General features: G+C 59.2%; 47 protein-coding genes and 3 pseudogenes (1 of these 50 running past the window's edge). 31 read left to right on the forward strand and 19 right to left on the reverse strand.

Features of this window, described 5'->3' with window-relative positions; translation table 11 throughout:
- The first annotated feature begins 441 nt into the window (after nucleotides 1-441).
- The 6 genes from D3D02_RS14225 to D3D02_RS14250 all read left to right on the forward strand — a co-directional run bounded on the left by D3D02_RS14225 (nucleotide 442) and on the right by D3D02_RS14250 (nucleotide 6,047).
- Nucleotides 442-1,362, forward strand: a complete 921-nt coding sequence (locus D3D02_RS14225) for a transcription initiation factor IIB family protein (protein ID WP_121570660.1) — start codon at nucleotides 442-444, stop codon at nucleotides 1,360-1,362.
- Nucleotides 1,363-1,619: 257 nt separating this feature from the next.
- Nucleotides 1,620-2,147 (forward strand): winged helix-turn-helix domain-containing protein, encoded by a 528-nt coding sequence (locus D3D02_RS14230; RefSeq protein WP_121570661.1) that lies wholly within the window; start codon nucleotides 1,620-1,622, stop codon nucleotides 2,145-2,147.
- On the forward strand, nucleotides 2,148-2,594 hold the full coding sequence (locus tag D3D02_RS14235) for a hypothetical protein (RefSeq protein ID WP_121570662.1): 447 nt from the start codon (nucleotides 2,148-2,150) through the stop codon (nucleotides 2,592-2,594). It abuts the gene before it with no gap.
- Between the two features lie 155 nt (nucleotides 2,595-2,749).
- On the forward strand, nucleotides 2,750-4,006 hold the full coding sequence (locus tag D3D02_RS14240; protein WP_121570663.1) for an RNA-guided endonuclease TnpB family protein: 1,257 nt from the start codon (nucleotides 2,750-2,752) through the stop codon (nucleotides 4,004-4,006).
- Nucleotides 4,007-4,060: 54 nt separating this feature from the next.
- Nucleotides 4,061-4,945 carry a hypothetical protein gene (locus tag D3D02_RS14245; protein WP_121570664.1) on the forward strand — a complete coding sequence of 295 codons (885 nt, stop codon included), beginning with the start codon at nucleotides 4,061-4,063 and terminating at the stop codon, nucleotides 4,943-4,945.
- A gap of 328 nt (nucleotides 4,946-5,273) precedes the next feature.
- Entirely contained in the window at nucleotides 5,274-6,047 is a 774-nt protein-coding gene (locus D3D02_RS14250; protein ID WP_121570665.1) for a GIDE domain-containing protein, read from the forward strand.
- Nucleotides 6,048-6,481: 434 nt separating this feature from the next.
- On the opposite strand, the gene D3D02_RS14255 is transcribed toward D3D02_RS14250, so the two are convergent.
- Complete coding sequence (locus D3D02_RS14255; protein ID WP_158599372.1) at nucleotides 6,482-7,633, reverse strand: CPBP family intramembrane glutamic endopeptidase; 1,152 nt, start codon at nucleotides 7,631-7,633, stop codon at nucleotides 6,482-6,484.
- Between the two features lie 403 nt (nucleotides 7,634-8,036).
- Between D3D02_RS14255 and D3D02_RS14260 the strand changes: the two genes are divergently transcribed.
- Together D3D02_RS14260 and D3D02_RS14265 are read left to right on the forward strand one after the other, a co-directional pair.
- Entirely contained in the window at nucleotides 8,037-8,822 is a 786-nt protein-coding gene (locus D3D02_RS14260; RefSeq protein WP_158599373.1) for a CPBP family intramembrane glutamic endopeptidase, read from the forward strand.
- A 102-nt stretch (nucleotides 8,823-8,924) separates the two neighbouring features.
- A complete protein-coding gene (locus D3D02_RS14265) occupies nucleotides 8,925-9,767 on the forward strand; it encodes a CPBP family intramembrane glutamic endopeptidase (RefSeq protein WP_121570668.1) in 843 nt (280 codons plus the stop codon).
- 189 nt (nucleotides 9,768-9,956) lie between these two features.
- Here the strand turns inward: D3D02_RS14265 and D3D02_RS14270 are convergent.
- Nucleotides 9,957-10,835: pseudogene (locus D3D02_RS14270) on the reverse strand (restriction endonuclease); the annotation flags it as partial.
- Nucleotides 10,836-11,180: 345 nt separating this feature from the next.
- Here D3D02_RS14270 and D3D02_RS14280 point away from each other — a divergent pair.
- From D3D02_RS14280 to D3D02_RS20965, 4 genes are all read left to right on the forward strand, one after another.
- The gene (locus tag D3D02_RS14280; RefSeq protein ID WP_121570670.1) at nucleotides 11,181-11,459 is read left to right on the forward strand and encodes a type II toxin-antitoxin system Phd/YefM family antitoxin; all 279 of its coding nucleotides are present in this window, start codon (nucleotides 11,181-11,183) and stop codon (nucleotides 11,457-11,459) included.
- Nucleotides 11,452-11,715, forward strand: coding sequence for a type II toxin-antitoxin system RelE/ParE family toxin (locus tag D3D02_RS14285; protein ID WP_121570671.1), 264 nt, complete (start codon nucleotides 11,452-11,454; stop codon nucleotides 11,713-11,715). Before D3D02_RS14280 ends, D3D02_RS14285 begins: the two co-directional genes overlap by 8 nt.
- 514 nt (nucleotides 11,716-12,229) lie before the next feature.
- Nucleotides 12,230-13,375, forward strand: coding sequence for a Fic family protein (locus D3D02_RS14290; RefSeq protein WP_121570672.1), 1,146 nt, complete (start codon nucleotides 12,230-12,232; stop codon nucleotides 13,373-13,375).
- 107 nt (nucleotides 13,376-13,482) lie between these two features.
- Nucleotides 13,483-14,007 carry a hypothetical protein gene (locus D3D02_RS20965; protein ID WP_199723109.1) on the forward strand — a complete coding sequence of 175 codons (525 nt, stop codon included), beginning with the start codon at nucleotides 13,483-13,485 and terminating at the stop codon, nucleotides 14,005-14,007.
- A gap of 159 nt (nucleotides 14,008-14,166) precedes the next feature.
- Here D3D02_RS20965 and D3D02_RS14300 read toward each other — a convergent pair whose 3' ends face one another.
- Together D3D02_RS14300 and D3D02_RS14305 are read right to left on the reverse strand one after the other, a co-directional pair.
- The gene (locus D3D02_RS14300; protein WP_158599374.1) at nucleotides 14,167-15,726 is read right to left on the reverse strand and encodes a PAS domain-containing sensor histidine kinase; all 1,560 of its coding nucleotides are present in this window, start codon (nucleotides 15,724-15,726) and stop codon (nucleotides 14,167-14,169) included.
- 1,055 nt (nucleotides 15,727-16,781) lie between these two features.
- The gene (locus D3D02_RS14305) at nucleotides 16,782-17,195 is read right to left on the reverse strand and encodes a cupin domain-containing protein (RefSeq protein ID WP_121570674.1); all 414 of its coding nucleotides are present in this window, start codon (nucleotides 17,193-17,195) and stop codon (nucleotides 16,782-16,784) included.
- Nucleotides 17,196-17,404: 209 nt separating this feature from the next.
- Between D3D02_RS14305 and D3D02_RS14310 the strand changes: the two genes are divergently transcribed.
- The 3 genes from D3D02_RS14310 (at nucleotide 17,405) to D3D02_RS14320 (ending at nucleotide 21,216) form a co-directional block, all read left to right on the forward strand.
- Nucleotides 17,405-18,238 carry a phosphoenolpyruvate hydrolase family protein gene (locus D3D02_RS14310; RefSeq protein ID WP_121570675.1) on the forward strand — a complete coding sequence of 278 codons (834 nt, stop codon included), beginning with the start codon at nucleotides 17,405-17,407 and terminating at the stop codon, nucleotides 18,236-18,238.
- Between the two features lies 1 nt (nucleotide 18,239).
- Nucleotides 18,240-19,466 carry a Tm-1-like ATP-binding domain-containing protein gene (locus D3D02_RS14315; RefSeq protein ID WP_121570676.1) on the forward strand — a complete coding sequence of 409 codons (1,227 nt, stop codon included), beginning with the start codon at nucleotides 18,240-18,242 and terminating at the stop codon, nucleotides 19,464-19,466.
- A 511-nt stretch (nucleotides 19,467-19,977) separates the two neighbouring features.
- Entirely contained in the window at nucleotides 19,978-21,216 is a 1,239-nt protein-coding gene (locus D3D02_RS14320; protein WP_121570677.1) for an RNA-guided endonuclease TnpB family protein, read from the forward strand.
- Between the two features lie 216 nt (nucleotides 21,217-21,432).
- Here the strand turns inward: D3D02_RS14320 and D3D02_RS21205 are convergent, their stop codons facing one another.
- The 3 genes and pseudogenes from D3D02_RS21205 to D3D02_RS14335 all read right to left on the reverse strand — a co-directional run.
- Nucleotides 21,433-21,930 carry a PGF-pre-PGF domain-containing protein gene (locus tag D3D02_RS21205; protein WP_233560667.1) on the reverse strand — a complete coding sequence of 166 codons (498 nt, stop codon included), beginning with the start codon at nucleotides 21,928-21,930 and terminating at the stop codon, nucleotides 21,433-21,435.
- 177 nt (nucleotides 21,931-22,107) lie between these two features.
- Nucleotides 22,108-22,707: pseudogene (locus D3D02_RS21640) on the reverse strand (PGF-pre-PGF domain-containing protein); the annotation flags it as partial.
- A gap of 378 nt (nucleotides 22,708-23,085) precedes the next feature.
- Nucleotides 23,086-23,412: pseudogene (locus D3D02_RS14335) on the reverse strand (zinc ribbon domain-containing protein); the annotation flags it as partial.
- A 176-nt stretch (nucleotides 23,413-23,588) separates the two neighbouring features.
- Between D3D02_RS14335 and D3D02_RS14340 the strand changes: the two are divergent.
- The 3 genes from D3D02_RS14340 to D3D02_RS14350 are packed head-to-tail and all read left to right on the forward strand — an operon-like array spanning nucleotide 23,589 to nucleotide 26,486.
- Entirely contained in the window at nucleotides 23,589-24,683 is a 1,095-nt protein-coding gene (locus tag D3D02_RS14340) for a metal ABC transporter substrate-binding protein (protein WP_121570680.1), read from the forward strand.
- Between the two features lie 7 nt (nucleotides 24,684-24,690).
- Nucleotides 24,691-25,479, forward strand: coding sequence for a metal ABC transporter ATP-binding protein (locus tag D3D02_RS14345; protein WP_121570681.1), 789 nt, complete (start codon nucleotides 24,691-24,693; stop codon nucleotides 25,477-25,479).
- Complete coding sequence (locus D3D02_RS14350) at nucleotides 25,476-26,486, forward strand: metal ABC transporter permease (protein ID WP_121570682.1); 1,011 nt, start codon at nucleotides 25,476-25,478, stop codon at nucleotides 26,484-26,486. The genes D3D02_RS14345 and D3D02_RS14350 overlap by 4 nt, the downstream gene beginning before the upstream one ends.
- A gap of 759 nt (nucleotides 26,487-27,245) precedes the next feature.
- On the opposite strand, the gene D3D02_RS14360 is transcribed toward D3D02_RS14350, so the two are convergent.
- The 5 genes from D3D02_RS14360 to D3D02_RS14385 all read right to left on the reverse strand — a co-directional run bounded on the left by D3D02_RS14360 (nucleotide 27,246) and on the right by D3D02_RS14385 (nucleotide 30,624).
- The gene (locus D3D02_RS14360; RefSeq protein WP_121570684.1) at nucleotides 27,246-27,590 is read right to left on the reverse strand and encodes a hypothetical protein; all 345 of its coding nucleotides are present in this window, start codon (nucleotides 27,588-27,590) and stop codon (nucleotides 27,246-27,248) included.
- Nucleotides 27,591-28,018: 428 nt separating this feature from the next.
- Nucleotides 28,019-28,264 carry a transcriptional regulator gene (locus tag D3D02_RS14370; protein WP_233560668.1) on the reverse strand — a complete coding sequence of 82 codons (246 nt, stop codon included), beginning with the start codon at nucleotides 28,262-28,264 and terminating at the stop codon, nucleotides 28,019-28,021.
- Nucleotides 28,265-28,622: 358 nt separating this feature from the next.
- Nucleotides 28,623-28,934: a hypothetical protein gene (locus tag D3D02_RS14375; protein WP_121570687.1), complete on the reverse strand. Its 312-nt coding sequence runs from the start codon at nucleotides 28,932-28,934 to the stop codon at nucleotides 28,623-28,625.
- Between the two features lies 1 nt (nucleotide 28,935).
- Nucleotides 28,936-29,307, reverse strand: a complete 372-nt coding sequence (locus D3D02_RS14380; protein ID WP_121570688.1) for a winged helix-turn-helix domain-containing protein — start codon at nucleotides 29,305-29,307, stop codon at nucleotides 28,936-28,938.
- A gap of 138 nt (nucleotides 29,308-29,445) precedes the next feature.
- Nucleotides 29,446-30,624, reverse strand: a complete 1,179-nt coding sequence (locus D3D02_RS14385) for a sigma-E factor regulatory protein RseB domain-containing protein (protein WP_121570689.1) — start codon at nucleotides 30,622-30,624, stop codon at nucleotides 29,446-29,448.
- A 244-nt stretch (nucleotides 30,625-30,868) separates the two neighbouring features.
- Here D3D02_RS14385 and D3D02_RS14390 point away from each other — a divergent pair, with 244 nt between their 5' ends.
- The 5 genes from D3D02_RS14390 (at nucleotide 30,869) to D3D02_RS14410 (ending at nucleotide 37,615) form a co-directional block, all read left to right on the forward strand.
- Nucleotides 30,869-31,525 (forward strand): hypothetical protein, encoded by a 657-nt coding sequence (locus tag D3D02_RS14390; RefSeq protein ID WP_121570690.1) that lies wholly within the window; start codon nucleotides 30,869-30,871, stop codon nucleotides 31,523-31,525.
- On the forward strand, nucleotides 31,522-32,802 hold the full coding sequence (locus D3D02_RS14395) for a hypothetical protein (protein WP_121570691.1): 1,281 nt from the start codon (nucleotides 31,522-31,524) through the stop codon (nucleotides 32,800-32,802). The genes D3D02_RS14390 and D3D02_RS14395 overlap by 4 nt, the downstream gene beginning before the upstream one ends.
- A gap of 301 nt (nucleotides 32,803-33,103) precedes the next feature.
- Nucleotides 33,104-34,564 carry an ATPase domain-containing protein gene (locus D3D02_RS14400; protein ID WP_233560669.1) on the forward strand — a complete coding sequence of 487 codons (1,461 nt, stop codon included), beginning with the start codon at nucleotides 33,104-33,106 and terminating at the stop codon, nucleotides 34,562-34,564.
- The gene (locus D3D02_RS14405) at nucleotides 34,561-36,027 is read left to right on the forward strand and encodes an ATP-binding protein (RefSeq protein WP_121570693.1); all 1,467 of its coding nucleotides are present in this window, start codon (nucleotides 34,561-34,563) and stop codon (nucleotides 36,025-36,027) included. Before D3D02_RS14400 ends, D3D02_RS14405 begins: the two co-directional genes overlap by 4 nt.
- Nucleotides 36,028-36,034: 7 nt before the next feature.
- Nucleotides 36,035-37,615 (forward strand): ATP-binding protein, encoded by a 1,581-nt coding sequence (locus tag D3D02_RS14410; RefSeq protein WP_121570694.1) that lies wholly within the window; start codon nucleotides 36,035-36,037, stop codon nucleotides 37,613-37,615.
- 910 nt (nucleotides 37,616-38,525) lie between these two features.
- Here the strand turns inward: D3D02_RS14410 and D3D02_RS14415 are convergent.
- The 3 genes from D3D02_RS14415 to D3D02_RS14425 form a co-directional block, all read right to left on the reverse strand.
- Nucleotides 38,526-39,305, reverse strand: a complete 780-nt coding sequence (locus tag D3D02_RS14415) for an IclR family transcriptional regulator (RefSeq protein ID WP_121570695.1) — start codon at nucleotides 39,303-39,305, stop codon at nucleotides 38,526-38,528.
- A 76-nt stretch (nucleotides 39,306-39,381) separates the two neighbouring features.
- Nucleotides 39,382-40,509 carry an ABC transporter ATP-binding protein gene (locus tag D3D02_RS14420; RefSeq protein WP_121570696.1) on the reverse strand — a complete coding sequence of 376 codons (1,128 nt, stop codon included), beginning with the start codon at nucleotides 40,507-40,509 and terminating at the stop codon, nucleotides 39,382-39,384.
- A gap of 69 nt (nucleotides 40,510-40,578) precedes the next feature.
- On the reverse strand, nucleotides 40,579-42,921 hold the full coding sequence (locus D3D02_RS14425; protein ID WP_121570697.1) for a TIM-barrel domain-containing protein: 2,343 nt from the start codon (nucleotides 42,919-42,921) through the stop codon (nucleotides 40,579-40,581).
- Nucleotides 42,922-43,013: 92 nt separating this feature from the next.
- Between D3D02_RS14425 and D3D02_RS14430 the strand changes: the two genes are divergently transcribed.
- Genes D3D02_RS14430 through D3D02_RS14440 form a run of 3 tightly spaced genes read left to right on the forward strand, consistent with a single transcriptional unit; the run spans nucleotide 43,014 to nucleotide 47,522 of the window.
- Nucleotides 43,014-45,239 (forward strand): glycoside hydrolase family 3 N-terminal domain-containing protein, encoded by a 2,226-nt coding sequence (locus tag D3D02_RS14430; RefSeq protein WP_121570698.1) that lies wholly within the window; start codon nucleotides 43,014-43,016, stop codon nucleotides 45,237-45,239.
- 43 nt (nucleotides 45,240-45,282) lie between these two features.
- Complete coding sequence (locus D3D02_RS14435) at nucleotides 45,283-46,548, forward strand: mandelate racemase/muconate lactonizing enzyme family protein (protein ID WP_121570699.1); 1,266 nt, start codon at nucleotides 45,283-45,285, stop codon at nucleotides 46,546-46,548.
- 8 nt (nucleotides 46,549-46,556) lie between these two features.
- On the forward strand, nucleotides 46,557-47,522 hold the full coding sequence (locus D3D02_RS14440) for a C-terminal binding protein (RefSeq protein ID WP_121570700.1): 966 nt from the start codon (nucleotides 46,557-46,559) through the stop codon (nucleotides 47,520-47,522).
- 124 nt (nucleotides 47,523-47,646) lie between these two features.
- Here D3D02_RS14440 and D3D02_RS14445 read toward each other — a convergent pair whose 3' ends face one another.
- Both D3D02_RS14445 and D3D02_RS14450 read right to left on the reverse strand, forming a co-directional pair.
- The gene (locus D3D02_RS14445; RefSeq protein WP_121570701.1) at nucleotides 47,647-48,507 is read right to left on the reverse strand and encodes a carbohydrate ABC transporter permease; all 861 of its coding nucleotides are present in this window, start codon (nucleotides 48,505-48,507) and stop codon (nucleotides 47,647-47,649) included.
- Nucleotide 48,508: 1 nt separating this feature from the next.
- Entirely contained in the window at nucleotides 48,509-49,501 is a 993-nt protein-coding gene (locus D3D02_RS14450) for a carbohydrate ABC transporter permease (protein ID WP_121570702.1), read from the reverse strand.
- Between the two features lie 281 nt (nucleotides 49,502-49,782).
- Between D3D02_RS14450 and D3D02_RS14455 the strand changes: the two genes are divergently transcribed.
- The 4 genes from D3D02_RS14455 (at nucleotide 49,783) to D3D02_RS14470 (ending at nucleotide 53,729) form a co-directional block, all read left to right on the forward strand.
- Entirely contained in the window at nucleotides 49,783-50,106 is a 324-nt protein-coding gene (locus D3D02_RS14455; protein WP_121570703.1) for a UxaA family hydrolase, read from the forward strand.
- Between the two features lie 5 nt (nucleotides 50,107-50,111).
- Nucleotides 50,112-51,278 carry a UxaA family hydrolase gene (locus D3D02_RS14460; RefSeq protein WP_121570704.1) on the forward strand — a complete coding sequence of 389 codons (1,167 nt, stop codon included), beginning with the start codon at nucleotides 50,112-50,114 and terminating at the stop codon, nucleotides 51,276-51,278.
- The gene (locus tag D3D02_RS14465) at nucleotides 51,278-52,282 is read left to right on the forward strand and encodes an Ldh family oxidoreductase (RefSeq protein ID WP_121570705.1); all 1,005 of its coding nucleotides are present in this window, start codon (nucleotides 51,278-51,280) and stop codon (nucleotides 52,280-52,282) included. The genes D3D02_RS14460 and D3D02_RS14465 overlap by 1 nt, the downstream gene beginning before the upstream one ends.
- A 73-nt stretch (nucleotides 52,283-52,355) precedes the next feature.
- Nucleotides 52,356-53,729 carry an ABC transporter substrate-binding protein gene (locus D3D02_RS14470; RefSeq protein ID WP_121570706.1) on the forward strand — a complete coding sequence of 458 codons (1,374 nt, stop codon included), beginning with the start codon at nucleotides 52,356-52,358 and terminating at the stop codon, nucleotides 53,727-53,729.
- 237 nt (nucleotides 53,730-53,966) lie between these two features.
- Here the strand turns inward: D3D02_RS14470 and D3D02_RS14475 are convergent, their stop codons facing one another.
- Entirely contained in the window at nucleotides 53,967-54,869 is a 903-nt protein-coding gene (locus D3D02_RS14475) for a dihydrodipicolinate synthase family protein (RefSeq protein ID WP_121570707.1), read from the reverse strand.
- Between the two features lie 362 nt (nucleotides 54,870-55,231).
- Here D3D02_RS14475 and D3D02_RS14480 point away from each other — a divergent pair, with 362 nt between their 5' ends.
- Nucleotides 55,232-56,713 (forward strand): aldehyde dehydrogenase family protein, encoded by a 1,482-nt coding sequence (locus tag D3D02_RS14480; protein ID WP_121570708.1) that lies wholly within the window; start codon nucleotides 55,232-55,234, stop codon nucleotides 56,711-56,713.
- A 15-nt stretch (nucleotides 56,714-56,728) separates the two neighbouring features.
- Here D3D02_RS14480 and gfo6 read toward each other — a convergent pair whose 3' ends face one another.
- Nucleotides 56,729-57,671 carry the 3' portion of a D-xylose 1-dehydrogenase Gfo6 gene (gfo6, locus tag D3D02_RS14485; RefSeq protein WP_121570709.1) on the reverse strand. Its footprint extends 143 nt past the window's final position, so the window shows 943 of its 1,086 coding nt (coding positions 144-1,086); the start codon falls outside the window, past its right edge; the stop codon is at nucleotides 56,729-56,731.

A 57,671-nucleotide genomic window follows, 5' to 3' on the forward strand; every position in this document is an offset into this window, starting at 1 on the left:
GTGCTTCTGTTGCCTGTCCCTCCGTGGCGATTACCATAATAATCGCCTGCTGATAGATGACAATCGTTCGGTGTTCGTCGACATCGAGATACTCGACCGCTGCCGCCTCAAGTGCTGTACGGAGGTCCGTCGACGTCCTTCTTCGTAAACTTCGAGTCTTCAGGAACTTCGTCATACAACCGGGCAATCTGACAGCAAAGCTCCTCAAACCCGTCTTGAACCGATCCACCTATAGGCCTGATGGAGTCGAAATCTAAGGTGGAAGACATTACCATCACTTCCGTATTTAATCCCCAAATCAGTACCGGAAGATTCGATTATACAAGGAGGGGAGCGATCAAATACTCTTTTGGCGCATATGTCCCAATTCTGAGTGTTTATTTACCCCTCAATGGGTGAGGGGTTCGCCGTACTGGCGAGTTCCTGAATATGGTGAGAACGATGGCAACCAGAGACATCTACGAAACGGGCTTCGACGAGGACGTCCGAACGGAGTCGAACGCAAACCACTGTCCCGAGTGCGACGGACGGGTCACCACGAACGCGGTCGAAACGGTCTGCGAGGACTGTGGCCTGGTCATCGACGAGCAACGTATCGATCACGGGCCGGAGTGGCGGGCGTACGACGACGAGGAGTGCGAACGAACAGGTGCCCCACTCACTGCGGCTCGCCACGATCGCGGCCTGTCGACGGAGATCGGGCGCGGGAAAGATGCGAATGGAAACGAACTCTCTGGGCAAAAGCGCCAGCGACTGTCCCGAATGCGCCGGGAACAGAACCGTGGTCGGTTCCAGTCGAAAGCCGAGCGAAACCTCGCACACGGGCTGGGTGAAGTACGAAGAATCGCCAGCGCCCTCGAGCTTTCAGATTCGGTTCGGGATCAGGCGTGCCAGCCCTTCCGGAGTGCCCAGAACGAGGACCTGCTTCGAGGCCGATCAATCGAGGCGATTGCGGCAGCAAGCGTCCACGGGGCCTGTCGCTGTAACGGCCACACACGGTTACTCGACGACGTTGTCGACACAGCACGCATCGAACAATCGAGAGTCGCGAATGCGTACAAGACCCTGAATACAGAACTTGGGCTCCCGACTCAGCCGGTTCGCCCGAGTGAATACATCCCCCGTCTCGCGTCAGATCTTGGCATTTCAGACGCCATCCGGCGTCGAGCAGTGGCACTCTCGAAGCACCATCAAGAAACCACTATTTCAAACGGGTGTCGTCCGAGTGGTGTCGCGGCGGCCTGCATATACAAAGCTGCACAGGAACACGGAAGGTCACTCACACAGCAGAGAGTTGCGGATGCTGCAGGGATGTCGGCTGTAACAGTTCGTGCGAGGAGAGACGAACTCAACGCGGCGTGAGCCGACTTGCAACGGCATCAACTTCATACGCTGAGAGATGAGTTACTCAACTATGACGCTCACAGAGACGGTCGATTATCTCGCCGAGGAGTTAGATCTTGAGCGGAGTCAACACGTCCGACAGGTCGGAAAGGCAGTCGCAAGACTACGTGATTGAACAAGACTGGCCCTGCCCTCCCAGTAACCCAACACAGCACGCATTTGCATATATTTGAAGAATCCGAAGATATATTGAGAGCAGCCGCCTACAGATAGGTATGACCGAGTTCGATCCGGCCCCCACATCCGACGATACGCAACGCCGGTGGCAGACGGGGACAGACACGTTTGGTCGTGTCTACGACGTCGTCCTCGGCGTTACCTCTCCGACTGCCTACACCGAGATCGCTGAGCTTGCGGACTGCTCTCCGAATGCTGCCAAAAAGCACCTCGACCGCTTGGCAGAGATGGGCATCGCTCGAGCCGAGAGAGACAGCCGCCCGGCGACATACGAACGTAACGAGGGGTATCTCGAATGGCAGGACGCCAGTCGAATCGCGACCGGGCTCTCTATCGAAGCGATCATCGACCGCGTGGAGGCGCTTGAAGCCCAGCGAACGGAATACGAAGCGCAGTTCGAGACGACAGACCCAACGGCTGTCAACGTGTTTGATCACGATAGTCACGAAACCATTCACGAGCGGATGACCGCCATCAGCGAGTGGCAGGGCGTGATTCGAGATATCCGGCTGTACGAACTTGCTCGCCAGCTCTCCCAGAATGACGGGCATCTGATTCCGGCCTAAATGAGCCAGCCACCGGAGGATTCGGGCTCACACTCGACAGGGCCAGCGGATCGACAGACGCTGCGCCTGCTGGAGCGGCACCTCTCGTCGGATTCGCTCATCGCCGAGACTGCGTTCGACCCGGATTCATACGAACCTCGACTGCTTCGTGGACTGCTCGACGCTGGACGATATCCTGACACAGTAACAGCGGCCCGTCTCGACATCCGATGGTTCACGACTGACGATTTCTCGGTCCACTACGTCGAAGAGCACGAGGACGGGGAACGCTGGGAGTGTCGCTGGGACCGGCACCCGAACACGCACAACACCCGGTTGCACTTCCATAAGCCACCGTCTGCCACCGAAATTACCGACCTCGAACTCCCGTCGCTCCATCCACTCGAAGTATACTCCACCATCCTCACCGCGATGGAGCAACGCATAGAGACACTATGGTCGTCATAGTGATTTCGTAAAGAAGGGGAGCATAAGTTCAACTGAAGCGGTAGCGCAGAGGCTTTCCACAAGTAACAAGCGAAGCGAGTGAGTAGAGAAGCGAGAAGCGCGTTCGTGCGGTACAGACACCTGAATATAAGTAGCCATAAGATCACATTGAAGACGTGGTAGATGACTATGTGCGTCGGACGGCAATTACTCGTCTTGTGATTACGGACGAGCAACGCGACCTACTCGAAGAAACCATCTCCGAGTGGATGCGGGGTTGCCAACTCGCCACTGACATGGCGTGGGGAAAGTGCAACGCCAAAAGCGACGTCCAACCCCTCGCATACGACGACGTGCGCGAACACACCGACCTCGGTAGTCAGCACGCTATTCTCGCCATCCACCAAGCCGCCCAAGCCATCACCGGCTGCATCGAACGCCGCTCGAAAGGCAAGAAGATCAGCAAGCCGACTTTCACCGCACCCACGGTGAAGTACGACACCCGGACAATGACGCTGTTCGACGACGATACAGTGTCTCTCTCCACTACGGAGAGCCGAGTCCGGTGTCCACTTGCCCTTCCCGACGCCAACGATGGCTACCAACGGCAGTACCTCGACTCCGACAAATGGAGCGTCACGGAAAGCACACTCACCGCCCGTGATGGCGACTATTTTTTGCATATCGGCTTCCGCCGACCCAAGACCGACACCGAGCGGAATACCGCCGAGGACGGAACGGTTCTCGGGGTTGACCTCGGTATCCAAAACCTCGCCGTCACAAGCACCGCCTATTTCTTCAGCGGGCAGGAGTTAACCCACGACCTCCGTGAGTTCGAGAAGGTACGCGCAGGACTCCAACAGACAGGCACTCGAAGCGCTCACCGAACGCTCGAACAGTCGAGTGGTCGAGAACTTCGATACGTCCGTAACGTACTCCACCGAGTGTCGAACGCGATAGTGAACGAAGCACTTCGGTACAAGTGTGACGTGATAGCGTTCGAGGACTTAACCCATATCCGCGAGCGGACGGGTGCGTCGTGGGGTCACAAATGGGCGTTCCGAACATTGTACGAACAGGTAGAGTACAAAGCCGAAGCCGAAGGTATCGCGGTGAAGCAAGTCGGATCGGCGTACACGTCGAAGCGGTGCGCCGAGTGTGGATTCACGGCAGACGAGAATCGCCCGACTCGCAACGACTTCCGATGTATGAAGTGCGAGTCGGAAGCGAACGCGGACTACAATGCGGCGAAGAACATCGGGATGCGGTACGTCCGTCGAGGTCAACAGTCGTCTCGGCGGACGGGCAACAGTCAGCTTGCCCTAAAGTCTGGAACTGTGACGCCGAGCGGTGGATTCACCGCCCACCCGGAAGGGTTCGAAGCCGAGTTCATGGACAAGACCCACCCTCAACGAGCGAACCCGCCAGGGTGAGCGAAGTAGGGTAGGTAGTTGATATACCATAACGAGGGAAGCCATCCACAAGAGATGACGGACCACTACTCGGATTTTGAGGAACTACGACCACTTGGCGAATCGGCCCATGTTCCCGACGACGAGGTTTCTGGACGGGGGAACGCTGGGCAATCAGAGGGACAGCGAAGAGAGGGGCCGGATTCGTATCCAGATCGAACGAGATCGACACAGGGCGAATGTTCCTCGTGTGGTGCGTCGATTCCTGCGAGCCGTACCAAGTGTCGGTTCTGCCTCTCGAATCATCTGGATGGAACCAGTGGCGAGAGTCCCACCCCGGATACTGAGTGGACACTACTCCATGTCGTCCATCTGCTCGTCGAGGCGTCGACGTTCTACACCGCGGTCGCGAAGGGTGCTGCTGCGGCCACGCTCCTCACGAAGACCGATAGGGATCCAGCGGTCGACGACTGCCAGCTAATCTACGACCTCGATGCAGAGCCCGCCGCACAGCTGACCGACAAGTGGCCCTCGCTCCCCGAAGCAGTTCGAATCACCTCCGAAAGCGGTGAACAGCTTCTCGCAGCCGTTCGTGAGCGGACGGGACAGACAGAGTTGACGCAGTCGCAGCGTAAGGGGGCACACACAACGTTCCTCTACGAGGAGGGAGGGCACGGTGTTCGTGATGAAGATCGGCTTACAGAGTTGCTTGAGAGCGCCGAGGACGACGTCTGGCTGGTGCCGTCGATTGCACTTCAGCGTTCCGTCGACAACGACCAGTCCGAGAATCGCCAACCCAGTGTTCCCTCGAAAACACGGCTTGAATGTCGCAAGTGCGGTCGAATGACTGAACATCAGTTCCAGGAACTCGAGTCTCTCCCAGATGACGAGTGGTCGGGCCAGCCGATGTGGGAGTGTCAGGTGTGTCAGTCGCCTCGTCACGGACCAGATCCCGAGTAGGATACTCGGCTGAAGAAGGCCGTAACCAACCGAGGATGCCTACACGAAATTGCTCTGTTGGAGCTACCAAAGGTGTGGATTTCTGGAAAGTATCCTCGGCAGTATTTTTCGGCCCAAAACGCCGAGCAAAAGAGCGTCATTTTCGGGTGATCTGGGAGCCAATCTACCGAGAATTCCCGTGCTGTCAGCGGATTCAACAGAATAGAGTGTGTCTCACGGAGTACACTTGGAAGCGTTGTAGGGTGGGTACTGTATGAGTCGGAGGCTCCTGATCTACTTTCCGTGAGTCCCCAAGTTTTCAAGTATAGCTCATTGGTTATCGTTATTAATGGTCGACAGCTTCGTCATTTCACTCAGTAGTATCGTGTTCGTGGTGGTTGGGCTGATCACGTTGAACAAGGGCCGTACGGAGCGGGCCGAAAGCACCCGGATGGAGGAAACCGAGACGACTGCGATCCGCGACCTGGAACCAGGGCCGGTCGAGGTCAAGGGGACTGCACACGGGACCGACGACGCGACCCTCCGGCAATCGCCCATCGACGGGACGGAGGCGTTAGCCGTCCACGTCGAGGTCAAGGAATTGCACTCGGACGGCAACGGCCCGGGCAACTGGCAGACCATTTTCGAGGACCAGACGGCCGAGCCTATGTTCATCGACGATGGCACCGGCGAGGTACTGGTCAACCTCCCGGAAGACGGCGGGTTGAACCTCGAGCAGTCGGAATGGAAAGTCGAAGCCGGCGACGAACCGCCGGAAGAGATCCGAACGTACGTCGAGAACGAGCCCGCACTCGACCTCCCGGATGGCGTCGACATCGGCCCATTGAGCACCGGCGAGCGCCGTCGCTACCTCGAAGGCACACTCGAACCGGGCGAGGAGGTCTATCTCCTCGGAACCGCTAGGGAGACCGAGGCGGGTTGGGACAATCGCGATTACGTAATCGACGAGCCGACGTCCGACGGTGACTTCGTTCTCTCGGACAAGTCGGAGGCCGCGCTGATAGAGGAGGGACGGAGTAGTGGCCTCGTCCTCCTGGCCGCTGGCGCGCTTATGATAGTAATTGGACTGGCTTCACTCCTCTCGCCATTCCTACCAATATAGGAGTAGTTGGCACACCTGTTAGTTTTATTTAATTATATCCACCTTGTTGAATCCGGTGATGGCCTCGAGGTCACCGTTTGAGCGTATCGAGGTTTTCCACACTGGCTGTGGTTGAGAGCGATGGGGAATCAACTACTACCTGAGGTCCAGCCCAGCCATTGATCCGAATCAACGTGGTTCTACCCTTTCATCTGGGATTGAATGTATGGTTCGAGCTTTCTACGCAACCGTGGCAGTACTCGTCGTGCTGGCGGGGTATGGCGCGCTTGCAGGCTTGTGTATGGTTTCGTGACCGTGATCCCCGTCAATGTAACGCAATCACTGAATTAACCTACCTCGGCGGAGTGATTGACGACGATCTAGGGTGTGCTCCTCGGGACAGTGGGTCGGCGGAACGATGGAGTAGGGTGAACAGTATCGGGAGGTTGACCGCGTCATCCAAACACGAGGATCGCAAGCGTGGCGACACTCGTGAGGTTGACGACTGCGTGAACGACCGTGCTCGCAGTCGCTCCCCATCGATGCCGGACGAGACCGAGAGCAACAGCGAGCACTAGCACTGTCGGGAGCCGCGCGAGCGACGCGTCGAGCACTACGTGTTTGGCCGTGAATAGTACTGCCGTGACGGCGATGCCGACCGTCGGTCCCCACGACTCGACCAACGCCGTCTGGACGACGCCACGCCAAGCCAACTCCTCTGTTACCGGCGCGACTATCCCGTGGGCCAGTGCGAACAGCGCAAGCACCCACACCCCGGCTTCGAGGTCAGCAAGCAGAAACCCGAACGTTGTGACTGCTGCGTCCGTTCCAGCGACCGACGTGACGAGGAGGCCAACACCCTGCACGGCGAGGACCGTCAGTAGCCCCCCTGTCAATCCAATGCCCACGGTGTGGACGGTCGTTCGGTAGTCCCAGTCATCGCGGTCGATACCGACGCGACGACCGTACTGGACCGCGAACAGCGTGGCGACTGGGAAGCCGACGACCGTCGCGATGAGAGTCCCGGCAAACGTGTTGTTTAGGACGTACCCGGCGGTCGCTGCAAGTCCGAGCCCGAACAGGAGTTGGATCACCGTCCAGCCCCCGGCCACTACCAGACCCCCGCGAGCAAGCGGTGAGAGCTGTGACGGCGACAACCCCCGGGCGACTCGTGGTCGAGAGCCGACCCAGGCGGCCACGAGCGTAACACCGATCGCGACGGCGGCCCCCGGCAAGCCGAAGAGCAGCGGATACGATATCACTCGTCCCTCGACAAGAAACGCCGCTCCCCGGAGAAACAAGAACACGCCGACTAGCACGCCGGCGACGAGTGCCGGCGAGAGCCACTGCTTGCGGTACCGGACGCCGAGAGCTAACCCGACCAGGGTGGCGACGACCACGACGGCGGCAACCGTCCCGATATCGACGGCCCCACTCGGAAGGGAGTTCGCTGCGCTCGCGGCCACCACGATTGTGGCTACGACGCCAAGGACACCCGCAACGATCCCCACTCCAGCGAGGCGAACGCGACTGATAGAGCGGGACACTATGTCTCGCTCCGCCTGACTCTGCTGTGGTTCAGATGCTATGTCCCTTTCCGTCTTCACGGTCGAAGAGAGGCTCGACAGCCGAATAAATTCGGGAGCGGATTCCTGACGGTCGAGAATCGACTGAACGGGCTGTTCGGCGATTGTAACGGCGAGCGAACTGTTCGGAGAGAGGCGTGTCAAGCTATCCTCGTGCTGAACGACGATCGCGGTGATCGCTGGTGCCTACATATACTTGACCACGATGAGATTCTCAGTCACTCGTCGAAGCCGACTGTAAAACGTCTGTTCGAGGTCACACTCTCGGTTCCAGAGCCCGATGCGGAACGCAATCGTAGGCTAACAGCAATCGATTGCTGAAAATATTGATACTCTCACGAGGAGACTATTTACTATGGGAGAAGCGTCAGTAATGCGGGGATCGACGTCTACGTCGGAGGTCTCAATCAGACGACGAGCCAGTGTGTTCACAGTCGTTACACTGGCTTTCTCCTGGGCGCTGTGGACTCCGCTCGTCGTTGGCGCGATCTCTATGAACAGCGACCTAGCTGTTCTTTTGATATTATTCGGTGGGTTTGGACCGGCAGTCGGAGCGGCTCTCAGCGTCTCAATGTACGGTGGGTCGATCCGAGCGTGGCTGACAGACCTTCTCTCGGTCCCAAGGTCGGTCGTGTGGTTTGTCGTGGCCTTACTGATTCCTCCGACAGTTCTCACTCTTACAGCAGTCCTGCACGTTAGAATTGGTGAGGCAACCTTCGGGCTGGACCCGCGGATAGCGCTTGCTGGGTACCCGCTTTCGCTCGTATCGATCTCCCTCCTCGGTGGCGGGCAGGAAGAGTTCGGCTGGCGAGGCTACCTGCTGCCAGTGCTCCGGTCTCGGTGGGGGATGCTCACTTCGAGCCTCGGTGTCGGTTTGCTCTGGGCCGGCTGGCATATCCCCCTATTTCTCATCCCTGGAACAGACCAGAGTCATCTTCCGGCCGTGAGTTACGTTCTCCTCGTCCTCGCTATGTCGGTCATCCTCACGTGGATATTCGAAGGGAGCGGCGGCTCGCTGCCGCTGGCGATGTTGTTCCACGGTGGCCTCAATGCGTACGCGTACTATCCTGCTGGCGGCTTGTCCGCCGTTCGAACACCACTGGGATACAATCTGATAGTCGCCTCGTATCTCGCTCTCGCCGTCCTCGTGGCATTTGGTTCGTTTCGGCGATCAAAGTCCTCTGAAACGCAAACACAAATCCATGTTTGAAATATCACCCAGAAATCGGTCGGAGTACAGCCAGACAAACGAAAACCGCTGGTTCCACTGGGAGTCGCTTGAAAATCAGCGGCCGATCACTGGAGCAGGTCTATGAGTCGAGAGGCATCCACGTCACATTTCAGTCCCTTCGCGCAATTCGTCGTCCTGACGTTCGTGATTACGTGGACGGCTTGGGGAACAGTCATCGCAGTAAATCCAGAGCCACCACTCAGGCCAGTGTTGGCGCTACTGGGTGGCGTCGGTCCGCTTCTTGCCGCCGGTATCCTGAGTTGGCGGGACAGAATACTCAGGAAGTGGGCTTCACGTGCAGTCCGGTGGCGCGTCCCTGCCCGCTGGTGGATCGCTGCAGTCGTCCTTCCAGTTGTTCTCTCGCTCCTCGGTTGGGGCATCTACGTCGTGCTCGAAGACGTGTCGATTGGATTGACTCCCAGTCCGATTTATATCGTGTATCCGACCGTGTTCCTCCTCGTGTTCTTCCTGCAGGGTGGCTATGGTGAGGAGATGGGGTGGCGAGGCTATGCGCTCCCGCACCTTCTGGAACGATACAATGCCCTTGTTGCTGGGCTCTTTGTTGGCGTGGTGTGGGCCGTGTGGCACCTACCTCAGTTCTTCATCCAGGGATCAAGCCAAGGTGGATCGTTCCTCGTGTACCTTACCGGTGTAGTTGGGCTTTCGATAATTTTGACCTGGCTGTTCGTCAACGGCCATCGAAGTGTTCTCCTCGTCGTTGTGTTCCATGCCCAGTGGAACGTCTTCGACAGCGGTGCGCTCTTCGAGTTTGCGGCAGCGCCTGGCCTCGTTGCCCCTGCGACCTCGACAGCTCTCATCTGGGCATTCGCACTCGTCCTGATTGCAATCTGTGGGTCAGACCTCCAGTCTCCCGGAGAGATGGGAAACCGGCCATCGGGTTTGGACGAGGGAGCCAACAAATGAGCCGTCAGGGAGATCTCCCGAATCCTCAAAAAGCAGCCACTATGGATCGAATGGTTTCTCAAAACGCCAGAAACGATGGTGATGGCACCGGGACCCCGACGGAGTTGATCGTCCGGGATGGTACTACCCTCGTCTATCGCGTGTACGGCGACCGTGATGACGAACCCCTACTCCTCGTACACGGCCTCGGGTCGAATTATTGTCGCCGGTGTAGGTTACCGTCGTCGTGTGGTAGTCCTGGAGGCGGTCAACAGCCCATTCCTTGTACTCCGTTTGGGTCTGGCCGAACCGGCGCTCCTCGACGTCGTCGAATACCTCGGTAAACTGCCTAGTATCGAGGGGGATCGTCGCGTGGAAGTTCTCGGTGACCAACGTCGCGACATCGTTATCTGCCACGTTCGGATGGCCGCGTTCAGCGTGGACAACGAACTGTGTGCGGTCGTTGATGTGGTGGAGGACGCCCACCGATGTCTCGAAGACAGCGTTCGTGTCGGCGGTGATCGCAACCACCGGCCGAAACGTTACCTGCGAGTCCGGTTCGGGGAGATCCACAGCCTCGATGTTCTCAATGTCGCGGAACGCCTCCACGACGGGTGCGTCGACCGTGGCCGCGGAGTCGTGTGGCCGGAGCGTCTCGTCACAGAGGATCTCGATGCGGCCGTTGTAGAGATCCAGCCCGATCTCGTCGGCAATCTCCCGGAGGTCCTGCCGGTCCAGTAACTCGATAGGATAGGGATCGTCGTTCTGCTGGAGCTGTTCGGCGTACTCCTGGGCAGGGTTCGTGAACCGGCCGGTCGTGACGACCATCCCGCGTTTGGGACCGTCGAAGTCGAACGTCGCGATCGCCGAGTGCAACTTCTGGACGACCGGCCGCCCGACCGTCCCCGTGTGCTTGCACTCGACGATGATGGCACGGCGGGTGCCGTCGACGACCTCCTCCATCAGGACGTCTCGACCCTCGTCGCTCGTTTTGGCAGCCTGCCGAACGTTCTCGTAGCCGAGAGTGCGGAACACGTCCTCCATCAGGTCCTCGAACTCGAATCCGGAGAGGTCGTCCAGGACAGCCATCCTAAGGTAATTGGACAGTACGTTACAACTGTCACATATGTTGCCGAACGCAGCTCGCCCTGTTTGTTGAACCCCTGAGAGGGGTGCGCGGATCACCGAACCGCCCGCGAGCAACGAATGAACGGGAATGTAGTTGTAGCAAGTTCGGAATCGGTTCCAGTCGCATCGCCTGTACAGTCTCACCGAGATACAGTCGAGTACGTCGGCTTCCGCGTCGACGGCAAGCCGTCGTGCTGAACCTCTCGGAGCATCGGCGACTCTCCGGCGAGCGCAGTCTGGACCTTGTCAACGAGAGTCCGCAGACCCAACCGAAGCTACTTACGTGATACAAGCGTATCACAGCATATGAGCACTGACAGCGACGCCGGCGGCGACGGTGAAATGGAGAAAATCAACGTCCGGGTGCCACAGTCGCTGCTGGCACAGGTCGACGACGTCTGGGAGGAGCGTGGCTACGCGAACAAATCCGAGTTCATTCGCGACGCGCTTCGGGACGCCGTCAATCCCCCCACGCAACTGTCCGAGGAAGCGCTGGAGCATCTGGCCGAGAGCCGCAAGCAGCGGGAGCAGGGCGAGACGGTGTCGCAGGACGACGTGAAGGACCGTCTGGGTATCGATGACTGAGGTCGAGTGGACACCGAAAGCACTCGATTTGTTGGAGGGGCTCGAATCGGAAGCGCAAGAGCGGTTGGTGAAGAAACTCGACGAGGCGAAAGACTGGACCTCTCATCGTCTCGAAAAGCTCACTGGGTATCCATACTACAAGCTTCGTGCTGGTGACTACCGTGCGATCATCACGTGGGACCGGGATGAGGATGTCCTGACCGTCGAAGCAGTTGGGCATCGCCGGAATATCTACGACCGTCACCTCCCACCGTAACACACGCTGTCTACAGCCCTACTCGAGGTGGCGACAAACTCGGTCTGAAATTCAAGTGCGATTCCGGTCGATAGTGTTTATTGCCCCGAGAGGGGTGCGGGGGAATTCGCTTCCCGTCACCGAGCCTTGACATCCTCCTCCGCCTTGAGTGATCAGCAGAACTGTTGAACCCATTGATGGACGCTGGCCACGGCACGGAGATGCTGGGAGACTACGGTGAGATGTCGTGGTTCTCGTCGTTTGTCCCGGCTAGTTCAGAACTTATGCAGACCACTCCAGGCTGAGGAGGATGTCAACTGTAAATGTGTAGCAGCAGCGCTACCGTGACACAGTAGCCCCTGAAATCCACGGCCTTAGTATATACATTTATATACTTACTATACAGAGAAGTCGTACCGGTGTTCGCACGTATACTATTCGCGCTTGATCTTCCACGATAGGTCTTACACAGCCCCTACGTATACCCACTATAAAAACAACTATACCAACAGAGACAGATAGTGGTATCACCGAGATGCCCACGAAAGAGCTTCCGGATAGCGCACCGGGAAAATACGTCCCCTATCATCCGAATCCGTACTATTCACCGGAGCCGCTCCCAGTAGAGCCGAAGCTCGAACTCTCCGACCAGACACACAACCTGGTGGCCGATGCAGCGTATCAAATCGGTCGTGTCGATGGTATTAGCTCGACAGTCGACTTCTCCACAGTTCTCTACACCTCTCTCATCCGTATCGAGGCCGTTGAGTCAGCACGTATCGAAGGCGCAGACGTCGCGTATCAAGACGTTGAAGCGTACCACACAAAGCACTCTTCAGGCGACACTGACACGACAATCGAGAAAGACCTGAAAGAGGCCCTCAATTACGAGACGGCACTCACGTACGGCCTCAAGAAAGTCGAGAGCGGAGCGTCGATAACGCTCTCGCTGATCAAAGAACTCCATTCGATGCTGCTTGAGGAGGTTCGAAACGAGGGAAACGTCGTCGGTGACTTCCGCGACCATATGGTACATCTCACGAGCCCACAGCCAGGACAACGTCCGTTCGTCCCACCGACTCCGGAGGGACTCACTGCACTTATGCACTCACTTGAGTCGTACATTCAAATGGGTGGGCAGTACCATCCGCTCGTCGACGCCGCTATCATCCACTATTTCTTTGAGACAGTACACCCCTTCTCGGATGGGAATGGTCGACTCGGTCGATTACTCATCATTCTGTATTTGGCGAGCGAAGGGTACCTCGAAAGTCCATACATCTACCCGAGCGCGTACTTCAATCGGCACAAAGTCGAGTACGTCGAGCGGATGCGTGCGGTGAGTGAGGACGGTGCGTGGGACGAATGGCTCAGGTTCTTCCTCGAAGGACTCCGAAGTCAAGCCGAGACGTCGTACGACCGGACGCACCGACTCCGTGATCTCCAAGAGCGCTATGAGAAAGAGTACCCAGGAAGCACGAATACGGACAGATTCGCCCGGCAGCTACTCCAGTATCCGTACTTTACGGCACCTGACCTCGTGGAGTATCTCGACGTCTCCCGGCGGACTGCCTACAAGGTCGTCGACGACCTCGAATCAGATGGCCTCATCGAGGAAGTGACTGGGAAAGAACGTGGGAAGGAGTACAAAGCGGTCGAGGTATTCGACATTCTGGAGTAGGCGGCAGTGCCTTGGTTTCAACTGAGGCGGTACGGAGTCCCCTTCCTCAACAGTAGTTGCCGAAGTGCCTGAAAGACAGTTTTCTCCGACGACATCCTATGTAGAATATGGTCATTACTACCGAGGCACGGCAGGTCTGCCGTGCCGTAGGTTCGCTACTGTATCCCGCTCTGGAGTTCGGAACGAAGCCTAACGGCACCTATCCGAGTGAGGACTTTTCCAGAGTCCTCACTCGGAGCGCATTCCACCGTGAGTTCACTAACACCAGTGCTAGACATCTCCAGTTGGCTCGGGGCGAAGAGGTGGATCTCGAAGACCGAAGTCCGCTCTCGAAGTCGCTGCTGTACCATCTTGGTGAGATGGATGCGGATGCCATCGACGACCAGTTCGATGGCATCCGCGGGCAGTTCCTCGCCCAAGCACGGAAGGCACGACGATTCCCATCAACCGCAGAGGTTGCGCTCGATCTTCACGAATGGCTCTACTACGGCTCCAAGCAGACACCGATGGTTTCGCGGATCAACCCAGATCGTGGAACGAATCTCGCCTACGTGTTCGTCACATTGTGTGTTGTTTCCCCGTCAGTTCGTTTCACACTCGCGACCGAGCACGTTGCTCGAACGGATACGTAGTCTCTGATTACATTCGCCTGCGTCCATCCGTCCGTTTCTGGACGGTCTGGACAAAACGGTGAAGCGTCGGGGCTTGTCCCCGAGGTACTTCACTACTACGATATTGGTGAACTTACGCCGCCAGTCACCTCCAGTAAGTAAGCTGAGGTCTCTCGTTTGTTACTCCCTCGTCGATCGTTCCAGTTCTATCGTCACGATGCTCCCTTGCGGATCGTTCTCTTCGAACGACAGGTGGCCGTTCGACCGCGTGACGATCCAGTACACGAACCACAGACCGAGCCCGGTCCCGTGAGACAGCGACCCGATTTCGGCCTCCCCCAGCAGTGTCTCGCGCTCTACAGCGGGGATACCCGGACCAGTATCGGCGACCTGGATCCGAACTGTGTCGGTGTGGCCTTCGACTCGCAGCGTGACCGCTGGATGCGCTTGCTCCGCGTGCACAGCAGCGTTCTCGAGTAACTCTCCCACTGCTCGTTCGACGCCCGGCATCGCGACGACAGCCGTCTCCTCGGGACAGTCTATCTCGACAGTCACGTGTGCCTCAGGATACTCCTGTCGGAACTGCTGCACCTGCGTCCGGAGGCGGTCGACGAGCGAGATCGGACGCGGGGACTCCGACGTCCCGATGAGATCGAGAATGTCGCGGTATGTCTCGGCGAGTGACAACATCTCTTCGCTGGTCTGTTCGATCTGTGCCGCATCCGCTGCAGTCTTCCCAGTGGCGGCCGATTGGATGGCCCGCGCCTTCCCGAGGACCACGTTCATATCGTTTCGCAGATTATGTCGCAGAACTCGAGAGAGTACTTTGAGCTGCCGTTCTCGCTCTTTGAGCGGCGTGATATCCGTCTGAATAGCGACGAACTCTTCGACGGTGCCGGACTCGTCGGTAGTCGGTGCGATCGTCTGATGGGCGTGATAGAGCGCGCCGCTCTTGGTCTCGTTGAGTATGTTCTCGTCCCACACGTCACCCGCTAGAATCGTCTCCCACAAGTCAGCGAAGTAGTCATCAGACATCTGTCCGGAGTCGAGCAACTTCGGCGTCTCACCGAGTGCCTCCCCGGGCGCGTAACCGGTTACCTCCTCGAATGCGGGATTGACGTACTCGATCGTGCCGTCGTGATCGGTAATGTAGATCGCGTGCCCGGCCGTGTCGATCGCGCGGCGGAAACGCCTGAGATTCTGTTCGCGATCTTTCCGTTCGGTCACGTCGCGTGCCGTGACCAGGACGAGATCTGACTCCTCGGTCGGATGCTGGAGTGGGGCCGTCCGCGCTTCGTACCACGCGGGCTGTTCGTCGGGCCGCTCGACAGGGTACTCGATGCGCTCGCTGTCGCCTGTTCGGTACGTCGTCTCGGCCACCTCTTGGATCGCAGTCGCTGCCTCGTCAGACAGGAGCTCGTCGATCGGACGGTCTACGGGGGCTGCCGCCTCCTCATCCGGGAACGTTTCAGTCCCCGCGAGTATCTCGCGACACTGACCAGCCTCGTCGACGAGGAAAATCGTGTCTGGTGATCCCTCGAGGACGGCTTGGAGACGGTTTTGATTTGCGCGGAGTTCGTCGTTGATCGTTTGCATCCGGTCTTTGAGGGCTGCTTCTTGGCGGACATACTGCAGCAGATAGAGAACGAGTACAACTGTGAGTATGCTGACAATGAATCCCGGCACCTCGCGGAGCCCCGGTGGTGCACCTACCACTGTAAGGGCCTGCCGAATCGCCATCAGAGAGAGCAGTCCGGTGAAGAATACGAACCGTCGGTCACCGACTTGGCGTAACAGAAACAGTGAGAGAACGACTCCCAACACGCGTAACAGGAGCGACAGTAGAAGTGGTAGATTCGCATCAAACATCTCCTGAACGCTATACGCTTCTGACACAGGTGATAAAAAGCCGGTGTCTCCTTCGAGTCCCCTGTCGGCTGGGAGTACTACCGCTGCGGAGCGTATCATAGAACCCATCTCATAGTTTCTCACAGCCGGGATCGTTTCCTCGTTCGTAGTTGGTGATTACAATGACGGCCCGTAGGCAGAGCGCAACCAACACTTCTGTCCGTGGTAGCAGTGGGAGAGTGTCATAGAAGTCCTCGAACATCTACACGGGAATCACTCAAGACATAGGAGCTACCGAACGGCCCACTCAACAGGAAAAGTGTCGGTGAATAGGGGTCGACGGCGCCTCTCAAGTGAATTATAGCAGCGTTTGCAGCCTATCGCACGATAGCCGGTGAATTCACACGGATACTGCTGGTGCCCGTTTCGTTTTCAATCCTCACTCCCTCTGGATCGATGCGGAGTGTCTGAGGTATCCCGTCACTCGCCTCATTCACCACCCACCCGTCTTTCCGTGACTGTTACCCCTCTGGTGTGAGTTCTCGTCAACTGTTGGTAGTTGCACAACCAGCGTACAGCACTCTTCGTTTGCAGCCCGTTGTAAGATAGCCGTGTCACGCGGTTCAGGAGTTGGTGTGGGTGACCGCTCCGTGGAGGAACTTGTAGGTATCTTGCTCGAGGCAGGTGGAGGCCGTTGATAGGGGCGTACCCGACCGTGCGGAGTGGCTCGTTGAGGCTGCTCACCCGGGTGCCGTGCTCACGGCGCCGCCCACTGATGCGAAATAATTGAGCTTTCTCCAGAGAGGTCCTGTTCGATCGATCTGAAGGCACCTAGATTGAGCGAGGGGTTCTTCCAGTCACTATTCCGGAACATCCACAGTTATGAGTTAATCTACACGACCGACATATAGCTGATAAGCCGACGGAAAAACTAGCTCGGCGACGGCTCAGTCGTTTCGGGTGGGAATCTCACCGGCCGGCACAATTTCACATTCGGGTAGGTCGGCCAGCACGTCTTCGGGGCCTGGCGGGGCGTACACCGCAAGCAGTTGCAGCGTCTCCCAGCCGGTGTTTGTGGTTCCGTGCTCGACGCCCGCCGGAATGTAGATCATCTCGCCGGGACCAACCTCCTTCGTTTCATCGGCGACGGTCTGCTCGCCTTCGCCGCTGATGAAGTAGAGAATCTCGTCGCTGTCGGGGTGAGTGTGGATATCGTGACCCTTGCCGGGTTCGAGGTTTACCACGCCGGCACTGAGTCGTTCCGATCCGTTCACGTCTGGGGTCGCCATCCACTTCAGGGTCCCCCAGTCGAACAACTGTGTCGAGACGTCTCCGCTACTGATGAAGTTCTCTTCTGGCATTACTACGAAATGCTATGTGTTGCCAGTGAAGTATAATTGTACCGACGATTACGGGCCTGATCCGAATTTTTGACCAGTGTGAGTCTAGTTACGAGTGACAAGTAACGAGACTTATTAGTTAGGATCATAATTCATACTATCGAGATAACTTAATTTTGCCTTTTCACCACAATATTGAATATCTGCCCGTCGGTTGGTATCAATTGGCTATGAAGTTCACACGTGAGGAGTCGCTCACACGACTCGAAGCAACGGTATCGAGTGGCGAACCGATCATCGGTGCGGGGGCGGGGACGGGCATCTCTGCGAAGTTTGCCGAGCGCGGCGGTGTCGACTTGCTCATCATCTACAACAGCGGCCGTTACCGGATGAACGGTCGCGGATCGCTGGCCGGCCTCCTCCCCTACGGTGACGCCAACGAGATCGTCGTCGATATGGGCCACGAGGTCATCCCGGTCGTCGAGGATACACCCGTTCTGGCGGGCGTCAATGGGACAGATCCATTCCGCGAGATGGACGTGTTCATCGAGGACCTCAAGCGCCGAGGCTTCTCGGGCGTCCAGAACTTCCCGACAGTCGGCCTCATCGACGAAGACAGCCAGTTCCGCCAGAACATCGAGGAGACGGGGATGGGCTACGACAAGGAGGTCGATATGATCCAGGAGGCCGCCGAGCAGGATATGCTGACCTGTCCGTACGTCTTCAGCGAGGAGCAGGCCCGCGAGATGGCCGAAGCGGGCGCGGACGTCATCGTCTCGCATATGGGTCTGACCACTTCCGGCGACATCGGCGCAGAGACAGCGCTCGATCTTGAAACGGCCGCCGAGCGCGTGCAGGCCCACCACGATGCCGCCAAAGACGTCAACGACGACGTGATGGTTATCTGCCACGGCGGCCCGATTGCCTGGCCTGACGACGCCGAGTACGTCCTCAACAACACCGAGGGTGTGGTCGGTTTCTTCGGCGCGTCCAGTCTCGAACGCCTCCCCACCGAAGAGGCTATCCAGAACCAGGCCCGCGAGTTCAAAGAGATCGAGTTCTAGTATGGCCGTCGTTATCATCGGCACGCTGGACACAAAGAGCGAGGAACTCGGCTTCGCCCGCGACGTGATCAAAGCGCAGGGCGTCGACGTTCACATCGTCGACGTCGGCGTGATGGGAGATCCCGCATTCGAGCCGGACACGTCAGCGAGCGAGGTGGCCGAAGCCGCCGGCACGACGCTGGATCACCTCCGGGACAATGCAGACCGCGGCGAAGCGATGGAAGCAATGGGCGACGGTGCAGCTGCTGTCGCCGAACGACTCCACGATGAGGGCGTCCTCGACGGCGTCCTCGGCCTAGGCGGGTCGGGTAACACCTCCATCGCGACGACAGCTATGCGGGCGCTGCCCGTTGGCGTGCCCAAAGTGATGGTCTCGACGATGGCTTCGGGCGACACCGAACCCTACGTCGGGTCCCGCGACATCGCGATGATGTACTCGGTCGCCGACATCGAGGGACTGAACCAACTATCCCGACAGGTCATCGCCAACGCCGCACTGGGGGTCGTCGGGATGGTTGCCAACGAACCGGACGTTGAGGTCGAGGACCGACCGACCATCGGAATGACGATGTTCGGCGTCACGACGCCCTGCGTCCAGACGGCCCGCAAGATGCTCGAATCGAAGGGCTACGAGACCATCGTCTTCCACGCAACTGGAACCGGTGGCAAGGCGATGGAGTCGCTGATTGAGGAGGGCATCATCGACGGCGTGCTGGACGTCACCACCACGGAGTGGGCCGACGAACTTGTCGGCGGTGTTCTCAGTGCCGGCCCTGAGCGACTCGATGCCGCGGGCAAGGCGGGCATCCCGCAGGTGGTCTCGACCGGAGCACTCGATATGGTGAACTTCGGGCCGCGTGAGTCCGTACCCAAGGAGTTCGAGGGGCGGCAGTTCCACGTCCACAACCCGCAGGTGACACTTATGCGGACGACGCCCGAGGAAAACGCCGAACTCGGCGAGATCATCGCCGACAAACTCAACGCTGCGACCGGTCCGACCGCGCTCGTCCTGCCGATGGCGGGCATTTCGATGATCGACGTCAAGGGCGAGGACTTCTACGATCCCGAAGCCGACGCGGCGCTGTTCGACGCCCTGCGCGAGAACCTCGACTCGGACGTCGAACTCGTCGAGATGGACACCGACATCAACGACGAGGCATTCGCGGAGATGCTCGTGGAGACACTGGATGCGTATATGCGCGCGGCGGGTCTCGGTCCTGAGGCGTGAGATCGGCCTGTACGGCCGCGATCACGTCTGAATCGGTCACTATCGATAGCTCCACGACGAAGACTTCGGATTCGGGCTCGTTGTCGGTATCGTTTCGTTCTTCAGCTGAGACGGACACGTCTGGCGTCTTCTTGTCGCCGTGTCGGACAGCGCTTACAACAGGTTGCGACGCACCGAGGTGGCTATCTCGTCGGTTCGGGCGCTTGTAATCGGTCGTGAGCCCTCGGTGGCGACGATCGCTTCGACTGTCAGAGACTGGATCCCGTCCCCCACCTCTGATCACACGCACCAGACGAGCGAGCGCTGTCGATCAGGGTAGCAAGGACCAACGGCTGAAGAGTGTCGCCCTAGCTATCGAGTTGATCCTCATAATGACTGCAAGGCGGAAACCTGCGACTGTAGGCGCGGGAGGAAGCCGACAACACTGACACCATCCACGCTCGATGGCAGGACGACTCCCCTACGCCACTCCAAATTCATATAAATACTCTCTTCTACATATGAAGTACAGATGGTGGAAGACTCACGCACTCGAACCGTTCCCATCAAGCTCGATGTGGACGAGAGTGCCGCTAACCTCCTCCACCAGACAACCGACCACTTCCTTGACTCCGCTAACTACGTCGTAAACGTAGCGTGGGAACCAGACTGGAAAATCACCAGCAAGCAAAAGCTCCACGACCTCACGTACTACGATGTTCGAGACGACTCACCGCTCCCAGCCAATCTCGTGCAAGCCGCACGAAACCGCGCCGCAGAAGCCGTCAAAGGCTGTGTCGAACGTTGGAAGGAAGGCAAGAAAGCTTCGAAGCCACACTTCACGTCACGGTTCGCCAGCTACGACGCCCGAACCGTCACCGTCAACGACGACCACGCCACACTCGCCACCATCGACGGGCGAGTAACCGCAGAGTTCGTCCTCCCAGACAAACAGCGTGACACGCCGCACTCAGCGTACCTGTTCAACGAGGACTACGACGTGAAAGGAGCTACGCTTCACTACGACAAGGTTGAGGACTGCTTCTACCTTCACGTGCGGACAAAGCCCGCCGTGGAGAACGATGATGCCGATTCAGGCGATGCCAAGCACGTTTCCGTCCTTGGTGTTGACCTCGGCATCACAAACATCGCAACCACCTCAACTGGACGCTTCTGGAGCGGTGGCGAACTCAACCACTGGCATCGAGAATACGAGACGCGTCGAGGCGACCTCCAACAGACCGGGACTCGGTGGGCGCACGAGAACGTCCAGCGAGTCGGTCAAAATCAAACCGGGCGGTTCGAGCAAATGCTTCACATCATCTCGAACGAACTCGTAGAGGAAGCTCTCGAAAACGACTGTACGCATATCGTGTTTGAGCAACTCAAAGGCATCCGCGAACGCTTGCCGTACGCGAAGGCGGTTCACAAGTGGGCGTTCCACCGGTTGTTCGAGTACGTCACGTACAAAGCCGAGTCTGAAGGGCTTGTCGTGAAGCAGATTAATCCGGCGCACACGAGTCAGCGGTGTTCGAAGTGTGGGTTCACTCACGAGGATAATCGTCCACAGAACAATGGGCAGGACGAGTTTGAGTGTTTGAAGTGTGGGTATGATGTTCACGCGGATTATAATGCGGCGAAGAATATCGGTTTGAAGTATCTCCGCGACCAGCAAAAGTCTGGGCGTGGAGGCGCACCCGTAGGCATGCGCTTGAACAGCGGGATGATGAACGTGAATGGCGAGTATTCGCCTACTGTGTTACACAGTTAGAACGGGAGTCCACGCTGAATGCCACGCTCTTCAGGGCGTGGTAGCTTACTACGGCTGAAAACTGAGGAGCGACCATATCTATCGAAATAACGACCGCCGCAATCGAACGGGGGTCACCGAACGATCGTCACCCGTCGGTAGCGCGGAGGCCCCACCCTCAAGGAGCGAGCGGGTCCATAGACCCCGGGCGAAGTAGAGTAGGGTGGGTAAGGTAGTTTACCGCAGCCACACACGACCGAGGAACACTATGAGGGCAAAGACAGTGATCCCGACACTGAAGCCTGGAGTGCCGGTCGACGTGGTTTCGGTCTCTGGTGGCTCAGACGTTTCCGTTGCTGTCACGGCCGAGGTGTCCACCGTCGCTGCAACGGCGAACTCAGAGAGGCCTGGCGACTCAGCCCGGTACCTCACGTGCGTGGCGTTTTGTGTCTGTATCTGCGTTCGAAGTCTGGTCCACGTTTGATTTTGTGTTGTGTACCGGTACAGCGCGACTTGATCAGCCGAGACGTTCCGCTCGCGGAGTCGCGTGCGATTGAGCAGAAACGTCAGCGAGGCGTTCGTGACGTTCTCGTTCGAGAACTGGTGCGTGATATTGAAATAGCCGAATGGTGCTGGACCAGTGAAGCGTCGAACACCGGCGCTCGCGTTCTGAGCCGTGCGGAGGGTGAATTGGTAGTCGCCACGTTGGTTTGTTCTGAGGGCCATCTCTTGCATCTGGATACCGACGTCAGGGGACTCGGCCCGGTACCGGAACCGTACGCGAATCGTCTGGTTTGCTCCGACGTTTTCGACCTGCACCGAGTGACTTCCGTTGGGATTTGGACCGACCGAGACATTGGGACCATGTGGACTCATCCCCCGACCATCTGCCATCGCTGGAGCGACAGCAAACTCAGAGAGGCCAGGTGACTCCGCACGATAGGCTATGTGTGTGGCATTTCGGTCAGTGATGCGAGTTCGGAGCCGGTCCCAGGTCTGGTTTTGAGCGTCGTACCGGTGGAGGGCAACTTGATCTGCCGAGACATTCCGCTCGCGAAGTCGCGTGCGATTGAGTGTGAAGGTCAATGAAGCGTTCGTGACGTTTTCGTTCGGGAACCGGTGCGTGATGTTAAAGTAGCCAAACGGTGTCGGACCGGCGAACCGCGGAACACCAGCACTTACGTTCCGCGACGTGCGGAGAGTGAACCGGTAATCACCGCTTCGATTGGTTCTGACGGCCATTTCGCGCATCTGAAGGCCACTGTCAGGTGAAGCAGCTCGATACCGGAACTGCACACGAATTGTCTGATTGGCTCCGACGTTCTCAACCCGCATTGAATGGCTGCCGTCCGGATTCGGGCCGACAGAGACTTGTGGGCCGCTCGGTCCCCCGTCACGTCCATTCTCTTGACTCCCTTGCGCGGCGGTGGTGGTCGCAAGCATACCGGGAGTGGCGCTAGCGAACACAACAACGAACGCCGTTAGGAGTACTATGGCTGAACTCCGTTTCATTAGAATTTACATTTAATATTTAGTAATTTAGATGGTAACTGTTCCGACGGAGACAAGTAAATGGCAGACACAGAGGCTCTTATCGCCATCAGGAGCCCTTCTCGCACACTCGAATTGGATACTCGAATCCCAAAGGACAAACGTCGCTCTCCCCTACAAACAGTTATGAGTGAGTCAAAAGATACGGACGCGGGGCCACAAATATCAGTTGCAGTCGTTGATAAGACACACGCGAACGAGATTCCGGACAATATTGACTCTGAACTATATACGACGACCAGACCAGAGTCATCGTTGGTAGAGTTTTCGGTTGACCCAGACAGTGAACTGGCAGAGGCACTCAGGCGGAACGGATTCGACGTGTAAATTGCCTCGGGGTCAAGTCCCGAGGCTTACTGCTTTGATGACGCGCTTTGCAGACACCTGAGTGGTGTCTGTAGGGAGCGCAGTCTCCACAGGCGTTGACGAGAGTAGAGCTCTCGTCCGCACATCAGAACCGCGTCGCGATTCTGAGGACGTCGATTCGGGCTATCTCAGCCCTAACTCAGAAAAGCTGCGTTGAAGCACATTCATCGCCGCATTCGCATCACGGTCACACTCAAACCCACAACTCGGACAGGAGTTTTCCCTGATCCAGATAGGCTTCGCCGTCTCCACACCGCACGATGCACACTCTTTTGTCGTCCATTCGGGTTCAATTGAGATCGCTTTGAGAACAGATTCGAGGCTATAGTTGTGGAATCTGTTTTCCTCACGACACCAACAATATTGCTAGCAGCAGGGTTTCGACGCGAGTTCCGACGACCACAAAATTAGATCCATCTAATCTCTATTTTTGATGCGAACTACTATATATTTTGCCGCACACCGACTAGCCGACAATGAATGACACGGGACAGTCGCAACCGAAGTACAGCGTCTCACGCAGAAGAGCCATTACTGGGGGTACAGGACTTCTCGCCGCTAGCCTCGCCGGATGTACGGGGAGTCCCAGTAGCACCGGTGCCGAACCTACGAACGGCTCAGGGACCGATGGCGCGAATGGCGACGGCCCTGCCGTCGCAGTTGCGTCCTTTTTCAGTTTCTACGACTTTGCTCGGAATATCGTCGACGAGACGCCCATCCAAGTGAACAATCTCGTTCCGACCGGATTGCACGGTCACGGGTGGGAGCCGAACGCGAGCGTCACGAAAGACATCATCGAAGCGGATGCGTTTCTCCACGTTGGTCCAGAATTCCAGCCGTGGGCCGACCGTGCGATTCAGACGCTCAAAGACGACGACGTCGACACGCAATTGATCAACGTCCGCGAGGGCGTCGAACTGGTCGATCTCGCGGCGACTCTGGACCCCGAGGAGGAAGGCGTCGGGAAGCAACAGGGTAAAGATCCGCACTTCTGGCTTGATCCCGACCGGGCGAAGAAATCGGTCGACAACATCGCCGATGGATTCGCTAGACTCGCTCCCGACCAGGAACGGTCGCTCCAGGCGAACGCCGAGACGTACAAATCCGACGTCCTCGAACAAATTGATCAGGACTACCAGTCCATCTTCGACGCGGCAGACCGAGATGTGGTGCAACTGGCGGCGCACAACGCCTTCCAGTACATCGGCGTCACGTACGACGTACAGATGGTTCCACTTGTGACGAACCTCGCAGCCAGTGGCGACGTCAAGCCCTCGGACATCGCTGATGCGAAGGAAGTCATCAAGGAGAACGATATCCAGTACATCGCCAACGGTGTCTTCGAGTCGCGGAAGCCAGCGAAGCAACTACTCGATGAAACACAGGTAGAGGGGTACCTTCCTGTTACCCCGTACGCGGGGGTCCGAGAGGACTGGGTCGAGAACAACTGGGGGTACAAGGAAATCGCCTACAACATCAATATGCCCACGTTCGAGGTTGTGCTCGGCAACAAACAGCCCGAGGAAGCCGGTCCCGATGGCTGGGCAGACGAGTGGATGAACTTCGAGTGAACCTCTAATGCGCACACAAACCTCTGCGAGCCCCACGAGTTCGGGAACGGCAAGCAGCACCGAGTCGGCCATCGAACTATCCGATGTCGACTTCGGATACACCTCTTCCCCGGTGGTCGAGGAGATCTCGCTTCGGATCGACCCCGGCGAGTACGTTGCGGTCGTAGGTCCGAACGGGTCGGGGAAATCGACGCTGATGCAGTTGATGTTAGGGTTGCTCCGACCGGACGAGGGAGTTGCTCGGCTCTTTGGCGAACCCTCACATCAGTTCGACGACGGCGAGCGGATCGGCTACGTCGCCCAGCATGCCAGCGCCTCGAAAGAGATGCCGATCACCGTCCGCGAAGTCGTAAAGATGGGTCGGTTCCCGCATATCGGCTTTGGTCGCCTCTCCAGTGAGGACTGGGATATCGTAGATCGGGCGCTTGATACGGTCGGTATGGCGGCGTTTTCCAATCGTCGTGTGACACAGTTGTCGGGCGGTCAGCGCCAGCGGGCATTCATCGCCCGTGCGCTCGCCAGCGAGGCCGACCTGCTCGTCCTCGACGAGCCGACTGTCGGGGTCGATATGGAATCAGTTGAGGCGTTCTACAATCTCTTGGATTCACTGAACAGCAACGGTATCACGGTCCTGCTCATCGAACACGACTTGGGCGCAGTTACCGAACACGCCGACCGTGTCATCTGTCTCAACCGGGAGATATACTTCGATGGATCAGCCAACGAGTTCGTCGAGAGTGACGCCCTGGCTCGCGCATTTGGCACCACAGCGAATCTGCTGGGTGGGTCTCGATGACTTCCCTATCTGTTGTTCCGCTTCAAGCGGGGCTGTTGGACGGTGTGTTCGGTCCAATTTATTGGTTCCTGAATTACTGGTCGGAGGTTATGTCGTGGGTTGCCGGCCAGACAGGCCTCGAAATACTCCAGTACGGCTTTATGCACCGGGCAATCTTGGTCGGTCTCTGTATCGGGGTAATGGCACCCCTGATCGGGACGTTCCTCGTTCACCGGCAGCTGGCGCTGATCGGTGACGCACTCGCCCACACTGGCTTTGCTGGTGTCGCCGTGGGATTATTCCTCAACGCGGTCCTCGACCTCGGTGTCTCGCCATATCTGACTGCAGTCGTCGTTTCGATGATCGCGGCCCTGTTCATCGAACTCATTTCGGAGGCGACAGACGCTTACAATGACGTTTCGATGGCAATTGTGCTCTCGACGGGCTTCGCGTTGGGGACGGTCCTGATCAGCATCAACGCCGGTGGGCTCGCCGTCGGCGTGAATCAGTTCCTCTTCGGGAACCTTGCGACGGTCTCGCAGGACAGTGCAGCCATACTTCTGTTGTTATTCGTCATTATCATCAGCGTGGTCGGACTGACGCGCAACCAACTACTGTACGTCACCTTCGACGAGACGGCAGCAGCTGTGTCTGGCCTCTCGGTCAGTTGGTACAACCGCATTATGGTGTTGCTGACAGCGATGGTCGTGGTCGGCGCAATGCAGATTATGGGGGTCATCCTCGTGGCCGCGATGCTCGTCGTGCCTGTCGCTGGCGCGTCACAGGTCTCTCGGAGCTTCAACGAATCGATACTCGTGTCGGTCGTCCTCGCCGAACTGGCCGTCGTCCTCGGCATCGGTGTCTCCTACTATGCCGAGGCGACTGCTGGGGGCGTGATCGTCCTGCTCGCAGTCGCGATCTACGTGGCCGCCGTCGTGCTCGGAAAACTACAGGCGGCCACCGGTGAGGGGGATTCCCCTGAGATGGGCAGCATCGACGTACGCGACACCAGACCGAGTGACGACTGACGATCTTCCACAACGAACCTGTGCAATGGCTCGCGAACTACCCGCTCGAAACAGGGCTGCGGCATCCAAGAGAACACACAACACAGGTGGGTTCCTCCGTGCAGTACTCTGCATCTGGAGTCCCGACGACTTACCACCCTTGAGAACAAAGCCGCATTCAGAAGTTCAGTATGGACTCTAGAGAACCTGGCCCTCCTCGAGGAGAGGAGCCTCCTGGCACGCCGCCAGTACCCTGTGCTGCTTGCGAGGCGGCACTGCAGTCGCCGGAACAGCAGTACCTCTCGTTTTTGTTGCTCGATCAGTTCACGATCCCTGTCGCCGGGTGCGAGGAGCATCTGGAACAGTTCGCAACCACGTGTGGGTATACGACGGACGACACTGTAGAGCTCATTGCCCATCGACCTGCAGGGGGGATCAGCTGCCCGAGTTGTCATCTTGCGCCTTATAATCTACACCACCCCGTTATTCCGGTCGGCACCGGCGCCGTGAGCGTCCTCGCTTGTCCAGAACACCAATCCGAGATCATCAATCGTTTCCAAGCCGGACTCGACACACAACAGCAACTCACGACGTCGCTTCAGACTTCGGAGATGAGATAGTTTCTGGGGGACCACAAGTGGATGCTACTCCGTTGGTTGTGGGCCAGAGAACGACGCAAGACAGCACAAGGTCGTGTGACGACGGCTATCCTGCGCCGGCAGCATTTTGTGTGCGGATGCCAGTTGGATATAGAATTTTGGCTTGATTTAAAAAAGTCTTTCACGTCATTTGTGGCGTGGCATATCGAGTGCCCGCGACGTAGAAGCCACCGACAATTACGCTAATCAACAGTCCGGTCGCGATACTCACGGTTACCCACTCGTAGGGCGAGATAGCGATTGGTCTCGGCTTGAGGAGTTGGAAGTACGTGTACTGTAGTTGGTCTTCATAGACGTAAGGGACGAGAAACCCACCGAAGCAACTGGTCCCGAAGCCGGTTGCCAGCAGTAGACGCCTGGCTGAGGAGAATCCACGTCTGCCAGTATCGTAGCACACAGCCCCAAAGACGAGTAGAGCGACGAATAGGCCAGCGACGCTCAAGATAGCGAGGTACAAGCCGGTCATACACGTGAACTCCTCAAACGACAGCAGTAAGACTGCTGTCCTTGACGCCCTATGCTATTTTCGCGAGGCATAGGCTGAATCAACAATCAGAACGGTGTGCCATTTGACGACTCCATTCTCCGTCTTACGTGGCCAGTCTGTGGAGAGATAGTGCTAACAGCGCTACGAGTACTCCTATCGCAACGATTCGCAATACGCTCGCTACGTATCGTCGACCGTTGGGAAGCATTTCAGCAATCCCGGATATGCCCGAAGCTGCGCCGAGGACAAGTATGGCGGCTAAGCCACTAGAATGAAGCAGTTCATAATATGCGTACATAGTGAAGAACGCAAGTGAGCTGACAAGCTGTATTCGAGCCACTTCCCACCCACTTGGCTCGGAGAATAGCTCCAGAAGCTGGATGCCTCGCATACCTATACGGAGTGATTCAGGGCTCGAACCGGATGACGAGCTGGTCGACTGCCAATCCATACACAGTCATCTTTCTGCCCTTTTCAGAATACCACGTATCGACGGGCTCGACGAATTCCGCCTCACAGAGCTGGTCAATGTGGTAACGGACGTTCTGGAGCGACGTCCCCGCATCGTCCGCAATCGCAGAGACGGGCTTCGGGCCGTCTCGAAGCGTCCGAAGGATCTGCTGGGCTGTCTCTGAGGCGATAGCTGAAAGCACTGCTCCTGAGCCCGTCCCGTCGACGACAACCTCAGTCCGAGCTCTGCAGGAATGCTCGACCGATTTTCGGGTCGGCAATAAGCTCGCCATTAGGCTAGCAGTGTCGGGGGCCCGGCGTTCGGATCCTGCCGGATCGGATGGGTCTGATCAACGTCGCCGGTTGCAGGGACGTGTTTCCCCGCGACAACGCGCGCGGTACACCTCCCGCAGTTCCTCTGTCTCTCATTTCAACTCACGTTTGGGGACTCGGATATATCAGATGGCAGGCGGAGTTTCTCAGCCTGAAATTCCCCCAGTGAGAGGAGCAATACCAGCTGCAACGTGCGAGCGAGAAGCAAACACGGGAGGAGCCACAAGCTCAAGCGCGTGAGTGAAGCGAGTATGCGATGAGCAAGACACCGAGAAACTGCAGACTCCGCGTTACGAGTGTCAACGGCTGCTGGTACTGGAGGCCAAGGTAGCCTTCACGAAGGAGTAGTGATCCGAGGAAGGCGATGCTGAATGCGGCCGTCGTCAACAAGAGGAGGCCCAACGAGAGCGCTTGCATCGCTCGGCTATCGTGACGTCGGTAGCCCCGATACGCCTGGTAGCCGACGTAGCCACCAAGGAGTGTCGATGCAAACGCCAGCGCGACGATCAGCCACTCGACGAGAGCTGAGGCCGCCAGCATATCAGAGATTCTCCCACATCTTTGCGAAGCGATCAGCAGTATCGTCTTCGTGCTGTCCAGGGAATGTTTCGGGGTCGGCTCGCGTTACGGCAGCCTCGAAGTCACCGTCATCCAGCGATACCGACACCTCGTCGAGTGTGGCGGCGTACACGCTGTAGTGATTACCATCGGATTGGAGTTCCGTCCGTTCTTCGAGGAACTCCTGTTTTTTGAGCCGTTCGATCCGCCGGTAGACGGTGGGCTTGGACATTTCACACTGCTCGGCGAGTTGCTGTGCAGACATTGGCTTGACACTCGTTGCGGAGAGGATCTCCCGGGCGTACTCGTCACTGAGAACATCCAGAAGGGCACCGAGGTCCGGGTCCTCACTCACGTGTTGACAGCACGACGACCGCCTGTATAAAAACCCCCACAGATTTCTGACCCAGAGAATCCGTGTGGAAACGGAAGAGAGCGCACAGATTTTGCCGGTTGACTGGGAACAGAGCCCTACTGTGTACTGAGAGCTATCTCAGGACGTCGGACACCCAACCGAGCGAGCGACAGTGATCAGCTGATCCGTCTCGACACCAGTCCCACGGACGGTGTATCGATACTGATCACACGTCCACGACAGCGAGGTCGTCGGCCCACGGTCGAGCGTTGCAGGCCGACCGCCGATCGTCAGATCACGTTCGCCCGGATCGGGGGCATACGTGAAATTGTACTTCGCTATCGTGAGTTGACTGCCCTCGGTCGCGTACCGAAGACCGACGCCGTGCACCCGGCCGGTGGTTCGAGTGGTGTACGTTACGCGGAACGGCGATGGGACCGTTGGGTCGGGGACCGCGATCGAACTTTCTGCCTTGAGACGGTCGACACTACGGAACCACTCGGTGTTAGGTGTCTGTAGCCGCTCGACCGAGGTGTCAGCTCCGAAATCCGGTTGGAACGTGTCTGCAGACACCTGCGCGTCGAACGTGATGTTCGTATAGCTGGTCGTGACCGATCGCTGGACGCCATCGGTGCGCCAGACCGTCTGGGTGCGGAGCGGATAGAATCGCTCCGAATCGAGCCAGATCCGCTGTCGGTACGCCGTCTCGCTCCGATTTGTCGCAGGGGACAGTTCCACCACGAACGTGTCTCGGCCGTCGATCGAGTCTCGTTCGATATACTGGACGCGGTAGCCGTCGGCGGCTGGCGCGGCTTGTAGACTACTGCGACGCGGTACCGTGGGAAGTGGGGCGACGTCGGGTTGCTGTGGGCGGCCTGCTGCATCAGTCAGCCCGGCCGCTGCGACGATCGCCTGCAGGCGGGCAGCCCTCCCTGTGGTCGGCGGACCGGTGAGGTTGATGACTGTGACGCGCTCCCGATCGCTGTCGTAGAGCCAGAGCACCGAGCCGTTTGAGATACGCCGTTCGTTTCGGTGAGGCCCAGTCTCGCGGAACTGGACGCGCTTGCGGTCCGTCCCCGGAACGAGGGTCACATCCGCGACAGTGCGTGTGGTGGAGTCGTTCTGCGCAACAACGACAGAACGAGTTGCACTGACACTCTCGACCGATTGATACCGTTCGCTCACGTTCGCGGTGACCTGCGGTTCACTGTCAGTGACCGCCACTCCAGACGCCCACAGTCCTGAGGAGAGTACAGCAGCAAACAGCAGGAGGGCGATGAGTGTGCGTCGGCTCACTGGGAGGGCATCGGTGCTCATAGGGTACTAGTCGTACAACTACGTGCTGTGACCGGCAGTGATTAAGTCTTGCCGGTCAGCTACGGCCGGGAAAACAGTCACGAATCAGATATTTGGGCCGTAGTGCGGTAGAAATCATCCAGTGTGCTACAAGAACCCTCGTATAGAGCGATTCCCTCACAGAGCCGCCTGCGCCTAACGTAACGTAGTCAGAGAGACGGAGGTTCCAGAAAATGTTTTACACCGCTACCCGATGGCAACGGTGATGCCCTCCCTGACACGCCGCCGAGCCCTCCTGACGGTCGCATCCGGGGTCGCCGCACTCGCCGGGTGTTCCAGCGAAGCTGATCTCCCGATGATCGATCCTCAGAGCGATCACGATACGATCGAGGACTACGAAGTGCGCCACGTCCGCAACGAGGATGGTGTCGTCTTGTTCGCCCACAGAGCGGAGTTGCCGACCCCGAGCGACGAAGGGCGTGGACGGTACGCCCGTCACGGTCGAAGCGTCATCGTCTCCGAAGACGATCTTGCTGAACTCACGTTTGGGGACGTCCAAGAGGCCGAGCGACTCCGCTCGTTCGTCACAGAGACGGACTTCGACTCGTCGTCGGTATACCTCCTCTCGATGCCCGTTGAGGCCTGTTACGAGATCAACCTCCAGTCGGCGACCGTCGAGTGGGACGAGCTGGAACGCGACGATCTCCATCCACACGCCGACTTCTGCCGAACGCACCGCCCTGCCGACGTCGAATGCAGCGTCGAGGAAACCCACACTGTCGGATTCGCGATCCGACTGCCCGTCGCCGCCGAACAGTCCTCGGGAATGGGCCGCGGGATGTCGAGCTCTTGTCGACCCTCACCGCGCGGAGAGTACTTCAACGCGACAGTGACGCCCGCGAGCGGTGGTGGCGGCGAATGAGATCGCGTCGCACCGTGCTCACCGGACTCGGAACGATCGGCGTCACCGGGCTGGCCGGATGTGCAGCTCTGCCGTTCGGGGACGACCACTCCGACAACGAAGACGTGCCGCTGTCAACTGGGGATATAGGGACAGTCACGTGGCCCGAGTCGCCGTTCCCGGTCGCAGTTCCCCCGAGTCTGGTGAACGCACATCGCGATCGAAGCCGCGAGTTACTCGCCGCAGTTCCGTCTGATCCGTCTGTGCCGAACGGCGCCGTCGCCGAGGAGGTGCAATCGGACCGCGAACGCACCGCGAATCAGCTTAATGGTGAACCGGACGAGTCCTGGCCGACCGAGGCACTCTCGACGTGGCGCGGGCGGCGGAACGAGGCCGCGTGCGTTCTGGGAACCTACCGCGCCGCGACAGGCAAAGACGACGCAGAGGCGCTCACAGAACGGCAGCAGGGGGTGCGCAACGATCTCGCGTCCTTCGTTGCCGACCACGAGTACCGCGCGTCGTCACCGTTAGAGGCGGTGCTCGCACACGCACCAATAGAAGAATTGGTGGGGGACTGTCGCCGACACGTCCGTCCTGCCCCGGCGTATCCGTCCGATCCGGTCGCCAGTCCGTTCCAGGCGGGGGACGCCGTCGGACGCGTTGAACTCGCCCGTGCAACGCTCGCGGACGCCCGTCGACTGCGGGAAGCGTACCTGGGCGAGCGCTCCGAGACGACCGCGCAGTGGACAGCACTGATCGACGCGTCGAGGCGCTTAGAATACGCAGCCTCGCGCACACGCTCGTCTGTTACCGACTTTCTCGACCGCGAGGAATCACCGTTCCGCACCGATCTCGACGGAACGGCAGGTCGGTGGTTGTTCAGACGAGCCAGCGGATACCTCGAAGCGAAGACCGAAGAGGCGCGGGAGCATCGAAACGACGGCCAATTCGCGGCCGCCGTTATCGAAGCCGGACAAATCCTGGCGGGCGTCGAGGCGCTCCGAGCGACGATCAACGGAATCCGCGACGGCGCATATCTGGGTGAAGTGACGACTGAGTCGGTCTCGGGAACGGCCGATCGGGCGCGGGAAGCAATTACCGCCATCGGGGAGAGTGATAATCCGAGAGTGGCTGCCCAGATCGTTCGACCGACGCTCGGGACCTTCGAGTACATCACCAATCTCATCAAGGAACACTACGCCGAGGCCGTGCGCGTTGAAGGCGATTTAGCTTGGGCTGAACTCTACGCGCGCGCTGTTCCCGCCGCGGCCGAGTTCGTGGTCGAACGGCTCGAATAGCCACTCCATCAGTATCGGCTTCGGATTCATCGGGGCGATACGTCGCGATGATTTGACCGTATTGAGCAAATCCTGTTTCAGCGTAGTGTACTCGATGAAACGGAAAACGGAGCGACGGCGTCGATCCGGTGAGCAACACCCTCGACGTGGCTCCCCCGCGCATCCAGTACCCGGATGCTCCTGTCATCGAGCGCGAGCCAGATGGACTACTGGATCTTCGTATCTGGAATATAAACTCAAGTAAGAACAAATATGTCGATGACACAGAACTTTTTCAATGAGAGACATATACTCGTGTTCTGTGTCTAAGACTAGACTTTCTACGGGTCTCCAGGGACTCGATCGAATCCTCAACGGAGGCGTCGTCGAGGGATATAGTACACTTTTGCGTGGTCCTCCGGGAGCGGGCAAAACGATCGCCGGCCTTCACTTTCTTACTTCCGGCGACGACGACGAAACGGCGCCGCTTTTCATCAATCTCGGCGAGCCGAACCATTACGTCAAGGAAACGGCACGGGAGTTCGATCTCGGCCCCGAGAACGTTACTTTTCTCAATCTTTCACCGACGAAGGAACGATTCGTCGAAGCGGAATCCTACTCGCTCTTCGAGTCCGCGGAAGTCGAGCAGCCCTCCTACGTTCAGAGACTCCGAGACACGGTCGAGGAACTCGAACCGGACCGCGTCTTGCTCGATCCGATAACGGAGTTTCGGTACCTCACCACGGACGAACACCAGTTTCGCAAGCAAATCCTGAGTCTCCTCGACTTTCTCAAATCCCACGAGGCGACGGTGATGCTCACCTCTCAGGCGTCGGAGTCAATCTCTGATTCGGACCTGCAGTTTCTCACAGACGCAGTCATCAGTCTCGATAGTACGCCCTCGGGTCGGACCGTACGCGTTTCGAAGTTCCGCGGATCCTCGTTCCAACGCGGCTTTCATACGTACACCATCGCCGAAGACGGCGTCAGCGTCTGGCCGCGGCTCACACCGGACAAGGAGATCGATCCGAGCGAATACCAACTCGACACGCTGTCTTCGGGAGTTCCCGAACTCGACGAACTCCTCAACGGGGGCGTCGAAACGGGGACGGTCACGTTCCTGAGTGGTCCGACCGGAGTCGGGAAGACGACGACCGGACTGCAGTTCCTGAAGGAGGCAGCCGCCAGAGAGAAGCGGTCAGTTCTGTTCTCCTTCGAGGAATCGAAACATACGCTTCTCCACCGCGCAGAATCGATCAATATTCCAATACGCAAAGCCGTCGAAAATGGGAACCTCTCTATCGTGGAAGTACTCCCCGAAGAGTTCACCGTCGACGAATTCGGTGACATCGTTCGGTCTGCCGTCGAAGACGACGTCGAACTGGTGATGATCGATGGCATCCGCGGGTTCATCCAGAACGTCAGAGGAACGCGTGGCTCTCCCTACGACGACATCCTCCGAATCGGACGGTATCTGCGTTCACAGGACGTGACGACCATTATGGTGAGTGAAGTGAACAATATCACTGGCGACTTCCGCGCGACCGAAGAGGGAACGAGCAATCTCGCGGACAACATCGTCTTTCTGCGCCACGTCGAAGTCAACGGAGAGTTACGAAAGGTCATCGGAGCGCTCAAGATGCGCACCAGCGACTTCGAGCGCAGCCTCCGTGAGCTCGAAATCACAGAATATGGGCTCCGCGTCGGTGAGCCGCTCCCCAAGCTTCGGGGAATCCTCACCGGAACGCCCGAATGGAACGAGACGACGAATGAAACCCGATGAGTGGCGAGGCGGCGAAATCGCGGATCTTACCGCTCGTCTCTGAGAGTGGGAACCGACGAATACTCCGCGAGTGGATCGAGGGGAAGCCCCGGTATCAGTTGGTGGATGCGGGCAAAGCTGTCCACTCGGCTGACTTCGATATCTGCATCTTCGATGTGGAGAATCTCACGGACGAACGGGAGGCACTGCGGGAGCGAAAGTCGCGAAAATCGGTGATGCTCCCTTATATACTGCTCGTCCCAGAGAATCGAGCCCAGTCCGTACGAGATCAGCTCCGGAGTCAACATCCGAAGCTGTGGGAGATCATCGATGCGATACTCGAAATCCCCCTCTCGAAGTTACAGCTCGACGATCGGATCGAGACGCTCCTGCGACTCCGGCGGCAATCGATCGCATACCAAAAGCAGCGATCACAGTTGAAGGCCCTCCGAAGTGTGGATTCGGGACACGGAGTCGTCATCACGGACGCAGACGGGACGATCGAATACGTCAACGAAGTGTACCAGCAACAGTCCGGCTACTCCCAGGACGAACTCGTCGGTGAGACGCCTGGCATTCTCAAGTCTGGCGAACACGGGGACGCGTTCTACGAGGGGCTCTGGAGTACCATTACCGATGGGAAAGTCTGGCAGGGCGAGGTGATCAACGAGCGCAAGAACGGCGAACAGTACGTCGTCGTGCAAACGGTCGCGCCCATTCGCGGACTGAACGGAGAGATCGAACGCTTCGTCGCAATCAATCACGAAATTACCGAACTCAAGGAGATGGAGCAAGCGTTTCGAGAGCAGAGCGAAGAGCTGGAGTTACTGAATCGGATCCTCCGTCACGACGTCCGAAACGACCTGAACATCATCCTCGGGTGGGCCGAATCGTTGGAGGAGACGGCCACCGGCGAAGAGGAAGAGAAACTGGAGCGGATTCGCTCTGCTGGCCAGCGGGCGGTCGAACTCACCAGAGTCGCGCGCGACATCGCAGAAGCGATTTCGGGCGAAGAAGAACCGGAACTGCATCCGGTCCCACTCGACGACGTCCTCACTACCGAGGTCAAGAACCGGACGGCCGCATTCGACGATGCAGCTATCGAACTACACAGTTCGCTCGACTCAAAGGTCAGGGTCAGAGCAAATCAGATGCTCTCATCTGTCTTCCGAAACCTCATCAATAACGCTGTCAAGCACAACGATGCCGCCGAGCCAGAAGTGATAATCACCACCGAGGAACGGACGGACTCGATCGTCGTTCGAGTCGCGGACAACGGCCCCGGAGTCCCAGCGGAATTGAAAGAGCGAATGTTCGGCGAGGGAGAACGGGGACTCGATAGTCAAGGGACCGGAATGGGGCTGTATCTGGTACAGAGCCTCGTCGATACCTACGGCGGTGCCGTGTGGATCGACGACAACGACCCACGAGGATCGGTGTTCACCGTCGAACTGCCAAAAGTACCCGATAGTGTCGACCAGTAATCACGCGATGCCCGCTCAAGACCCTCCACAAATCCCGAGTCCGGAGGAGACACTGGGTCTCTACCCCCTTGTCTCGGACGGGGCTAATCGCCGACTGCTCGTAGAGTGGATCCAAGACCAGGAGCGATACGAAGTGACCGACCCGGAGACGCCGTTGTCGGCTGCGCAGTTCGACCTCTGCATACTCGATGCCGAGGCGTTCCGCGCGCACCGTGCGAAGTTACGAGAGCGAAAAGAGGAGACAGCACCCGTCAGCCTGCCGTATCTCTTACTCTTCCCCGATAATAAGCAATCGGCTCTAACGAGCGAGAACGGGAGGTTGACGAACGACGATATTATCGACGACGTCGTATTCCTACCGATCAGAAAGGCCGAATTGGCGTGGCGGATCCGGTCTCTCCTCCGACTTCGCGCCCAATCACGTCGCCTGTATCGATACAACCGACTCCACCAAGTCTATCGAACGCTCAACCGCTGCCTCGTCGAAGCTGACGATCGAACCACGCTGCTCACGAACGTCGTCGAGACACTCTCCGATTACGACGCCTTCGACCGCGTAATCGTGACTCTCGTCGAAGACGATTCGCTCGAATTCGACTGTGGGGCGGGCACCGCGATGAGTACCGGGGGACTCCGAGAGTACCACTCGGCGGACCGTCTCAAGACCGCAACCGAACGGGGACACCTCATCAGAGAGGACGTAACCGGGTTCACGCCGCAAGACGACGAGACAGCCCCACACACCGAAGTGGAACTCCCGATCGAGTACGAAAGTCAGGTGTTGGGAGCGCTAAGCGTACTCTACCGACCAGAGACCGCGAGCACTGACGAGGAAGTGGAACTCCTCGCGGAATTGGCTGAGGACATTGCCTTCGCAGTGTACAACGTCCAGTTGCGAGTTGATCACGAGGAGGCGATAGCACAACTGACAGAGCGGAACCGTCAGCTGAAGGTCATCGATCGGATCCTCCGCCACAACTTCCACAACAAGGTCAACGTCATCAAAGGCTACTCCGAGATGGCCGAAACGCAGGCCGGCGAGGACGTGGCGTCCTACGTCGAAAACATCAACGACGCGGTCGGCCGCCTCATCGAACTCGTGGATAAAGAGCACGACATCACTCGCACTCTTTCGGATCCGCCTGCCGTCAAATCGTTTGACATCGTCGCTGTCGTAAGGTCGGCAGTCTTGAAGATGAAACGAAAATACCCCGATGCAGAGATCCACACAGACCTCCCACAGAAGTGCCCGGTCTTCGCGTCAGTCGGTATCGGCCGGGCGGTAGAGGAATTGATCGAAAATGGGATCACATACTCCGAAAAGATGCACCCCACGGTAGAGGTGCAGGTAGTCAGCGAGAACAACGTGGTCCGAGTCTCGATCTCCGACGACGGCGCAAAGATACCCGAAGTCGAAAAACAAGTGTACGCGGGCGAAGCAGACATCACGCAGCTCTCTCACGGACTGGGTCTCGGCCTGCGGCTGGTGGAGGTACTCGTCGAACAGTCCGACGGTGACCTGCAATTCGCGGAGAACGAACCGCAAGGGAGTGTGGTCACGATGGAACTCGCAACTTCCGACCAATAGAGTCCTGATCGTTTTCCACGACGGACTGTTGGACAGGATAAACGTCATAGAAGGTAATAGAATCGGGAACGTTCTGCCAGCTAATGTATAATTCAAAATCGAGCTGTGTAACGACGTGATGGGCATTTCAAGCCGTTATCTGGCACGTTAAATCCGTGATCAAATATCGGATCCACCAAGATCAAACTGGATAGACACCAAAAGATAGTCAGTATTTCATATATACAAAAGAGACAAATTCTTCGATAGACGATGTATGAGATGGCTTTGGGGTTATTTAGAAAAGCATTTAGGTATATAGAAAATTACCTTTCATAATATAAATTAGTTTGATAGAAATAGGTTGCTGGCACTGTTAGTGCCTGTTTGTCTCTCGCAAACGCCGAACCGTTCGATCTCGGACTTGCTGGATCGCTGCTTACTTCGATCTGCTCAAAATAACACTCGTACGTATGTTATCTTTCATAGCTTATAGGAAGTGCTCCCTCGACGACTCTAACAAGTGTACAGATGTTTTTGAATCGCTCATACAGTGTAGTAGGGGATGACTGGAAGCCACTGGAAGCCACCTCGGATTGGGATACGGGAGAGACGATCAGCACTCGACGACGACTGTTCGGCGACGAACCGATCCGTTCACAAAGGCCAAACGAATCACGCGTCCGGAGACGACGCGACGAGCCCGTTGTTCCTCCCAGAGATGCCGTACCATTTCAAAAGAGCGCGCTAGAACGCCTGGGATTCCGCTTCACGTAACCGACTACCATACCAGTTGGTTTTTGAGACTCATACGTGGTATTTGGTCCTCGCGAACGGCTAACTACTACCATAATCCGCTCCTGAATCGAAACAGACCACGAAAACCGGGGAAAGAAGCGGCCTGCTCCGAACATTCGGCAGGTGCGAACGGTCAGACTTGCGTCGCGTTAACTTCGATAACGTTCGCTGCCCCCTCTACGATCTCCGGCAGTTCCTCGTGGAACCGATCTCCCTTAAATCGGCTCGTTGGACCTGATATGCTGATCGCGCCACAGACGCCGCCGTTGGGATGTTTGATCGGCGCCGCGATGCATCGCAGACCCTGGAGAATCTCCTCGTCGTCGAACGCGACGCCTTCCTCACGGATCGTCTCTAACTCGTCGAACAACTCCTCGCGTGAGGAGATGGTCTTGTTCGTCCGTTGGGGGAGCCCGTGTCGGTCGATGATGGCGTCAATTTCGTCGGCCGAAAGCTGCGAGAGGATCGATTTTCCGAGTGCAGTGCAGTGGAGGAGCTTCCGGTTCCCCGTGTAGGAGGCCGTCTGGATCGCGTTCTCTCCGCGTGCCTTGTGGAGATAGACGCCGCGACCGTGTTCTTCGACCATAAACTGCGCTACCTCACCCGTCTCCTCGGCCAACCGCTCGACTTCTTCTTTTGCGACTTCGTAGATGTCGACTTGCCCTTTCGCGTACTCTCCGATGTCGACGAACCGAAGACTCACTTCGTAGACGCCGTCGTTCTTGACGACGAACTCGTTGGCGGCGAGCGTCGACAGGTGGCTGTGGATAGTGGCCTTCGAGCGGTCTAACGCTTCGGCCAACTCGGAGACACCCGCCCCGTCCATTTCACGCAGCGCTTCGAGGATATCACAGGATATCTGTACCGCCTGTACGTGCCGGCCCGATCCGGCCTCGGTTGGGATCTTGCTCATATCGTGTGCTATGAAGAGGTTTCACTTAATTGTTCGCGAGAAGCAAACGGCTGGTCCAGCGGTGACAAACGGACGCTCAGGCCGTGATCGTGTCTGCTTTTTCGTCGAGTTCGCTGTTCTTGACGGCGGCTCCGGTCCGGCCGTCGAAGATGTGAATCTTCTCCTCGGGGAAGACGACGTGCACGTCCTCGCCTGCGGAGATTCTTATCTCGCCGTCGATGCTGGCCGTGTACGTCTGGTCGCCAATCTCGAAGTAGGCGTAGGTGACCTCCCCCATCGGCTCGACGACCTCGATTGTCGTCTGGATGGCGTTCTCCGCGTCGGCATCGGCGATCTGGATGTGCTCGGGGCGAATTCCGAGCGTGAGGTCTTGACTGGCGGTTTCCAGTTCGTCTGACGTCGTCGCTGATATCTGGTAGCTGAACTCGTCGTGTTCGAGCGTCTCATCGTCGTGTTTGACCGAGAGGAAGTTCATCGACGGCGACCCGATGAAGCCAGCGACGAACCGGTTCTTCGGGCGGTGGTAGCACTCCAGCGGCTCGCCGATCTGCTGCAGTTCGCCGCCGTCAAGGATGGCGATGCGGTCGCCCATCGTCATCGCCTCGGTCTGGTCGTGGGTGACGTAGATCGTCGTGATCCCCATATCCTGTTGGAGTTGCTGGATCTCGGTGCGCATCGTTGTCCGAAGCTTCGCGTCAAGGTTCGAGAGCGGCTCGTCCATCAGGAACACTTCCGGCTCCCGGATGATCGCGCGGCCGAGCGCGACTCGCTGCTGCTGGCCGCCGGAGAGGTCTCCGGGCTCTTTCTCCAACAGCTCACCAATTTCGAGCAGTTCCGCGGTCTCTTCGACACGCTCGTTGATTTCGCCTTTCGATAGATCAGTCGTAATCTTCAGCCCGTAGCCGATGTTCTTTCGCACGGACATATGTGGGTAGAGTGCGTAGTTCTGGAACACCATCGCCATATCCCGCTCTTTGGGCTTGCGGTGGGTAATGTCGCGATCGTCGAGTAGTATCTGACCGGAGGTCGTCTGTTCGAGACCGGCGATACACCGCAGCGTCGTCGACTTTCCACAGCCGGATGGACCGACCAGTACGAGGAACTCGCCGTCTTGGATGTCGAGGTCGAGATCGTTGACCGCGACGATCTCGTTACCGCCCGATTCGAAGACCTTCGTCAGTTCGTTGAGTTGTAAGCGTCCCATTGTGTCACCGTGGTTCGTTGTGGCACAATTTAGGACCTCCCCTAATAAATTCACCCCTCAGCGGCGGCCTCACACGACGATCGTGAGCCGCGTCCCGTCACCCGTCCACTCGCCCGGCTCTGGCTCTGAACCGACTGCAGTGTGCTGAGAACCGTCGACAACGACCTCGTCTGGATCGGCATCCTGCACCGTGATCGTCGTCCGGGCTGCGGTGACTCCGCCGGTGTCGACCGACAGCGTTCCCGCTGCTTCCTCGACTGTGATTTCCAGTAGCTCGTCGGCGTCGACGTCGTAGAACCGCCCGCTCGCCTTCGCCTCCGCGAGCGTCGCCTCCAGTTCGAGCGCCGCAGGCGTCCCCGGCTGGATAGACTGCGTGGGTTCACGCTGCGGCACGACGCTGCCGGCACGCACGAAGATCGGCATCTCGTCGAGTGCGACGTCGATCTCGACGGTTCGTTCGCCGGCGTAGCGCTCTCCGCTCCGGTACTCGCGCCACTCTCCGTCCGGTAGGTACACCGAGCGAGTGCCGGCGTCCGCGAAGACTGGTGCCACGAGTATGTCTTCGCCGAGCAGATACTGTGTGTCCATTCGGTGGACGGCCGGATCGTCCTGGTACTCCAACACGAGGGGTCGAACGACGGGCAAACCGGTTCGTGCGGCGATCTCAGCGTACGTATAGAGGTAGGGAATCAGCCGGTAGCGCAGTTCCGCGTACTCTCTGAAGATGTCGAGGGCCTCGTCGCCGAACTCCCACGGCTCCCGTGGGGTCGTTCCGTGGCAGCGGGCGTTCGAGGAGAGCAACCCGAACTGCGCCCAGCGAGTGTAGACTGCCGTACTCGGCGTTCCGCGGAAGCCGCCGATGTCGTGGCTCCAAAATGCGATCCCCGAGAGCGACGCCGAGAGCCCGCCACGGAGGGCAGCACCCATCCCGTTCCAACTCGTCTGCGGATCGCCACCCCAGTGCATCGGGAACGCTTGACTCCCGGTCCAGGCGGAACGACCCCAGACGAGGGCTTCCTCAGCCCCGTTGACCTCGCCGACGACCTCGTATACGGCCTCGTTGTAGAGGTACGGGTAGAGGTTGTGCATCGTCGTCCCGGTCTTTCCGTTCTCGAAGACGGCGTCCTCGGGCACGTACTCGCCGTAGTCGGTCTTGAACACGGACACGCCTTGTTCCAGCAGCCGCCGGTGTTTGTCTTTCCACCACTCCACTGCCTCGGGATCTGTGAAGTCCACCAGCGCCCCGCGGTAGTCGCCCTGACACGTGTGGTCCATCACGTAGGGGTCCCCGGAGCCGTCGGTGACGAAGTACCCTTCCTGGACGCCCGCCTCGAATGCGTCGGTCCCGACAGGTACGTGCGGATGCTCCCACAGCGAGAGGCGAAAGTCGCTCTCGCGGAGTTGCGAGATCATCTCTTCGGGCTCGGGGAACTGGTCGGTGTCCCACTCGAGGTCCGTCGACTTGTGCTCGCGCATCCAGAACGGATCTAAGTGGAGGACGTTGCTGGGGATCGACTCCGAACGCAGTCGCTCGGCGACGGATTCGAGTTCCTCCCGAGACTCGTAGCCCAGCCGTGACATCCAGGTGCCGAAAGACCATTTCGGCGGGCGGGCTGGCCGCCCCGTGACGGCGGTGTATCGCTGGATGATGTCACGGAAGTCCGGGCCATAGAAGAACACGAACGCGAATTCGTCATCCGAGACCGACATCGTTCCCGACGCCACAGAGCTTTTGCCGAAGTCGTAGTGGACGCGCGCCGTGGTATCGACCAAGAGCCCGTATCCGTTTGTCGAGAGGTGAAACGGGATATTCTTGTACGCCCGCTCGGTTTCGGTTCCGAGCGGCTCCTCGTGCCACAGATCCAGTTCGCGCCCGCGACGGTCGAACTCGACGAACTGCTCACCCGCGCCGTATATTTTCTCGTCGGGCGAGAGGCCGAACGCAGTACCCGTCTGCGTCACCTTGCGGGGATTGTGATTGATCTCCTCTTGGGTGAACCCGAGGGGATCGACGCGTTGCTGCCCAAACACGTCCGGGTCGGACCGTTGTTCCTCGAAGACGGTCTCGTCGGTGTCCGCGTCCGAGACGACGAACGACCACGCATCGAGTCCGACCGCGATTCGCAGTGCTCCCGTCTCGATCGTGAGCGTCTCCTCGGTCTCGGTCACCTCAAAGTCGGGCGCCCCCGAGAGCGCATCGTGGTTCAGCCGCGGGTAGTCGCTGTCGGTCGCAACTTCCGGGTTCGCCTGCAACTCGAATCGGAAGGTCCGCGGGCCATAGATAGCCAATTCCACCGGAACAGTCCGCTGTGTGACGGTTTCGGGGGCCGCTATCTCACAGTCGAAACGGACCGTTTGGTCGTCGACGGTGTACGCCGCCACCGAGTCGACGGTAATGCGCTCGCTTGTCATCCTACCCAGGAGGGCGTCTCTCTGGATATTAAAATTACCCCGTCGGAGTGAGGGTTTTTGCCGTCTCCGGGCGAACGGTTGGATATTCATCGATGACTGCCCCACCTGATCTCGACACCCTCGTCGGCGAGATGGCGCTGGAATCGAAAGTCGCACAGCTCGGGACCGTTCGGATCGGATCGCTGCTGGAGGACGGTGCGTTCTCCCCGAGGCTGGCACGCGAGGTGATTCCTCACGGCGTCGGCCGAGTCACGCGGGTCGGCCGCGAAAGCGGACTCCCACCGCGTGCACTCGCCGCCGTCGTCGCAGATCTCCAATCGTTCCTGCGCACTGAGACGCCACACGGTATTCCCGCGTTCGTGCGCGAAGAGAGTCTCTGCGGGTACGCCGGCCGCAAGGGTGCGACTGTTCCGCAGGCGATCGGCATCGCGAGCAGTTGGGACCCCACGCTCGCACGCGAAGTCGCGTCGGCCGTCGGTGACCAACTGCGGGCCGTCGGGTGTCAACTCACGCTCTCGCCGGTGGCGGACGTGGGCGTCGAGCCGCGCTGGGGTCGAATCGAGGAGACGTTCGGTGAAGATCCCGCTCTGGCGGCCACGATGACCCGGCACGTGGTCGACGGTCTGGCAGACGCGAACGTCGATGCGACGCTCAAGCACTTCGTCGGTCACGGCCGACCGGTGGGCGGGCGGAACCGCGCTCGACCGACCGCGTCGCTCGACGAGATGCGCGATGCAGATCTCGTCCCGTTTCGTGCGGGCATCGCCGCCGGGGCGGCATCCGTAATGGCCGCGTACAACACCGTCGACGGCGTCCCGTGTCACGCCAACGAGCGGTTGCTCACCGATCTGTTGCGCGAGCAGTGGGGATTCCGAGGTACTGTCGTCTCTGACGGTCGGGGAATCGAGATGCTCGCCGACGACTACGAAGTCGCTTCGACTCGACGGGAGGCTGGCGTCCGTGCCTTGACGGCGGGCGTCGACGTCGAACTCCCCGAGACGGAGTGCTTCGGGGACCGCCTCGTCGCTGCCGTTCGAGACGGCGACGTCGACGAATCGTTCGTCGACAGAGCCCTTCGGCGACATCTCCGGCAGAAAGTCGACGCCGGACTGTTCACCGACGACTCACCGGCGCCCGCGAGTGTCACCGACGCATTCGAGACAGACGCGGTCCGACGATTGACTCGGCGTGCCGCCAGACGCTCGCAGGTCCTCCTCGATAACGACGGCGCGCTCCCGGTGTCGGCCGATGCAACTGTAGCACTCGTCGGGCCGAACGCCGACGCCCCGCGGAACCTCTTGGGGAACTATTCGTACGCAGGCGCAGAGAACGCCGACGGAGGCGTCGACATCGTGACGCCACGCGCGGCACTGCGGGACCGCGTCGCGGCCGTCAAATACGCTCCGGGTTGTGGGGTCCGAGCGACCGCCGAGGACGACATCGACGCGGCCGTCACCGCGGCTCGCGATGCAGACGTCGCCGTCGCCTGCGTCGGCGGGCAGTCGGGGATCGACGTCGAACGCGACTCGCCGGGGACGGCGGGCGAAGCGCTGGACCGCGCCGAACTCGGTCTCCCCGGCCGGCAGACGGAGTTAGTGCGCCGGGTGGCAGCGACGGGAACACCCGTTGTCGCTGTCCTCGTCAGCGGCCGGCCACTGGCCGTCCCCGAAGTCGTCGACTGCGCGGCAGCGACGATCGCCGCGTGGCTTCCGGGTCAGGAGGGAGGCGCCGCCATCGCTGACGTGCTCCTCGGGACAGATCCCGGTGGCCGACTCCCGGTGTCTGTGCCTCGCACTGTCGGGCAACTTCCGGTCGCCTATCGACAGGATTCCGTCTCTCGTGGCGAGTACGTCTTCACGCCTGGCGATCCGCTGTTCCCGTTCGGTCACGGCCAGAGCTACGCCGACTTCGAGTACGAGTCACTCACCGTTTCCGCACCCACACTGTCTCCTGATTCTTCGATCACCGCGTCGGTCGGCGTGCAGAACATCGCCGACCGGAAGGGGACGGAGGTGGTACAACTGTACACACGCCATCGAGGCGGACACACCGTTCGACCGACCCGTGAGCTGGTCGGATTCGCCCGTGTGGATCTTGACGCAGACGATCGTGCGACCGTCTCCTTCGAACTGTCTGCCGCGACGCTCGGCGCACACGACGCCGAGGGACGGTTCGTTCTCGAACCGGGGCGCGTCGAACTCGCTGTCGGGCGCTCTGTCACGGATCTGCGAACACGCGAGTCGATCGAAGTGACTGGTGAGACGACTGTGTTGCGCCGTCAATCGCCACTCGCTGACGCCAGTGTCGCGTTCCCGTAGTTCACCACAATCTTTAATCGGGCAATCTACGATTGCCAAGGCGATGACGCAAGACGACCAACCGGACTACCGCATTCCGCAGGGTGGCGGTGTGCCCTGGCGAGATATGGGGATGGAAGAGACGCATCGACCGCCCGAACGCGACATCGAGATTACGGCGATCGAGACGATGGCCATCGCGGGCAACTTCACGTGGGGCATCGTCAAGGTCGAGACTGACGCCGACGTCTACGGGCTCGGGGAGACGTTCCGCGCGGAGGCCGCACTCGATATGGCCGGGCGGATGGAGGTCGACCTGGAAGGGGAGAACCCGCTCGACACCGACCGGATTCGCGAACTCCTCGAACAGCGTTACACAGGCACTGGCCGCATCGGACAAGCCGCCTTCACTGCGATCGAGACGGCCTGTTACGACATCAAGGGAAAACTGTTCGACGTCCCGGTGTACGAACTGCTGGGCGGGAAGTACCGCGACGAGATCAAGATCTACTGCGATACGCACGGCGGCGAGTCCCTCGGCGAAGCGAGCGAGCACGATCCGACCGACGTCTACACGCCGGAGTCGTACGCCCGCGCGGCCCGGGAGGTCGTCGACGAGGGGTTCGAGGCGCTGAAGTTCGACTTGGACGTCCCGACGCACGCCGAATACGACGAAGCCAACCGACGGATGGACAACGCGGCGCTCGAACACAAGGTCAGCCTCGTCGAGGCCGTCCGCGACGAGATCGGCTACGACGTCGACCTCGGAATGGACCTCCATTGGAACTTCACCACCGAGACGGCCATTCGACTGGGGAAGAAACTGGAACGGTTCGATCTCGCGTGGATCGAAGACCCTGTCCCACCGGAGAAGACCGAATCTCAAAAGCGCGTCACCCAGGCGCTCGACACGCCGGTTTTGACCGGTGAGAATCTCGTCACGACCAGCCAGTTCAACGATGCAGCGTCCGAGGGGATGATGGACATCGCAGCCCCCGACGTGAACAAGTGCGGTGGCCTCGGCGAGTACGTCGACATCGCGACGGTGTGTGACCTGTACGGCATTCCGATCGCCTCTCACAACATCTCGAGCCCGCTCGGGACGATCGCCGGCGCGCACGTCTCGGCGGCGATCCCCAACTTCCTGTGTATGGAGTGGCACTCCCGCGACGTTCCGTGGTGGAACGAGATGTGCACTCGAGTCGAGGGCTCCGGCCCGATCCTCGAAGACGGCTACATCGACGTGCCCGAGGGTCCCGGCCTCGGTGTCGAGTTGAACCGCGACCTCTGTGAGCAGTACCTCGTCGACGGCTACGATCTCATCGTCTGAGTCCACTGATGTCTAAGTACACTGTCGTCGTTACAGATCACGATTTCGCGGATCTCTCGATCGAGCGGGACGGATTGTCGGACATCGCAGAGGTGGTCGAATTGACCGAGGGAGTCGGCAAGGAAGCCGCAGACGCACACGCGACGCTCGCTGAGGCGGACGCCGTGATCAACCTCCGCTACGACCTCGATGCGGCCGCGATCGACGCGCTCGATAGCTGCCAGGTCATCTCGCGCTACGGGATCGGCGTGGATAACATCGACACCGAGGCCGCTGCCGAGCGTAACATCCCCGTCACGAACGTCCCGGACTACTGTCTGGAGGAAGTCTCGATGCACGCGCTTTCGATGTTCCTCGCCCTCTCCCGGGGACTCACGAGCTACGACGCCAATGTTGCGGTCGGGGGCTGGGACCGCGACGCCGCGGTTCCGATCCACCGGTTCTCGACGCAGACCGTCGGCGTCGTCGGCTATGGGGCAATCGGCCGCGCCGTCGGCGAGCGCGCGGCCGCACTGGGTGCCGACGTCGTCGCCAGCGACCCGTTCCTCACCGAAAACGACGTCGCAGACGACCCCGCGACTTTGCTGGAGTTTGAGGAAGTGCTGGCACAGTCGGATTTCGTCACCGTCCACTCTCCGCTGACGCCTGAGACACGAGGTCTCTTCGACGCCGACGCCTTCGCCCAGATGGCCGATTCGGCGTACTTCGTCAACGTCGCGCGGGGGCCGATCGTAGACGATGATGCCCTCCTCGACGCGCTGTATGACGACGAAATCGCCGGTGCCGGACTCGATGTGTTCCCCGAGGAACCACCCACAGCGGACCACCCGCTCCGCGATCATCCCGACGTGATTACGACGCCCCACGTCGCGTGGTACAGCGAGGAAGCCAACGAGCAGCGTCGCCACACAGTCACCGACATCGTTCGGACCGTCTTGGAGGGCGGCGAGCCTGAGAACGTCGTCAACGACTAGCTCGGCTGTCTCTTTCTTCGACGTCGGCGCTCTTTGTCGGTCCGTCGCTCCTGCTCGCCGACCGCGACGCTCTGACACAGAGTACGCGACTCAGCATATCGAAAAAACGCAGCGCCTGACCGATTCAGGCTTTTCCGGTCGCCGTCAGTCCTTCCACGACCTTCCGCTGGAAGAACAGCATAAACAGGATGAGCGGTATCACGGACATAAACACGGCCGCCGAGATCGTTCCCCAGGGGTACTGGAACTCACCCTGATAGAGCGCGATGCCGACGGTGATCGTCCGCATCGAATCCTCCGTCATAAACGTCAGCGCGAAGAGGAACTCGTTCCACGCGTAGATGAACACGATGATCGCCGCGGTCGCCATCGCCGGCGCGGACACCGGCAGGATGATTCGGAACAGCACGCCGATCCGTGACAGACCGTCCATCAGCCCGGCTTCTTCGAGCGAGTCAGGCAACTCCTTGAAGTACGCCTGGAAGATCCAGACGGCGAAGGGCAACTGGAATGCGGCGTAGGGAATGATGAGGCCGAGATAGTTGTTGAGCAGCCCCCACGAACGCGCGAGGCTGAACAGCGGAATCAGTCGCGCGATGAAGGGGAGCATCGCCGTCCCGAGGATGAGCAAGAGGACGGGAAGCTTGAACCGGAAGCGGAGCCGCGAAAGCGCGTATCCGGCGAGCGATCCGAGCAGCACGTCCAAGACGGCGGTGCCGGTCGCGACGATCGCACTGTTGAGGAGGTACCGGAAGAACGGTGCGCCCTCGATGGCCGCGCGGTAGTTCGCGAGCGTCGGATTCCGCGGAATGTACTCGACGGGAAAGGTGACGACGTTCCCCGGTTGTTTGAGTGACGTAATAAACATCCAGAGGATGGGGAACACAGAGACGAGAGCAATAATGAAGATACTCCCGTAGAAGCCGACCTTCTTACCGACCCACTGGAACCGTTCGATTTCGAGGGTGTTCGAGTCGTAACTCATCTCAGCGCACCTCCGGTTCGTAGAGAGTCCCGACGTACACCATCGCGATCGCGAGGGCGATGAGAGTGATGATGGTCGCCGTCGCCGCGCCCTCGCCGAAGTTGAGTCGGTTGAACGTCAACTGGTGGTCGAACAGCACGAGCGTGGTCGTCGCCGAGGCCGGCCCGCCGCCGGTCAGTCCGAAGGGCAGACCGAACGCCTGGAACGCCGGCAGCGTCCGGAAGATGAGCGCCACGAGGAGCGTCGGCTTCAGGAGCGGCAGCGTGATGTCCCAAAACTGCCGGATCCGGGAAGCCCCGTCCATCCGTGCGGCCTCGTAGAGGTGGTCCGGGATCGACTGGAGGCCGGCGAGTAAGATCAGCGCCATAAACGAACTCGTCTTCCAGATCGTGATAAAGAGCATCGCATACAGCGCGGTGTCCGGCTTCGCCAGGAAGGGGAACGGCTGCTGAAGGATCCCGACACGAATCAGCAGGTCGTTGATGACGCCGTACTGCCCGTTGAACATCCACGCCCAGATGCGCGCGTTGATCACGGTCGGAATCGCCCACGGAAACAGGATCGCCGCCTGTGCGAAGTATTTGCCCTTGAACTCGCGGTTGAGCAAGAGTGCGAGCCCCAACCCGAGCACCAGTTCGATGGGGACGCTGACGAACGTGTAGATGAGTGACACCCGGAGCGCGTTCCAGAAGCCGTCCCCGTTGAGGAACTGATCCAGCAGCGGACCGCTGCCGTACAGATCACGGTAATTCTCGAGGCCGACGAACTCCTGCGGATTGATCTCCAGTACGTATCCCGTATGCAGGCTCCCTACCACGGTATCGAAAATCGGGTAAAACGACACCGCGAGCAGAAAAGAGACCACTGGCGTCAGCAGGATCACTGCCAACTCCTCTTCGGTGAACCTGAGGTCACGATACCGCTGCAGTCTGTTTTGCCGTCCCGAGCCCTCCCCGTAGGTAGCGCCGGACGAGCTTTCAACTGTATCTGCCATTCGTATGCTCTAACGAGAGTCTTTCACTATAAAACTACAGGGACGCCTGCACCGACGAACCCCCATCGCCGACGGCAGACGAGTCTCCACTCAGTCGATCACCTCGACTGTGGGAGAGCTCTGGCAGTGATACTGTCTGACAGAACGATGTGGATATTCTTGACCTACAGGGTACCGCACTGCATCACGGACTGATGTCCGACAGTATGAGTTGTCGATTCCCGAACGACGTTTGACTAGGAGAAAACATTATAAACTGTGACATCCGTTGACCGAAACGCATGGCAGACAGATACCTAGAGGTAGTCGAACCTGACGACAACGTCGCGACGGCCCTCCGTGAACTCGAAGCCGGTGAGACGGTCGCGGTCGCCGTCGGCGACGAGGAGCGCACCGTCGAGGTGTCCGAAGACGTTGTGTTCGGGCACAAAATCGCCATCGAGGACATCGCCGATGGCGAGACGATCACGAAGTACGGCAAGAGCATCGGCAACGCGACGGAGGACATCCCCGCTGGAACGTGGGTCCACGTCCACAACGTCGAGAGCAACTACGGTCGCGGCGACCTCGCGGACGGCGAACAAACTGCGGCAGTGAGTGAGTGATTGATATGAGTGAATTCCTCGGTTACGAACGAGACGACGGGAGCGTCGGCATCCGAAATCACGTCGCGATCATCTCGACGGCACCCTACGCCAACGACACGGTCAAGCGCGCAGCGGAGATCGTCGAGAACACGGTTCCGATAACCCATCCGCTTGGCCGCTGTCAGACCAAGCCCGACGTCTTCCAGACCTATCGGACGCTGCTCGGATACGGCACCCATCCGAACGTCTACGGGACAGTCGTCGTCGCCCACGCCGGCGAGATCGTCGACGGCGACGAACTCGCTTCCGACGTCGCTGAAACCGGCCGTCCGAGCGATTCCGTCAACATCCACGGCGAGAAAGGCGTGATGAACGCGCTCCAGCGGACGGTGAACTCCGCGCGTGAGATGGTGCAGGAAGCCAGCGACCAGCGTCGCGTGCCCGCCGATATGTCGAATCTGACGTTCGGGATCAACTGCGCGACGTCGGACACGACGAGTGGCCTCTGTCAGCACAAAGCGACAGCACGGGCTGCGTGGCGACTTATCGACGACCACGACGGGCGAGCGTGCTTCGCCGAAACGCCCGAGTTCTTCGGCGGCGAGCACGAGCTCGCCGAGCGCGCGGTCAACGACGAAGTCAAACAGGAGATCCTCGACCGCGTCGAGCACTGGGACCAGCGCCTGCAGGCGACCGGCTACGACGTCCGAGGCGCACAGCCGACGCCGGATAATATGGACGGCGGCCTGACCACGATCGAGGAGAAGTCCCTCGGTGCACTCGTGAAGTCCGGTGACGGTCCTATTCAAGACATCGTCGACTACGGTGCGCGGATTCCTGACGACTCCGGGATGTACATTATGGACACGCCGGGGCACGGTGCCGAGTCGGTTACGGGTATCGGCGCGGGCGGCGCGCACTTTATGGTGATCTCCACCGGGCAGGGCCACACGCTCTCGAACGCGATTATGCCCACGATCAAGATCACCGGAAACCCCGGGAGCGCCGAGCGCGTTCCCGAGCAAACCGACGTCGACGTCAGTGAGGCGCTCGTCGGCGACCAGAGCTTCGACTGGGCCAGCGACCAACTCTGGGACGAAATCGAAGATGTCGTCAACGGGAAACTGACGATGAGCGAGGCGATGGGCGAAAGCCAGTTCGCCATTCACCGGATCGGCCCCTCCACATAATGGAGGTCGACAGGCAACGCGCGGTCGCGGTTGCCGCCGACGCCTTCCGCGCGCACGGAATCACTGACGCGGACGCAGCGCAGACGGCCGAAGTCCTCGTGAGTGCCGATGCACGTGGAAAGCACTCTCATGGGCTGTTACGGCTCCCGCGGTTCGTTCGAGGCATCGAGTCGGGGAACGTCGACCCGACGGGCTCGATCGACGTCGTCGCCGAGACGGGCGGCGCAGCTACGATCAGTGGTGGGTCCCGACTCGGCCCCGTCGTCGCAAGCGCAGCGGCTGCCGAAGCGATGGACCGTGCCGACGAGTTCGGGGTTGGCGTCGTCGGCGTCCACGACTCGAACCACCTGGGGATGCTCGGGTATTACACCGATCAGCTCCAGCGAGAGGGATACGTCGGCATCGCGATCACGAACACGGAACCGGCGATGCCGCCACACGGCGGTTCCGAGCCCGTATTAGGAACCAACCCCATCGCTATCGGCCTCCCAACCGAGCCGGTCTTCAATCTGGATATGTCGACGTCAGCTATCGCTCGCGGCACCGTCCTCCACAAGAAAGAGACTAACGAGGAACTTCCCAGCGGAGTCGCTCTCGACGCCAACGGCCAGCCGACCACCGATCCCACCGCAGCCCTCGAAGGAACCATCCTCCCGTTCGGGGGCGCGAAGGGTTCGGGACTAGCCATCGCCGTCGAGGTCTTGGCCGGTGGGCTCGTCGGTGCGGCGATGGGCTCCGACGTCACAGGAACGTACCACACGACAGATCCCTGTACGAAGGGCGATCTGTTCCTCGCGATCGATCCCGACGCGATGGGTGCGTCGGATTTCAGTGAGAGGGCAAGCGACTTCCTGGCAGATCTGACCGAGAGAGAGCCAGCCGCTCACGTTGACGAGATCCGACTGCCCGGCCAACGCTCCGTCGAGCGCGACCGCTCGGCGACGGCGGTCGAAGTCGGCGAGGAACTCTGGACTGAAGTACGGGAACTCGCAGCCGACGAGTAGCTCTCCTTACTCCCGCAACCCCTCTACTATATAACAATAATTATTAATAGGGGATGTCCCAATCGTTGGGTGTATGACACGGAAGGTCACGAACCAGCGTAGGCGAACGGTTCTCAAGACGATGGCTGGTGGCAGCATCGCGCTGCTTGCTGGCTGTAGCGGTACCAGCGACTCTGGTGGCGACGGCACTGACAGCAACACCGATTCGGATGCGACTGATCAAACCGATGGAAGTACCGAGAGCGGCGGGAGTACCGAGAGTGGCGAGTCACTGGAGATGACCTACGTCTACCCCGGCTACTTCAGCAACGACGCCCAGAGCCTCGTTCCGATGTTCGAAGAGCAGGCCTCGGGCATCACCGTCGAGTCTCAGCAGACGCCGTCTGACGCGTCCTCGACGCGTGAGTACTACGTCAATCAGTTCGTCTCCGGTTCGTCGTCGTTCGACGTCGGCAATATGGACGTCATCTGGCCCGCGGAGTTCGCCCAGAACGGCTGGGCAGCCGAAGTCAACGATCCCGAAGGTCACACCGAGAATATGCTCCAGACGCCGATTGACTCGGTGACTGTCGACGGGACGATGTACGGAATGCCGATTCACACGGACGCGAACGCGCTGTACTACCGGACGGACCTCCTCGAGGAGTACGGCTACGACAGCCCGCCCACGACGTATATGGAACTGGTCAATATGGCGCAAGACATTATGGACCAGTCCGATGAGAACCTCAACGGCTACATCTGGCAAGGCGGGTCCAACGAGGGACTGACGATTATGTGGCTCAACTGGTTCTGGGGGATGGGCGGTGAACTCCGTCAGGACGGGAACCTCGTGGTCAACTCCCAGGAGGGGATCGATGCCCTCGCGCACGCCGTCGACCTCATCCACGAATACGGCGTCACCCCAGAGTCTATTCCGGCGTCGTCGACGGACCAGAACCGCCAGACGTTCCAACAGGGCAATACCATCTTTATGCGTAACTGGCCTTACGCGGTTGCACTGATGAACGAGGACGGGTCACCTGTCAAAGGGAAGTTCGACGTCGCACCGATGCCCAAAGCCGAGGGCAACCCTGACGCGAAGAACTCCTGTCTCGGCGGGTGGAATCTGTTCATCAACGCCAACTCGGAGAACAAAGAGGCCGCACAGCGGTTCGCGAGCTATATGTCGTCGATGGAAGCCCAAGAGAAGATGGCGCTGGAACACAGTCGACTCCCCGTCCGCCAGGAACTGTACTCTGACGAGTACTACGAGCAGGCCTCCCAACTGGAGACGTTCGCCAAGATCGTCGATCAGACCAGCGCTCGACCGGCGACGCCACAGTATTCGACGTTCTCGGAGATCGTCTACACCAACTGCAATGCCGCTCTCGTCCAAGAGAAGACGCCCGAAGAAGCGCTCAACGACGCTCAAGAAGAAATCGACAGCGAAGTCAACAACGCCTGACTGCGACGCATTCCAGCCACCACGACGGGTCCCGAGCTATCTGTATCCGGATTTTTGTCGATACTGTCTCTCCGATAGTAGCATTTGCAGTTCTTCACGTCCCCGATTGCCCGACAGCATATGGTCTGGTGCGCAACCAGTTGCAAACACTACCACAGCCGTCGCCTTGCTCGGCGTCTAGCTGAGGGGCCATCGCCGTAGCGGTCCGTACGAGTGCGAAGGAAAGAGAGCCGCAGCCTATAGCGTCTGTTTATCGAACTGATCCGTAATCCGCCGATATGCCGCCGTCAGCGCTGTCTGCTCTTCGTCAGTGAGTTGGGGGAGCGGCGGCAGCGGCGAGCCGATGTCGAGTCCGTCGAGTTTCACGAGGTACTTCAACGCCGCTGCTGTGGGGACATCACTCGTAGCCCCCACGAACGGTGTGACCACGGTCTGCATCAGTCGTTGAGCTTCCACGAGATCGCCGCGGTCGTAGGCCTCGTAGAGATCAGTCATCACTCGCGGAAAGACGTTCGCCGGACCGGCGATGAGGCCGTCCGTTCCGACGCCCAGGGAAGCCGTCGCCAACTGGGTCGCTCCCTGGAACACGAGGAAGTCATCCGGCGTTTCGCTGACGGCGCGGTAGTGGTAGTTCAGGTCACCAGACGTATCCTTGAGACCGACGATATTGTCGTGTTCGGCGAGATCACCTACCAGATCGATTCCGATCTCGTTGCCTGTCAGCGGCGGAATGTTGTACAGGAGCAGCGGAAGTGCGGACTGATCGGCGATCGTCGTGAAGAACCGTTCGAGGCCGGGCTGGGTCGTCGTCAGATAGTACGGTGAGACCACGACTGCGGCGTCCGCACCCGCTTCCTCTGCAGACGAGATTTTGTCGAGTACCGCACCCACACTCGTGTCACAACAGCCGGCGAGAACGTTCGTTCTTCCGTCGGCCACTTCGGCTACCGTCTCGATGACTTGTCGGTTCTGCGCCGCCGTCAGACTCGGAAACTCACCGATCGAACTGCCCGGGAAGAGCCCGTGCACGCCTGCCTCCACGAGCCCCCGGGTAAACTTCCTGAGGGCTGTATCGTCGACCGCCCGCCGTGACCGGCGGGTAGGCGTCGCCATAGGAACCACTGTTCCTGCAAGATTCATAATTACCGTACCGAGCACCACTCAGTTATAACTTGGGATGAGGTCACACACAGCCGTATCGACTTCGATGGATTAGTTCATATTTTTCACCGGGGTCATTCGGTCGTCTTCGCAACGCGAGCAGCGCTATGTCTCCAAGACTGACCGAGAGGAACGTGTACAACCGGCTGGTTGCGAGAATCCGAACGACCGCACCCAGAACGCTTGTTATAGTAGCATTTTAAACTTATCGCGCATCCAATCGCACGACAGCGTATGGTCCGATGGGTGAAGGCTTGCAAATGCTACTGTAGTGCCGCCATCGCGGAGTTGCCTCCGAAGCCTGCGTAACACTTATAATTCTAATCTGCAACGAATCCGATATGAGCCAGCAAGTAGCTACAAGTCTGGATAGACAGATGCTCGTCGGCGGCAACTGGATCGATGCTCAGGAGCGAACCGACGTTATACACCCATACGACGGCCAACTCGTCGGCTCAGTTCCGGTGGCGAGCGAGGAGACAGTCGTCGAAGCGATCGATGCAGCAGCGGAGGCCTTCCACGCCACAGACCTCTCTGCGTACCAACGATACGAGTTGCTCTCTGAAACAGCCAGACTCGTCGAAGAGCGCGCCGACGAAATCGCTCACATCCTCACCAGCGAGCAAGGGAAACCGCTGACTGAGGCCCGTGGTGAGGTTGACCGCGCCGTCCAGACGCTCGATCTCTCAGCCGAGCAGGCCAAGCGTCTCTTCGGTGAGTTCGTCCCGATGGACGCCCAGAAAGGTTTCGCACGGGATCACTGTTTCACGCAGCGTGAACCGATGGGCGTCGTCGCAGCCATCACGCCGTTCAATTTCCCACTGAACCTGATGGTACACAAGATCGGCCCCGCACTCGCGGCCGGCAACAGCGTCGTCGGGAAACCCGCGACGAACACGCCGTTGTCCGCCATCGCACTGTTCGAGTGCCTCGATGACGCCGCCGACGCCATCGACGCGACGGTCCCCGATGGACTGTTCAACATCGTAACCGGGTCGGGTTCGACCATCGGTGACGTGATCCTCGACCACGACGCGATCGAAGCCATCTCGTTCACCGGATCGACACCGGTCGGGAAGTACCTCGCGAACAACAGCGGAATGAAGGAAGTGACGCTGGAGCTCGGCGGCAACGATCCCACGATCATCTGGAGCGATACGGACATCGAAGCGGCCGCCGCGCAAGTCGTCGGCGGCGCGTGCTCGAACGCCGGCCAGGTCTGCAACAGCGTCGAGCGCGTCATCGTCCCCGAGGAGATCGAAGCGGAGGCCATCGAGGCCATCGTCGATGCGGCCGAGGCACTCACCGTCGGCGACCCTCTCGAGCCTGGAACCGATGTTGCATCGATGGTCGACGACGAACAGTTCGAGAATCTCGTCGACCTGTTCGAAGAGAGCGTCGAGGCCGGTGCGACCGTCGAGTGCGGCGGGAACTACGGCGGCGACCTTGGCCCGCGGACCTTCGAACCCACTGTGCTCTCAGACGTGACTCCCGATATGCCCGCGGTAAAGGAGGAGACGTTCGGTCCGCTCGTCCCCGTCGTCGTCGTCGAGGACTTCGATGCCGCTATCGAGGAGGCCAACAATACGAACTACGGACTCGAAGCCGGCCTCTTCACCCAGGACATCGACCGGGCCAAGCGAGCGGCTGACGAGATCGACGCGGGCGGCGTCAACATCAACACTGTCAGTGGCTTCCGCACCGATCATATGCCGTACGGTGGATTCAAAGACTCCGGTGTCGGCAAAGAGGGAATCAAATACGCCGTCGAGCACTTCTCTCGGGAGAAACTCGTCGGATTCCATCAGGGGTTCAACGGATAGTTCTCGCGGTCGCTGTCACTCCAGGGAGACCCAGCAATCTGACTCGGCGGCTTCGTACACGGCCTCCATCGCGCGCATATCGACGAGACCGTGATTGCCGTCCGGATCGATCGATTTCGACCCCCGGATACGGTCGGCAAAGTAGTCGAATTCCTCCAGCATTTGATCCACTTTCTCGACACTGATCGTCGCCCGGCCGTCACCGCGTGACACGTGCAGCTGCCGCGTCTGATCCTGGAAGAACGCCGGCTCGACGCGGACCTGTCCTTCGGTGCCAGTGACAGTGATTCCCGACGACTGACGAGCGTTGTGACTGGCGTAACACTGCGCGTACACCTCGTGTGGGAACTCGACTGTAAAAGCAACCGTCTCGTCAACCTCGTCGAAGGCATCGTGCGTGCTCGAGGTGTTGCCCGTGACGGAAACGGGCTCTGCATCGAGCAGGAATCGGGCCGTGTTCAGCGGATAGATCCCGATGTCGAACAGCGCGCCGCCGCCAGCCAGCGCTTCGTCGAGACGCCACTGATCGGGGTTGGGATCGATCCGGTCGAGCAGCCGTTGGGACATATTTCCAGTCACCGACATCGGCTCGCCGATATAACCGTTCGCGATGAGTTCGCGAGCGCGCCGAACCGCGGGTTCAGTATGCATCCGGTACCCGATCATCAACTCGATGTTGGCTCGGGCAGCGGTCTCTCTGAGTTCGACAGCCCGTTCGCTGTCCCGTTCCATCGGCTTCTCACACAAGACGTCCTTGCCGAACTCGGCGGCCGTTTCGACGTACTCCAGGTGTAGGGCATTCGGGGTGACGATATAGACGGCGTCGTATGCATCGCGTGCTGCCCCATCGTGGAACTCGTCGTAGGTGATTCCGAGCCCCGCGCCGTCGGTTTCGGCCGCGATACGTTCAGCCTTTGCCGACGAACTACTGACCAGTACGGAGGGCTCACACAGGTTG

This window comes from Halobellus sp. Atlit-38R (assembly GCF_003665925.1).
GTDB classification, from domain to species: Archaea; Halobacteriota; Halobacteria; order Halobacteriales; family Haloferacaceae; genus Haloquadratum; species Haloquadratum inordinatus.

What these genes read in the sequence shown, in the direction of transcription:
- D3D02_RS14225 (WP_121570660.1), top strand. Translation starts at nt 442, where the DNA reads ATGGCAACCAGAGACATCTACGAAACGGGCTTCGACGAGGACGTCCGA.
- D3D02_RS14230 (WP_121570661.1), top strand. Translation starts at nt 1,620, where the DNA reads ATGACCGAGTTCGATCCGGCCCCCACATCCGACGATACGCAACGCCGG.
- D3D02_RS14235 (WP_121570662.1), top strand. Translation starts at nt 2,148, where the DNA reads ATGAGCCAGCCACCGGAGGATTCGGGCTCACACTCGACAGGGCCAGCG.
- D3D02_RS14245 (WP_121570664.1), top strand. Translation starts at nt 4,061, where the DNA reads ATGACGGACCACTACTCGGATTTTGAGGAACTACGACCACTTGGCGAA.
- D3D02_RS14250 (WP_121570665.1), top strand. Translation starts at nt 5,274, where the DNA reads ATGGTCGACAGCTTCGTCATTTCACTCAGTAGTATCGTGTTCGTGGTG.
- D3D02_RS14265 (WP_121570668.1), top strand. Translation starts at nt 8,925, where the DNA reads ATGAGTCGAGAGGCATCCACGTCACATTTCAGTCCCTTCGCGCAATTC.
- D3D02_RS14280 (WP_121570670.1), top strand. Translation starts at nt 11,181, where the DNA reads ATGAGCACTGACAGCGACGCCGGCGGCGACGGTGAAATGGAGAAAATC.
- D3D02_RS14285 (WP_121570671.1), top strand. Translation starts at nt 11,452, where the DNA reads ATGACTGAGGTCGAGTGGACACCGAAAGCACTCGATTTGTTGGAGGGG.
- D3D02_RS14290 (WP_121570672.1), top strand. Translation starts at nt 12,230, where the DNA reads ATGCCCACGAAAGAGCTTCCGGATAGCGCACCGGGAAAATACGTCCCC.
- D3D02_RS20965 (WP_199723109.1), top strand. Translation starts at nt 13,483, where the DNA reads ATGGTCATTACTACCGAGGCACGGCAGGTCTGCCGTGCCGTAGGTTCG.
- D3D02_RS14300 (WP_158599374.1), bottom strand. Translation starts at nt 15,726, where the DNA reads ATGGCGATTCGGCAGGCCCTTACAGTGGTAGGTGCACCACCGGGGCTC.
- D3D02_RS14305 (WP_121570674.1), bottom strand. Translation starts at nt 17,195, where the DNA reads ATGCCAGAAGAGAACTTCATCAGTAGCGGAGACGTCTCGACACAGTTG.
- D3D02_RS14310 (WP_121570675.1), top strand. Translation starts at nt 17,405, where the DNA reads ATGAAGTTCACACGTGAGGAGTCGCTCACACGACTCGAAGCAACGGTA.
- D3D02_RS14315 (WP_121570676.1), top strand. Translation starts at nt 18,240, where the DNA reads ATGGCCGTCGTTATCATCGGCACGCTGGACACAAAGAGCGAGGAACTC.
- D3D02_RS14320 (WP_121570677.1), top strand. Translation starts at nt 19,978, where the DNA reads ATGGTGGAAGACTCACGCACTCGAACCGTTCCCATCAAGCTCGATGTG.
- D3D02_RS21205 (WP_233560667.1), bottom strand. Translation starts at nt 21,930, where the DNA reads ATGCAAGAGATGGCCCTCAGAACAAACCAACGTGGCGACTACCAATTC.
- D3D02_RS14340 (WP_121570680.1), top strand. Translation starts at nt 23,589, where the DNA reads ATGAATGACACGGGACAGTCGCAACCGAAGTACAGCGTCTCACGCAGA.
- D3D02_RS14345 (WP_121570681.1), top strand. Translation starts at nt 24,691, where the DNA reads ATGCGCACACAAACCTCTGCGAGCCCCACGAGTTCGGGAACGGCAAGC.
- D3D02_RS14350 (WP_121570682.1), top strand. Translation starts at nt 25,476, where the DNA reads ATGACTTCCCTATCTGTTGTTCCGCTTCAAGCGGGGCTGTTGGACGGT.
- D3D02_RS14360 (WP_121570684.1), bottom strand. Translation starts at nt 27,590, where the DNA reads ATGACCGGCTTGTACCTCGCTATCTTGAGCGTCGCTGGCCTATTCGTC.
- D3D02_RS14375 (WP_121570687.1), bottom strand. Translation starts at nt 28,934, where the DNA reads ATGCTGGCGGCCTCAGCTCTCGTCGAGTGGCTGATCGTCGCGCTGGCG.
- D3D02_RS14385 (WP_121570689.1), bottom strand. Translation starts at nt 30,624, where the DNA reads ATGAGCACCGATGCCCTCCCAGTGAGCCGACGCACACTCATCGCCCTC.
- D3D02_RS14390 (WP_121570690.1), top strand. Translation starts at nt 30,869, where the DNA reads ATGCCCTCCCTGACACGCCGCCGAGCCCTCCTGACGGTCGCATCCGGG.
- D3D02_RS14395 (WP_121570691.1), top strand. Translation starts at nt 31,522, where the DNA reads ATGAGATCGCGTCGCACCGTGCTCACCGGACTCGGAACGATCGGCGTC.
- D3D02_RS14405 (WP_121570693.1), top strand. Translation starts at nt 34,561, where the DNA reads ATGAGTGGCGAGGCGGCGAAATCGCGGATCTTACCGCTCGTCTCTGAG.
- D3D02_RS14410 (WP_121570694.1), top strand. Translation starts at nt 36,035, where the DNA reads ATGCCCGCTCAAGACCCTCCACAAATCCCGAGTCCGGAGGAGACACTG.
- D3D02_RS14415 (WP_121570695.1), bottom strand. Translation starts at nt 39,305, where the DNA reads ATGAGCAAGATCCCAACCGAGGCCGGATCGGGCCGGCACGTACAGGCG.
- D3D02_RS14420 (WP_121570696.1), bottom strand. Translation starts at nt 40,509, where the DNA reads ATGGGACGCTTACAACTCAACGAACTGACGAAGGTCTTCGAATCGGGC.
- D3D02_RS14425 (WP_121570697.1), bottom strand. Translation starts at nt 42,921, where the DNA reads ATGACAAGCGAGCGCATTACCGTCGACTCGGTGGCGGCGTACACCGTC.
- D3D02_RS14430 (WP_121570698.1), top strand. Translation starts at nt 43,014, where the DNA reads ATGACTGCCCCACCTGATCTCGACACCCTCGTCGGCGAGATGGCGCTG.
- D3D02_RS14435 (WP_121570699.1), top strand. Translation starts at nt 45,283, where the DNA reads ATGACGCAAGACGACCAACCGGACTACCGCATTCCGCAGGGTGGCGGT.
- D3D02_RS14440 (WP_121570700.1), top strand. Translation starts at nt 46,557, where the DNA reads ATGTCTAAGTACACTGTCGTCGTTACAGATCACGATTTCGCGGATCTC.
- D3D02_RS14445 (WP_121570701.1), bottom strand. Translation starts at nt 48,507, where the DNA reads ATGAGTTACGACTCGAACACCCTCGAAATCGAACGGTTCCAGTGGGTC.
- D3D02_RS14450 (WP_121570702.1), bottom strand. Translation starts at nt 49,501, where the DNA reads ATGGCAGATACAGTTGAAAGCTCGTCCGGCGCTACCTACGGGGAGGGC.
- D3D02_RS14455 (WP_121570703.1), top strand. Translation starts at nt 49,783, where the DNA reads ATGGCAGACAGATACCTAGAGGTAGTCGAACCTGACGACAACGTCGCG.
- D3D02_RS14460 (WP_121570704.1), top strand. Translation starts at nt 50,112, where the DNA reads ATGAGTGAATTCCTCGGTTACGAACGAGACGACGGGAGCGTCGGCATC.
- D3D02_RS14465 (WP_121570705.1), top strand. Translation starts at nt 51,278, where the DNA reads ATGGAGGTCGACAGGCAACGCGCGGTCGCGGTTGCCGCCGACGCCTTC.
- D3D02_RS14470 (WP_121570706.1), top strand. Translation starts at nt 52,356, where the DNA reads ATGACACGGAAGGTCACGAACCAGCGTAGGCGAACGGTTCTCAAGACG.
- D3D02_RS14475 (WP_121570707.1), bottom strand. Translation starts at nt 54,869, where the DNA reads ATGAATCTTGCAGGAACAGTGGTTCCTATGGCGACGCCTACCCGCCGG.
- D3D02_RS14480 (WP_121570708.1), top strand. Translation starts at nt 55,232, where the DNA reads ATGAGCCAGCAAGTAGCTACAAGTCTGGATAGACAGATGCTCGTCGGC.